Here is a 56,413-nt window from a genome sequence, read left to right as displayed (position 1 = left end):
CCAGATGCATCTGGCAGCCGATGTTCGCCGTCGCGATGACGTCCGGCTGTCCGCTTTCGAGCGCAACCATCTTGTTGTCGCGCAGTTTCCGCGCGAGCTCGGGCTGCGTGATCGAGTACGTGCCCGCCGATCCGCAGCACAGATGCGCGTCCGGCACGGCCGAAAGATCGAAGCCGAGTCGCGTCAGTACGCTTTCCACCGCGCCGCCGAGCTTTTGCGCATGCTGCAGCGTGCAAGGGCAATGAAACGCGATGCGCGCGGCCACGGCATCGTCGGCGGGCTGCAAAGTGTCGAGCGGCTCGGCCGCCAGCACTTCGACGAGATCGCGCGCGAGCGCGCTCACGCGCGAGGCCTTCGCGGCATACGCGGGATCGTTGCGCAACAGGTGTCCGTATTCCTTCACGAACGCGCCGCAGCCGCTCGCCGTCTGCACGATCGCTTCGGCGCCGGCTTCGATTGCGGGCCACCAGGCGTCGATGTTGCGGCGCGCGCGATCGAGGCCCGCGTCCTGCGCATTCAGGTGATAGTCGGTCGCGCCGCAGCAGCCCGCTTCGTTCACGGGCGTCACGCTGATGCCGAGCCGGTCGAGCACGCGCGCCGCCGCCGCATTCGTATTCGGCGACAGCGACGGCTGCACGCAGCCCTCGAGCATCAGCACGCGCCGCGCGTGACGCGGCGTCGGGCGCGGCTTCGCGGGCACGGCGGCGCGCGTCGGAATCTTCGCCTGCACGGCGGCGGGCAAGAGCGGCCGCACCGCGCGCCCCGTCTTGAGCAGTGCATCGAACACGGCGGGCCGCGGAATCACCGTGCGCAAGCCTTTGCGCGTCAAGCGTTCGCCGACGGGCCGCTCGACGCGGCGCTCCAGCTCCGCGCGCCCGATGTCGAGCAGCCGGTGATAGGTGACGCCCGACGGACACGTCGTTTCGCAATTGCGGCACGTGAGGCAGCGATCGAGATGCAGTTGCGTCTTGTCGCTGACAGGCTCGCCTTCGAGCAGTTGCTTGATCAGATAGATGCGCCCGCGCGGCCCGTCGAGTTCGTTGCCGAGCAGTTGATACGTCGGACACGTCGCATTGCAGAAGCCGCAATGCACGCACGAGCGCAAGATGCTTTCCGCTTCGGCGGCGTCGGGCAGCGCTTTCGCGTGAGAGTCGAGATTCGTTTGCATGATTGCGCTCGCTTCAGAGGTCGGCGTACAGGCGGCCGGGGTTCAGCACGCCGCTCGGATCGAGGCGGCGTTTCAGTTGCTGCTGATAGCGCAGCAGCGGCGCGGCCAACGGCTGAAACGGCTCGCGCTCCAGTGACGGCGTGAAGCACGTCGCGTGTCCGCCTGCCGCGTGCGCGAGCTGGCGAATGTCGGCGGCTTGAGCGTCGCTTCTGAGCCAGCGTTGCGCGCCCGCCCAGTCGATCAGCACGTCGCCGGGCAACGGCATCAGCGGCGTCGCATTCGGCAGCGACAGACGCCACAACGGCCGCGTGTCGGTATGGTTGTCGAAAAACGGCAGACGATGATCGCGCAGTGCATCCCAGAACGCGCAGTCGATCTCTTCGCCGCCAATACGATCCACCGCCGACTTCACCGATCCGCTTCCGCCTTCGAGCCGCACGTGCAGTCTGCCGTCGAAATAGCACGCGCCCGTCACGGGCAGCGCGGCCTTGCGCCATGCCGACAGCTCCTGCATCGCTTCGTCGGCGCCGAGCGTGAGCGCGAACGTGCGGCGCTCGCGCGGCTTCGGCAGCACCTTCAGCGATATTTCCGTCAGCACGCCGAGCGAACCGAAACTGCCCGCGAGCAGACGCGACATGTCGTAGCCCGCGACGTTCTTCATCACCTGGCCCCCGAAGCGCAGATGGTCTCCATCGCCGGTGATCACGCGGCAGCCGAGCACGAAGTCGCGCATCGAGCCGGCCCACGGGCGGCGCGGTCCCGACAGGCCGCTCGCAACTGCGCCGCCTATCGTGCCTGTGCCATTGAAGAGCGGCGGCTCGCACGGCAGCATCTGATTCGCGTCGTCGAGCACGGTGTTCAGTTCGCTGAGCGGCGTGCCCGCGCGCGCGGTGATCACAAGTTCCGTCGGGTCATACGCGACGATGCCGCGATGCGTGCGCGTGTCGAGTTCCTCGCCTTGCATGTCGCGCCCGAGAAAACGCTTGCTGTCGCTGCCGCGAATGCGCAACGGCGCGTGCTCCGCGATTGCGCGCTGGACCTGTGCGATGAGGCGCGCGCTGTCGTCGGTTGAATCGAATTCGCGTCGCATCAGAAGCGCTCCAGCGCGGGAAACGGCAGTTTGCCGTGATGAATGTGCATCGCGCCGAATTCGGCGCAGCGGTGCAGCGTCGGAATGTTCTTGCCGGGATTCAGCAGGCCGTCGGGATCGAACGCGGCCTTCAGCGAATGGAACAGCGTCAGTTCTTCGTTGCTGAACTGCACGCACATCTGATTGATCTTTTCGCGTCCGACGCCGTGTTCGCCCGTGATGCTGCCGCCCACTTCGACGCACAGTTCGAGAATCTTCGCGCCGAGCGTTTCGGCGCGCTCCATTTCGCCGGGTGCGTTCGCATCGAACAGGATCAGCGGATGCATGTTGCCGTCGCCCGCATGAAAGACGTTCGCGACGCGCAGGCCGTATTCGTTCGACAGTTCCGCGGTGCCGCGCAACACGCGCGCGAGTTCGCGGCGCGGGATCGTGCCGTCCATGCAGTAGTAGTCGGGCGAGATGCGGCCCACGGCGGGGAACGCGTTCTTGCGGCCCGCCCAGAAGCGTTGACGCTCGGCTTCGTCCTTCGCGATGCGGATGTCGGTGGCGCCCGCTTCGCGCAGCAGCGCGCCGACGCGATGGCAGTCTTCCTGCACGTCCGATTCCGCGCCATCCAGTTCGCACAGCAGGATCGCTTCGGCGTCGACGGGATAGTCCGCGTGGATGAAGTCTTCGGCGGCGCGAATCGCGAGGTTGTCCATCATTTCCAGGCCGCCCGGAATCACGCCCGCGCCGATGATCTGCGCGACGGCATTGCCCGCTTTCTCGACGTCGTCGAAGCTCGCGAGCAATACTTTCGCGCTCTGCGGCCTGGTCAGCAGCTTCACCGTGACTTCCGTGACGATGCCGAGCATGCCTTCGGAGCCCGTCAACAGCGCGAGCAGATCGAAGCCGGGCGAATCGAGCGCTTCGGAGCCGATCGTCAGACGCTCGCCGTCGATGGTCAGCACTTCGAGCTTCAGGATGTTGTGCACCGTCAGCCCGTATTTCAGGCAATGCACGCCGCCCGCGTTCTCGGCGACATTGCCGCCGATCGAGCAGGCGATCTGCGACGACGGATCGGGCGCGTAGTAAAGGCCATGAATCGCGGCCGCCTGCGAGATCGCGAGATTGCGCACGCCGGGCTGCACGCGCGCGATCGATGCTTCGGGGTCAATGTGCAGAATGCGGTTGAAGCGCGCCATCACGAGCAGGATGCCTTTTTCGAGCGGCAGCGCGCCGCCCGACAGACCCGTGCCCGCGCCGCGCGCGACGACGGGCACCTTGCGCGCGGCGGCGAATTTCAACAGCGCTTGCACCTGCTCGATCGAGTCGGGCAGCGCGACCATCATCGGCGTGGTGCGATAGGCGGCGAGGCCATCGCATTCGAACGGGCGCAGGTCTTCCTTGTCGTGCAGCAATTGCATGCCGGGCACGAGGCGTTGAAGCTCGGCGACCAGCGTGGCCTTGTCGTGCGAGGCAAGCGTGCCGTCGATCCGTTCGTCGTAGGCATAGCTCATCGGGTGTCTCCATGAGCGCGGGGACTGGCTTCCACGCGCCGCTTATCCGTATTGCCGCCGATTGTTCCCGTTTCGCCTTCCGCTGTCGATGGATGCCGCAGGTGGTCGTACCAGTTTTTAAGGCGCGACAAGGCCGTGCCGAAGCCATGCAATACGGCGTAACGACGGAATCGGCGGTATCATGGCGGACACGCGCAACTCGCTTATCAAGTGGTCATACCAGTGATTTCAAGCACGGAAAACGACGTTAACGAGCCCGATCGGAAGATTGCCGATGTGGTCGCGGAGCGCATTGAACGCCTGATCGTGGATGGCGTGCTGAGGTCCGGGCAGGCACTGCCATCGGAGCGGCGGCTCACGGACAAGCTCGGCGTATCGAGAACCGCACTGCGCGAAGGGCTCAAGCTGCTGCGCGCGCGCGGCATCATCGAGACGGCGCACGGCAAGGGCTCGTTCGTCGCGAATCTGACTGCGCAGCCGCCGCAATCGCCGCTGATGCATTTGCTCGCGTCGCAACCGCGCACGCTGTTCGACCTGTTCGAAGTGCGCGGCATGCTGGAGGCGGAGTCGGCGCGGCTCGCCGCATTGCGCGGCACGCCCGCCGACTACATGATGATCACGCGGCGCTATGAAGAAATGCTCGCCGCGCACAACGTCGAAACCGATCCGGCGACACATGCGCGCCTCGACCACGCGTTTCATCTCGCGATCTGCGAGGCTTCGCACAACCCTGTGCTCGTGCACACGTTGCGGTCGTTGACGGAGCTGCTGCTGAGTTCGGTGTTCGCATCGGTGAACAATCTCTATCACCGGCAACCGCATCGCAAGCGCATCGACCGGCAGCATGCGCGTCTCTACAACGCGGTGACGGGCAAGCTGCCCGAGCAGGCATATCGGGCCGCCGCGGATCACATCAACGGCGTGCGCGAAAGCCTTCAGGAAATCGAACAGGAAGAACAGCGGCTGATACGGGCGACGCTCAGGCTGGAAGGGTGGAAGTGAGCCGGGCATGTCGATCAACATGCATGCGCTGTCCGCGCCCTGAACTTCGCGTGACGCGTGAGGCGAGCGAGCCCGGCGGAGACAGGCTGGACGAGACCTGGCTAGCCCGCCTCGAGCCGGTTGTCCTGATTGGCCGATGCATTGTGCTTGCACATCGGCGTCGCGTATCCCGACGGTTCAACCAGCTGGCAGAGACGCTCCAATATGTGTTTCGCCGACGCCGGGCTGTCGATGATGGCATCCACGCCGGGCCAGCCTTTAAAAGGCGAGGGCACCGTCGACAGGATCGCGGTGACGCACTCAGGGCTGTGCTGTTTGACTCGCTCAATTGCCCTTAACTTGGCCGCGATATGACGGTTCCCATCAAGGAACGCCAGCTGAGGGCAGCTCGCGTCTGCGGCTTGTGCGGCGTTGCTGCACGCTTCGCAAGTCGATGCAAATCCTCGGACCCGGGAGAGAACGAAAATGGACTCCGCAATCGGTTCGGGCGGGTCGCGAAGCACGAGCAGGCGCCGTCCATCGCCGATGTTCTGTAGTCGGGCCCGCGCTCCATCCGCAACGAGCGAGATGTGGTCGGCTCGCAACGTGAGCAGCGCGATGCGATAGCGGTCGCGTGCTTGCGCAAACTCGACTGAGTTCTCGCCGAATGTATTGCATGCGACGTTCATTGCGTCAAAAGCGAAATTGACCAGTCGCAGCGATGCATCGAATGCCTCGCGTGTACCCATGGCGACTATCCGTGTTCCATTCGTCCGTTTGAAGCATAGGGCCCCGATGAAGACCCAAAAACAGGTGCCGAGCGAAAAGCAGATCGCTATTTGCCCCGACAATGTTGCGCGTGAAGTTTCCCAATGAAACAGCTAAATTCGGGAACTCCTTTCGATCTGGACAGTGGCGTTCCGATGGTTTTGGGGCGGTCGCGCACTTCCGTCGGCACCGTGATCGAGTCTTCTGTTCTTGAGAATAGCAAACGAAAGGCCCCATGAGCGCGGCCTATCTTTCTGTCGCTCTCACAGGACAGGGCCACCATCGACATCCGTGCGTAAAAGTCACTGCGTCAAATGTCACTGTTCAAGTGTCACTGCCTCAAGTCTCAGACGCCTCGCGTTCGAGTTCACCCAGCGGGACGTGACGCACATCGCGGCCCCGAACGGCATAGACGATGAATTCAGCGATATTTTTCGCATGGTCGCCTATGCGTTCGAACGCCTTGGCGATGAACAGATAATCCAGCGCGACTGAAATCGTTCCGGGCGCCTCTTGCATCCGCGTAACGAGCGTGCGGACAAGATCGCGGAATGTTTCGTCAACGGCCCTGTCGTCGCGAACGACCTGCGCAGCAGCGGCGGCATCCATTCGCGCGAAGGCATCGAGTGCCTGATGCAGGATGGACGCGGCCATTGCGCCGCATTTTTCGAGTCCGATGACGCGAGCCGCAGGCGCGGCGCCCGTCTCGTCGATGCGGCGCGTGCGCTTCGCGATCTTGCGCGCCTCATCGCCGATGCGTTCGAGGTTCGTCACGCATTTCGACGTCGCCATCAGCAGGCGCAGGTCGCGCGCGGCGGGTTGTCGACGCGCAATGACGCGATGAATTTCTTCGTCAATGTCGAGTTCGAGGGCATTCACCTGCCGCTCGCTCTCACGAACCTCCATCACCAGCGCAGGATCGTATGTGTTGAGCAGTTCGAGGCAGCGAGCAATCTGTCGTTCGACAAGGCCGCCCATCTTCAGAAGGTCAGTCGAGAGCATGTCGAGCGCAGCGTCGAACTGACTGGAAAGATGCTTGTCGGACATGGCGAACTCCTTTGCTTGAAAGCTCGATAACGAACGCGGATACGTCGAAACCGACGTCGAGCCGCCAGTCTGCCGGCAGCGGATAAAAACTATATATACCGTTTTCTATTCGTGATGCAAGCGGTCAGAGACTGCTGATCAATAACGGCAACACACCCTCTGCAAAAGCGAAACCCGCAAAAAGTACACCGTCATCCGAAGCAGAGGAAATAATTGCGCTGAAGCCTCCGGTGACTAGCGCACAAATGGATCGCGGCCGTGCATCGCCCGCCGCCCTTGAGAGGCCATGTGTCCACAAGGTACGACATACGGACAGCGACAGGCACTAACATTTACATCCGGGGCCACATAAAATCAGATGTCCCCGATGACAGCGCGCCGAGGAAAAAATGTCGAATGGCACTATGAGCAAGCGGCTGCCTTATAGCCAGTGCGAAATCGATTTTCAGCTGGAGCTGTCACGAGGCGCGTCGTGCATCGCAAGCTGCGAGACCGAGGCGAGCTTGCGCGATCAGGTGGAAGAGACGGTGCAATGTTTTCTGCAGATTCACGGCCCCGGCCGCTTTGCGGAATTCCGCGGCAGTCTGGCCAACAAGCTGGTTGCGCGGGGCCGGCGTGACGCGGCACTGTTCGTCGCGTCTTACCCATTGCCTCCGCAGGCGATGAGCTAGTTGTCTCTATAGCGGCAAAAAAACTAACCGATATAACGGAGACAGGACATGCTGAGTCCTCATGAGTTCGCTACCCTGATGCTGGTGAAGTCCGCGCCCGACCAGATCGACCTTGACCGTGCGGAACTGGATCAACTGCTCGAACAACAGCTTGTCGCACTCGAAGAAATTGCGGGTGGCGTTCTGCGGCCGCGCCTGACCGTCCACGGCGATTCGCTGTTGCAGGCCATCTCACGAAAGGGGTGACGGTTACTGGCTGCATTCATTCGTCGATCATCGCCGGAATGTCATCGACGAGCGCATCGATCGCACAACGCGTTTTGGAAGGCATATAGCGGGTTCGCGGCCAAACGACGTTTATCTCTTGCGGCGGCAGGCTGCAACGTCCCTTGACCAGTACCAGCTCGCCTGTCTTCACATATCGCGCGAGCAGCCAGGATGGAATGCGCGCAAGCCCGAATCCCGCAACGGCCGCGGATGCTATCGCCTGTACGTCGTCCATGCTCAGCTGCGGGCGAATCTTCACGCGTTTCACCTGACCTGAGTCGTCGCGCAGATCCCACGGGACCAGCGCGCCGGCGCGCGCATAGACGACGCCGTCGCGTCCCTCCATGTCGTCGAGCGAAACGGGCATGCCGTGCTGCGCGAGATACGATGGCGCGGCGCCGATGCTCGTGTATTGCACGCCGAGCCGCCGTGCCGCGAGACTCGCACTGTCGCGCAGTTCGCCGATTCGCACGGCGAGATCGAAGCCTTCTTCGACGAGATCGACCATGCGATCGCTGAACGACATGTCGATTTGCAGCTTCGGATGCCGGCGCGCGAGATTCATCAAAACGGGTGCGACGCATAGCTGCCCGAACGCGAGCGGCAGGCTCACGCGCAGCCGTCCACGCGGCGCGCGACGGCCGCCTTCGAGTTCGGCTTCGGCAGCTTCGAGTTCCGCGAGCGCGCGCACGCAGCGCTCGTAGTACGCCTGGCCGTCTTCAGTGAGGCTCTGGCTGCGCGTCGTGCGATGAATCAGTCGCGCGCCGAGCCGCATTTCCAGCCGCGCAATCACCTTGCCGACGGCCGAGCGCGTCAGGTTCAGCCGTTCGGCCGCCAGCGCGAAACTGCCTGCCTCGACGACCTGCACGAAGGTCGCCACGCCATCGAGACGGTCAGTCATCACGCCACCTCATTGATTCCTTGATGGACGCATTCATCGGAAATTGGCTCGCCAATAGGGACTGAAATTCCCGATATATTAACCCTTCATTAACAGCATCGGGTTCACGTCATGCCGCCACTCCGCTTTCGCAAGAACACGCTTGCGCTGCTTGCTGCGTGCCTCTCGTCATTGATGTTCGGTCTGGAGATTTCCAGCGTCCCCGCGATCCTGCCGACGCTCGAACATCTTCTGCGCGGCGAGTTCAAGGACATCCAATGGGTGATGAACGCCTACACCATTGCCTGCACGACCGTCCTGATGGCGACGGGCACGCTCGCGGATCGCTTCGGACGCAAGCGTGTTTTCGTCGTCAGCATCGCGTTGTTCGGCGTTACGTCGTTGCTGTGCGGGCTCGCGTCCAACATGGCCGTGCTGATCGCGGGGCGCTTTCTGCAAGGCGCAAGCGGCGGCGCAATGCTGATCTGCCAGGTGGCGGTGCTTTCGCATCAGTTCCAGCAGGGGCGCGAGCGCGTCAACGCGTTTGCTGCGTGGGGCATCATCTTCGGCATCGGACTCGGGTTCGGGCCGATCATCGGCAGTGCGACGGCTGCGCTCGTCGGCTGGCAATGGGTCTTTCTCGTCCACGCGCCATTGGCGATCGCGACGATCGCGCTCGCGGCGAGCGGCGTCAGCGAATCGCGCGATCCGCATGCGCAAAAGCTCGATGCGTGGGGCGCTGCGACGTTGTCGCTCGCCGTGTTCGGCCTGGCTTTCTACATCACGCAGGGCGCGGACCTCGGCTTCGCGAGCCTGCCCGCGCTCTGCATCGTCGCGATGAGCGCGGTCTGCCTGAGCGCATTCGTCGTCGCCGAGAACATGAGCGCGCATCCGATGTTCGACTTCTCCGTCTTTCGCATCCGTGCGTTCTCGGGCGCGTTGATCGGCTCGGCCGCGATGAATTTCAGCTTTTGGCCTTTCATGATCTATCTGCCTGTGTACTTCCACAACGCGCTCGGCTACGACGATCTCCGTGCGGGACTCGCGTTGCTCGCGTATACGCTGCCGACGCTGGTCGTGCCGCCCGTCGCGGAACGCCTCGCTTACCGCTATCGCCCGGTCTATGTCATTCCGGGCGGACTGTTCACGATCGGCGTGGGCTTCTTTCTGATGCGCATCGGCAGCGTCGCTGAACACGCTAGCTGGATCACGATGCTGCCCGGTTGCGTCATTGCGGGCGTCGGGCTGGGCCTCACGAACACGACGGTGACGAACACGACGACGGGCGCCGTGCCGAGCGCGCGCGCCGGCATGGCGTCGGGCATCGACATGAGCGCGCGCATGATCGCGCTTGCGATCAACATCGCATTGATGGGGCTGGTGCTGGTGGCGGGCGTCGATGCATCGCTGTCCCGCGCGCTTGCGGGTGCGCACGACGCCGCGCAGATTCATGCGCTAAGCGTTGCAATTGCAGCAGGAAACAGTGTCGCGCTCGATCAGAAGACCGCGCACGATGCGCTCGTGCGCGGCTTCGGCTGGGTGATGCTGTATGGCGGCGCGGGCGTGTGGATACTTGCGGCGGCGAGCTTTCTCACCTTCGGCGCGGCGGCCGCCCATCGTCAACAATGCGAAGCTCACGCGACCACCCGCGCGCAATGCGTGGATTGAACAGACACGTAAGCGCGATGAGGACGCCACGGGCTTTCTGGCGTACAAATCGGCAATGGAACGCGTCCTACCATCGCAACAGCTTCGGCCCGAGCCATGCGCCGATGCCCGCAGGCATCAACATCCCGATTGCGTACCACACGCTCCAGAATGCCGGACTCATCTCCGGGCAATGCAGGCAATAGACGATCGTGGCGGTGGAACTCGCGAGCAGGCCGGCGGCGGCACCCGCGAGCCGCAGATGCGTCGGCGCGAGCGCCTTGACGGCCCAGACCACAGCGGGAAACGTCGGCACGGAAAGCAGCAGGATGTTGAACGGACACGTGCGCCACGTTTGACCGAGCACGAGCGGCCAGCGTCCTGCGGGCGCCGCGCCGTCGAGCACGAGCGCGCCCGCGACCCACACCGCGACGAAGGGCAGCGCGACAAGCGCCCACGTATAGCCCGCGCGTGCGCCCGGACGGCCGAGCCGCATCACGGCGAGCATCGCGCCGACGGCAGTCGCGAGCGGATACGCGAGCTTCGCCCAGAAGATGCTCGTGCGCGCGACACTGCCGAGGTCGTGCCGCACGCCGAATACGATGGTCATCAGGATCAGCGAGCCCAACGCGCCGAGCAGCAACGCCTTGAAGAAACGGCGCGCGACGGCCACCCGATCGACGCGTGTCACCTGGTTCGACAGGAGGCTAATGAGATCGTCGGTCTTCATCGCAGCCCCCGAATGAGTGCAGCCAGTGCCTTCAGACCGCGATGCACGCCCACCTTGACGGCCGATTCGGAAAGGCCGGTGATGCGTGCCGTTTCCGTCACCGACAAGCCTTCGAGTTTCATATGGACAATCGGCAGCCGCTGCTTGTCCGGCAGATGCGCGAGCAGCTTGCCGATGTCGTGACGCGCCTGCGCGGGTTCGTCGTCGGTATCGGCGAGCAGGTCGGCGTGATCGTCGAGCGGATCGTTCAACGATTCGCGGCGCGCGCGCGAGCGGAAAAAGTCCATCAGCTTATAGCGGGCGATCGCATGCAGCCACGCGGTCAAGGGTTCGTCCGCGCGATACGTGTGACGCGCATTGTGCACGGCGAGCAGAATCTCCTGGACGAGGTCTTCGACGTCGTCGCGATGGTTCGGAATGCGTTTGCGCAAGTAGCCGCGCAAATGCCGGGTGAGCGCTTGCAGAAAGCTGCGATAAGCGTCGGCATCGCCGTCGAGACCGCTGACGAATAGCGCTTTCAGGCGGCTTTCCGCGTCTTGCAACATGGTTCCCCTATTGGCGAGACGACGAGTCGACGACCCATGCGAATAGCCCGCGTCCGCTGAAGCGAGCGCGCCGCCCAGTGTCAGATCGATCGTTTCGGAACAGCCGAAGCCGTGATGCGCCACTATAGCGCGGTCGTGGTCCATCGTCGTCACCCGCTTCCTTTATCACGCTAGTTCGCGTTTTCGCGGCTGCCGGTTACGCCGCGCGCAAAATTTCTCATGCGGATCGGAAGCGCTGAACGTATCTGCGCATGATTGGCGCGACGCTGTAACCAATTGCGCGTCGGCAACGAATTGACAGGTATCCGACCGTCATGGTGATCGACATGGAAACGATGAAAGCGCCACTCACGCCGGTGCGCGAGACTTCGCGACGCAATCTGCCGATTCATCCGCTCTGGCTGCGCATCACGCATTGGCTCAATGCATTGGCCGCGCTGATCATGATGTTTTCCGGCTGGCGGATCTACGACGCGTCGCCCGTGTTCCATAACATCGTGATTCCGCCGTCGATCACTCTTGGTGGCTGGCTCGGCGGCGCGCTGCAATGGCACTTTGCGGCGATGTGGCTGCTGGTGTTCAACGGGCTGGTCTATCTCGCGCTCAACATCGCGAGCGGGCGCTTTGTTTCGAAGTTCTTTCCGCTGTCGCCGCGCGAGGTGCTGCGCGATTTCGTTGCCGCATTGAGCGGCAAGCTCTCGCACGCGGACTTGCGCCAGTACAACGCGGTGCAGAGGCTCGCGTATCTCGTCATCGTCATCGATCTTGTCGTGCTCGTGCTGTCGGGGCTCGCGATCTGGAAGTCCGTGCAATTTCCGCTGTTGCGCGAGCTGTTGGGCGGCTACGACAACGCACGCATCGTTCACTTCTGCGCGATGGCGGTGATGGCGGCGTTCGTCGTCGTGCACGTCGCGATGGTCGCGCTCGTGCCGCGCTCGCTGCTGACGATGCTGCGCGGCCGCTGATCTTTGTCGAGGGACACACGCCATGAGCATCGACGACAGAAAAATCATCAAGCTCGACCGCGCCGCGATTCTGGCGGATGCGAGCCGCGAACTGGACATGCCGTCGCGCCGTCTGTTCGGCAAGCGTTTGCTGACGTTGGGCGGGCTGTCGCTGTTGACAGGCTGCTCGATCACCGACGACGAGTCGGTCAACAAGTTTCTGATGGCGGTCTCGCGCCTGAACGATCGCGCGCAGGCGCTCCTGTTCGATCCGAACCGTCTCGCGCCGACTTACGCCGAAGCGCAGATCACGCGGCCCTTTCCGTTCAACGCGTACTACGGCATCGATGAAGTGCCCGAAGTGAACGGCAGCGACTATCGGCTGAAAGTGAGCGGCCTCGTGACCGGGCAACGCGCGTGGACGCTGCCGGAGTTATACGCGCTGCCACACGCGGAGCAGATCACGCGGCATATCTGCGTGGAGGGCTGGAGCGCGATCGGGCGCTGGGGCGGCACGCCGTTCCGTGAATTCCTGCGCCGCGTGGGCGCGGATACGACGGCGAAATACGTCGGCTTTCGATGCGCGGACGACTACTACGAAAGCATCGACATGCCGACGGCGCTGCATCCGCAGACGCTGCTCACGTTCGACTACGACGGCGAGCGTCTGCCCGCGAAATACGGCTATCCGATGAAGCTGCGCATGCCGACGAAACTGGGCTACAAGAACCCGAAGCATATCGTCGAGATCTTCGTCACCAACACGTATCCCGGCGGCTATTGGGTCGATCAGGGCTACAACTGGTTCGGCGGTTCGTGAGCGCCGCCGCGTTTTCCGGTTCCGGTGTTTCCGGATGCCACTTTCAACCCCAAGGAGATGAGCAATGAAACGACTGATGACGGCAGTAGTCGCGGCAACGCTGGCGATGGGTACATCCGCTGCATTCGCGCAGGCGAGCGGCGCGATGTCGAACGATCAGATGTCACACGATACGATGAGCAAGGGCGGCATGTCGCATGACAAGATGAGCAAGGGCGACATGTCGCACGACAAGATGAGCAAGAGCCACAAGATGAAGAAGAACGATTCGATGAAAATGGATCATCCCGCGTCAGGCGCGATGTCCGAGTAGGCCTGGGCCGGCGAGCGAGACCGGGCGTGCATGCGCGCCCGGCCTGCTTTCATAGCCGTTTCATGTGTCGGCGTATCCGTTCACGCCTGCGCCTGAAAGACGAGATTGAATGGCGTCTGCGTTGCACGTCGGAAGCGGGTGAAGCCGCCCGCCGTCACGACTTCCTTGAGGCGTGCTTCGCCTGCTTGCGCGCCTAACGCCTTTCTGCCTTCCTGCGATAACGACGCGGCCGTGCAGATCATCGTCGACGCGGAGTAGAACACGCGTCCGACCGGGTTCAGATTGTCTTCCAGCCGATCGTTTGCGAAGGGCTCGACGATCATCCACGAGCCTTCGGGCTTCAACGACTGCAGCACGTGGGTCGCGGCACCCGTCGGGTCGCCCATGTCGTGAAGACAGTCGAAGAATGCGACGAGGTCGTAGCCGCTTCCTGGGTATTGCTGCGCGCTGGCCACTTCGAACGTGACGCGATCGGCGACGTCCGCTTCATCGGCCAGTTCGCGCGCTCTTTCGATGGATGGCTCGTGATAATCGAAGCCGACGAACGTGGCGTTCGGATAAGCCTGCGCCATCAGGATCGTCGACGTGCCGTGTCCGCAGCCGACATCGGCGACTTTCGCGCCGTGCCCTTTGAGAACCGCTTCGACGCCGTCGAGCGCGGGAATCCATTCGTCGACGAGATGCACCGCGTAGCCAGGCCGGAAGAAGCGTTCGGTGCCCTTGAACAGCGACGGATGATGCTGGTGCCATCCGACGCCCAAGCCCGTGCGAAACGCTGCTTCCAGTTTCGGTATTGCACGGAACATGGCTTCGGCGCAGTCGCAGAAGCCCGGAACGAAGGTCGGGCTGGTCTCTTCCGCGAAGCACATCGCCATTTCGTTTTCGAGCCGGTAGCGGGCGCTCGCCGCGTCGTAATCGATGAAGCCCGATGCGGCCTGCGCTGCGAGCCATTCGCGCACGTATCGCTCGGCAAGGCCCGTGCGCTCTGCAAGTTGCAAGGAGGTCATCCAGCCCTGTTCGGTCATCGCCTTGTAAAGGCCGAGCCTGTCACCCAGCGCAATGAGCGGCGCCGACGCTACTGCGCCGAACTCTTCGACCATGCGCGCCATGAAGTCCTGCACCTTCTGTTCGTCGTATTGCATGTGCCACCTCCTTGACGAAGGCAGAATTGATCGGACGAAACAGGCGTCGCTCATTGCCGACAATGGGCGGGCCTCGCTCATGCAAAGTATAGGAAGAAGAAAAATGGGCGAACGACAAAGTGCGGATAGTCGTGGCCGTTTCCATCGTGTGTATGATCCGCGAACATCGCCGGCGATTTGGATGAAGCACTGTGTGGCAATTCGGCCCATCAACTTGCGAGGACCTCGAATGAGTTCAGGCAGGCAACCCGGAAACGCGCTTCCGGGCAAACAGGAACTGGAAGCCATGTCGGCATTCCGATATGAACTGCGCAAGTTTCTGCGCATGTCCGAAGAAATCTCCAGCGCGGCAGGCGTCACGACGCTTCAGTATCAACTGTTGCTGCACGTGCGTGGGTTCGAGGGACGGCAATGGGCAACGGTCGGCGAACTCGCGGAACGCCTGCAGGCCGCGCCGAACGGCACGGCCGCGCTCGTCTCGCGCTGCGAATCGGCGGGGCTCGTGACGCGCAAGCCCGACGCGAGTGATCGACGTCAGGTGCAGGTGCATCTGACGCGAAGGGGCGAACGTTGCCTGCTCAAACTCGCCGCCGAGCACAAGGCGCATTACGGATCGTTCGGCTGGGTATTCGGCGATAGCGGCGCATAGCCCTGCGCGAGTGGTGATGCGAGTCGGCGCGGCGGGTCGCGAATTTATGTCACAATCTGCCTTACTTTGCTTCGACCCGACGATCTCTTCAATGCGCATTCCCGGATTTATCGACCGACGCACGATCATGCGCGGCAGGCGGCTTTGGCTGCACTACGGCGTGTTCTGGCTCGGCGCGATTACTACCGGGCTCGTCGCCGTGATGTACGCGCGGCTGATCGATTTCGGCTACGCCACGTTTCTGCGCTATGCGACTTCTTTCTGGTGGCTGCCGTTGCTGCTCACGCCGGCGGTTGCCGCGTTCGGCGTCTGGATCACGCGGCGCTGCTTTCCAGGCGCCGAAGGCAGCGGCATTCCGCAAGTCATCGCGACGCTGCACGAAGGCGGTGAACTCGGACCGCGTCTGTTGAACATGCGCATTCTCGTCGGCAAGATCGCGGTGTCGTTTCTGTCGATCCTCGGCGGCTTCACCATCGGCCGCGAAGGGCCGACGATACACGTCGGCGCCGCGCTCATGTTCAGCTTGCGGCGCTTCTATCCGGTGCGCTTCCGCAATATTCGCGGCGCGGGACTCGATCGCAAGCTCGCGCTTGCGGGCGCTGCCGCCGGTCTGTCGGCTGCGTTCAATGCGCCGCTCGCCGGCGTCGTCTTCGCAATCGAAGAACTGACGCGCAGCTTCGAGCAGAGAACGAGCGGCGTCCTGATCACGGCGATTATTTTTGCGGGCATCGTCTCGCTCGGTTTGCAGGGCAACTATACGTATTTCGGCACGATCGAAATCGACGGACACTTTCCCGATCTGCTTGCCGTCGCTGTCGTCATGCTGGGCGCCGTGACAGGCGTTGCGGGCGGTGCGTTCTGCTGGCTGTTGCTGAACACCGATCGCTGGATGCCCGCGCGATTCGGAGCCTGGCGCAAAGGGCATCCGGTGGCATTCGGCGCTGCGTGCGGTCTGTTCATTGCTGTGCTCGGCGTGGCCGCCGGCGGTCATACGTTCGGCAGCGGCTATGCAGAAGCGCGCGGGATGCTGGAAGGCAATACCCGACTCGGCGCGAGCTATCCGCTGCTGAAAATGGCGTCGATGATCGGTTCGTATCTGCCTGGCGCGCCGGGCGGACTTTTTGCGCCTTCGCTTGCAATCGGTGCGGGCATCGGCAATGCGCTGCATCTGGTGTTCGGGCAAATGCAACTGCCGATGCTGATCGCGCTCGGCATGGTCGGCTATCTCGCGGCCGTTACGCAGAGTCCGATCACGGCATTCGTGATCGTGATCGAGATGATCAACGGACACGCGCTGGTGCTCTCGTTGATGGCGACGGCGCTGATTTCCAGCCAGGTGTCAAAGCTGTTCGCGCCACCGCTTTATGAAGCGCTGGCGCACAAGTACGTGGCTACGCAGAGATGAACATGTTGCCTTCGGCCACGATCGTTCGGCTCGAAGAAGGCGCTCGGTTTCGCGGACATGGAATGGGCTGGCGTGCGTTCCCGATCGAGCATGAGGCGACTATCTCGGGGTAATACTTCGACCCTTGTGCCCCGGGTTAGAGGCAGAGGTATCGGCTGTGCAAAGTTCCAATGCCGTTATGGCCTTCCTTGCAACCGCCAACGTTTCGTCGCACGCAGCAGGCTTCTCCGATCTCGGGCATCCGCTCTCCGAAGCTCTAGCGAACATCTGGCGCACTTTTTGGAGCGCCGCATCGGGAGAACCGCTGTCGTATATCAGACGCGCGACGTTGAAACTGCTTCCCGATGGCAATTCGACAAAATCAGGGCATTCCGTCCGAGCGGCGGCATCCGCCTCGATAAGCGCAAACGTCGCGGCCAGAGCGGCTGTACAAACGAAGCGCGAGCCCGCAGTGCTCATTTCCATGGATGACTCCCTCATAGATATTCATCGACGGATGACGTCCGCCAAACAGGCGAACCCATGTGCTCGTGGGTTTTCGCAAAGGTGGATGAGCAAGCGATAAACCATACGCCATTTACGGGCGGTTCGCTGCGGAGGGAGAGGGGGAAATCGTAGATGCCAAAGGTACTCAACGCGCTTGCGCGGCGGGGCGGCGGCGCAAGAACGGCGAAACAGCGTGCGTCAGCAAAAGCGGGACCAACGTTGCGGCGAGTTTTATTTTCAAACCGTGGCGACTTTTTCTTCGTCGAATGACCGCTCACGTGACGACAGCCTTCTACGCATTGCCATACAGATACGACACTTTGCCATTCGCAATCTGCTGCGCCATCCTCTGCAGATCGACGGGCGTGTTCTTCGCAAGCAACACGTAAGCAAGTTTGTTCGAACGCCACGTGACCGTTTTCATTTGACCAACCTGCTGAGCGCGCACGGCTTCATCCGCGTGCGAATCCTCCAGTACGCACAGCGCGACAGGGTCGCCCCGTTCCGGCAGATACACGATCTGAATCAACGGGCGGTTGTCGTAATTCAGGCGCTGCACGCGCTTGAACTTCAGCCCCGCCTGCTGCAGATCCGGCACACGCACGGGCATGCCGTCGCGCTGACGGATATCAGCGAGGATCTGCTCGGTATTCGCTGGATCGTCACGAATGCTCGCGACCGTTTCGCGCCCGTACAGCACCTGATAGTCGGCGACGCTGCGCACCCACGGCGACACCGCCTCATGGTGGAACGGCGTGAGCGGTCCCATGTAGCCCGTCAGCACGCCGGAGATGACGGCGCCCGCAACGAAGGCGGCGGCAAGCCAACGCATGGCGGGCACCTTGCGGCGCGCATTGCCCCGCACATCGCCGCGCTGCCGCGATGCGCTGACGGCGACGAGTTCGTCGACACGCCCCGCGAGGCTTTCCGGCACGGGTGGCAATATCTGCCGCTCGAATGCCGCGCGATATGGCAGGCACGACGCGCGCAACGCATCGACGCGCGCGCCGAGATCGTGCGAGTGCGCGATGGCGGCTTCGACTTCGGTCCGCTGTTCGGGCGGCAGTTCGCCGTCAACGTACATCATCAACATCGAGTCGTCGATATTCTTCATATTGATTCTCCCTTGTGCGCAGCCGCGGACGATTGCGCGCCGAACCGCTGCCCGATCGTCAGACGGGCGCGCGAGAGCCGGCTCATAATCGTGCCGATCGGTATGTCCAGCACGTCCGCGGCCTCGCGATAGCTGAGCCCCTCGATGGCGACCAGTATCATTACGGCGCGCTGCGCATCCGGCAATACCTCGACGGCATCGATGACCTGCCGATGCATGAGGTCGATCTCGGGCGTGTGACCGGACGGATCAGCGAGGCTTTCGATCTCATCGTCCTGCCAGTTGATGTTGCCTCTGCTGCGAATGGTGCGGGCGCGCAACTCGTTGATCCACGTGGTATGGACGATCGCAAACAGCCAGCTGAGCGCCGACGTGCCGTTCTGCAACTGGCGGCGCCGCTCGAGTGCGCGCACGCATGCGCGCTGGACGAGATCCTCTGCGTCGTGCTGGTTCTGTGTCAGGCGCAGCGCGAAGCGCCATAGACGTGGCAGCAGCGCCGGCAGAATGGTCGGCAAATCTTCTTCGTTCATCGACGCCACTCCTTCCAGGGCCGCGCATATATCGACATAACACGCGAGGCGCCAATTTATTCGGGCGCATTTCAAAAATTTTTCGCCGGCCTTTGGGGGAATAAGCGTATGAGAGCCACTGTTCTCAGATCAGCAGACAAGGATTTGCGCAGGAGGCCATCATGCAAGACGTTCTCGATAAGGCCCGCGAGGCGGGCATGGCTGTGCTGCTCGATGCGTGCATAGGCAGCCAGCGGTTTCATAGCGTGGTCGGCTCGGAGGCGGCGCTTGCGCGCTTTGCAGCGCTTTGCGAAAGCGGATGCGCCGATCTCGAAACATTGAGCCGATGGGCGGAGCTCTGCGAACGGGGCGCGGGCGCTTCCGTGGGGGAATCGATCCGCAGCGTACTCGACGCGTGCAAGCACAGGGCTTCCCGATAGCGCGAGCGGCGACACCTGGCCTGCGCGTTCTATTCCCTCGAATATTTTGCGGCCTTGAAGGAACAAGCCAACGGTCCTGGCTGTTTTGGGAGGGACGGCATAGCGCTAACCGCATCAGCCGAAAGGCGGCCGTTCATCTCATCCATTCGAGGACCTCAGCATGCGTACATCTATTCTGATCGCGGCCGCGATCGCAGGCACAACCTTCATCGCGGCGACGCCCGCCAGTGCCGCATGGCACGTCGACAATGCGCAGTCGACATTCACGTTCGTTACCGCCAAAGCGGGCATGCCGGGCTCGTCGGAGATCGAGGAGGTTCAGGCATTCCGGCAGATCGGCGGCACCGTCAGCGACGATGGAAGACTGCAATTCAACGTGGATCTTGCGAGTGTCGAGACCAACGTCGGGCTGCGCAACGAGCGCCTCAAGGACTTGCTGTTCAAGGTTGCACAGCATCCGCAGGCCGTGTTCGGCGCTTCCGTCGATGCTCGGCGTTTCGATGCGTTGCCCGTCGGCGGCACGGCCGATATTCAACTCAACGGCACGTTGACGATCGCAGGGCAAACGAATCCGCTTGTCGCCGATCTGCGCGTCGTCAAGCTTTCGCGCAATGCGTTGCTGGTCGGAACCCGTGTGCCGATTATCGTGAGCCTGAAAGAGTATGGCTTGCAGGATGGCGTCGACGCGCTGCGCAACGTGATGAACCTGAATGTGCTGTCGGGTTCGGCACCGGTGACGTTTTCGGTGGTCTTGCGCGCGGGTCGTTGAGCGGTGGGTCGGTACGAAACGCAACTACCGGTCTGCCGCAACCGCACACTTCGCACGCCTTCGGCGGCAACCTCGGCCTTGCACGAAAAGGCGCGATCGTAGGTCAATCGCGCGACGCCTACTTTGTCTTTTTCGCCGACGAGGCCTTCATTTCAATCACGTCGGGCGAACGCTTGCGTTTGCCCGGCACGACACCCATGCGCGGATCGCGCTCGCTCGCCAGCGCGACCACGTCGTGCACGGCGGCTTCGAACTCGGGATGGCTTTGCGACACATAGAGCCACTTGCCGAGCACGGGATGCGGGACGAGCGCGGGGTACTCGTTCAGCAATCCGGCTTGCCGGTCATGTGACGTGCACACGAGGAGCCCGTTCCACGGCTCTTCACCGCTTGCGACTGCGAGATAGAGCAGGCCGTCGAGCCAGGCGGCCTGCATGTTGAAGAATCGTTCGCGCGAATAGCCGGGGTCCTGTTCGAGAGGCTCGAAAATCCACAGCAGCGGATTCTCGCGTTTTCGCTTCGGGTTCAGATCGACGGACAACATGGTGAGACCTTCGATGAATCGATTTCCCCCGATGATATAGCCGCTCGCTTCAATAGTTCTTTTTGACGCCAATCGCGCATTGCACGGTTTCACGCGAACGCCCACGAGAAACAGGTATCGTATCGCCGATGACGCGCCGCAACGCATCGACGGCGATCCCGGTTATCCGCACAAGTCAGCAAACAGAGGAGCAGCAATGGCAACGAAGATCGAAACGATAGGCATCGTCGGCGCAGGCACGATGGGCAACGGAATCGCGCAGGTGTCGGCGGTGGCGGGTCTCAAGGTGGTGCTCATCGACGTCACGGATGCAGCGCTCGAAAAGGGCGTCGCGACGCTCACCGCGAGTCTCGCGAAGCTTGTCGAGAAGGGCAAGATCGACGCATCGGCGCGCGATGCGGCGCTCACGCGCATCGAAACGTCGACCGACTATCAGCGCCTCTCCGGCGCGGATATCGTCGTCGAAGCAGCGACGGAGAACGTCGAGCTCAAAATCCGCATCCTGCGGCAGATCGAATCCATTGTGAGCGGCGAGACGATCATCGCGTCGAATACGTCGTCGATCTCGATCACGGCTCTCGCCGCGACGCTCGCGAAGCCCGAGCGTTTTGTCGGAATGCACTTCTTCAATCCCGTGCCGCTGCTGCCGCTCGTCGAAGTAATTCGCGGCGTGCAGACGGGCGACGATACGGCCGCCGCCGTGCGCCAACTGACGCAGCGACTCGGCAAGACGCCCGTCAACGTGAAGAACGCACCAGGTTTCGTGGTCAACCGGATTCTCGTGCCGATGATCAACGAAGCGTTCTTTGCGCTGGCGGATGGCATCGCGACGGCGGAGGAAATCGACGAAGGCATGCGGCTCGGCGCGAATCATCCGATCGGGCCGCTCGCGCTCGCGGATCTCATCGGGCTCGACGTGTGCCTGTCGGTGATGGATGTGTTCCTGAAGGACTTCGGCGATTCGAAGTATCGCGCGTGCCCGCTGCTGCGCGAACTCGTCGCGGCCGGGCGACTGGGCCGCAAGACGGGACACGGAGTCTATCGCTACGATCAGAAGCGCTAAAGCCGTTAGCCCAATTCGAACGAAGTGACGCCGAACACCTGCGCGAGCGGAATGTCCGGCGCCTCTTTCGTGTACATGCGTGCCGTTTCGAACACACTCGTCATGCCGTGGCGCACGGCGAGCGCCACGGCTGCCGGATTCGACTCGGGCACGTCGAGCGTCACGGCTTCGCCGGGACAATGCGCGACGAGCGCGGTGAACAGCGTTTCGGCGATCTGCGCGTCGTCCGCGAACAGCGGCCCGATCTTGCTGCCTTCGCGACAACGTCGCAGCACGCCATATCCGCGCATCTGTCCATCGACGACGTCTGCCAGCGCGACGGCGTCGGGCTGATCGATCCACGCGCGCAGAAAGCTGTTGCGCGGCGCGGGGAAGAATCGCCGATCGTAGGCACTCAACTGATCAAATGGCGATTTGCGCGCATCGGATAACGCAGCGCTGCTCGCGATGCGGGCGTCGGCAATGCCCTGAAAGCGTATGTTCCTATACGCAAGCGCGAAGCCCGACTTTCGATAGTTCGGCTGTTGCGCGACGACGCCATCGAGTCCGATGTTGCGCTCGCCGAGATACGCGATGCCATGCTGCCAGATGCGCAGGCCGAGCCCTTTGCCGCGAAACGCCGGCTTGACGATATACAGTCCGATAAATCCGAAATGCGCGTCGTATGCAACGGCAGAAATCGAGCCGACCGGTTCGCCGCGCCAGACGCCGACGAAGAACCCGTCGGGATCGACCGCGCGAAAGCAGCGCGCGTCGTGCATGCCGGGATTCCAGCCTTCGATCGCGGCCCATTCGATCGCGCGATCCACTTCGCCGGCTGTCATCGTGCGCACGATGAAGTCGCGCGCCGTGTTCGTCGATTCGTCCATGATGTGCCTCTTGATGCGGTTCAGGTCCATGTTCATCGGCACCTATCATGCAGCGAAAATTGCTTCGATGATACGTGCCGCGTGCGACGTGCAACGCGCAATGCTCGCGCAATGTCAAGCTTTTGCGATTAAATCGCATACGATATATAATGCGTCTGTGACGAAACATCCGTCTCACGCAGACGAGGACGCATATGAAGACCACCGCCAAGGCAGACGCCGCGAATCCGAAGCTCGCCGATTTCCTGTGCTTCGCCGTCTATTCGGCGAATCTCGCGTTCGGCAAGGCGTACAAGCCGATTCTCGAAGAACTTGGGCTCACCTACACGCAATACATCACGGTGATTGCGTTGTGGGAAGAGGACGATCAGACCGTCAGCAGCCTCGGCGAAAAACTGTTCCTCGAATCCAACACGCTGACGCCGATCCTGAAGAAGCTCGAAGGCATGGGTTATCTGGAGCGACAACGCGATCCCGAAGACGAACGCCAGGTGCGCGTCAGTCTGACGAAGAGCGGTCGGCGCCTGCGCGAGAAGGCGCTCAACATGGATCTCGTCGAGGCGACGGGCCTCACGCCCGATGAATTCTCAAAGGTGCAGAAGGCAATCGTCACGCTGCGCAACAACCTGGTCAAAGCGGTGAACGAGCAGCAATAGTCGTATTTCGCCTGATGCAGCGCGGGCCCGGCATCTCTGCCTCGCCCGCGCTGCGCGTTTACGCGCGTCCGCCCTGGTGTGCGATCTACCCGCACGCTTTTCGCACAAGTCTTTTCCAAAAATTCATCGTACGCGATTGAATCGCGTGCTTGACATGCATCTGGCTTTGTTTAGAATGCATCGCATGCGATCGAATCGGGTGCGATGTTAAGCGGAGCAATGAGTAGTCGAAAGCGCCAGTCCGCATCGATCAGCGATTTGTAGACAGACCAGAGTGCCCTCAACCGAGGGTCTTCAACTACCGGAGAGAAATGATGAACAAGTTCTTCAAAGCCGCAGTTTTCGTTGCAGCGAGCGTTGCAGCTTCTGCTTCCGCATTCGCGAGCGGATACGGTCCCGCGCCGCACTACAACCCGGTTCAAGGCGCGCCGGCTTCACAGCAAGGCGCCGCCGCGATCGTTGCAGACGCTGGTCGCGAAGCGACGGGCAACGAGAACATCGCCGCAGTGGGCGGCGTGGCGGATTCGGCCGTTCAGTCGGGTCATCGCGTGATCGCCAGCGACTTCGCATCGACCTTCAAGCATCACTAATCACACGCAACGCGCAAAGGAAACAATCATGGCACGCATCGAAAACGTACTCTATACAGGCAAGACCCACACGTCGGGTGGGCGGGAAGGCGCGTCGCGCAGTTCGGATGGCCGGCTGGATATCCGGCTGTCGACGCCCGGCACGAACGGCAACGGCACCAACCCCGAGCAGCTTTTTGCGGCGGGCTGGTCGGCCTGCTTCATCGGCGCGATGGGCCTCGCGGCGCGCGAGCTGAAAGTGACGTTGCCCGCCGACACGAGCGTCGACGCCGAAGTGGATCTCGGCACGGGCGAGGGCGGTTACTTCCTGCAGGCGCGTCTGAACGTCAGCCTGCCGGGCGTGGCGCGCGATGTCGCGCAAGCGCTCGTCGATGCGGCGCATCGGACTTGCCCGTACTCGAAGGCGACGCGCGGCAATATCGATGTTGAAATCGCACTTGTTTGATGTGGTCGAGCCGGTCCGCGAAGTCCTTCTCATGAGACGGACGAGCGGACCAATTCAACCGCGATCCGCTTGCGGCGGTTGCGGGTTATTCGCCGGATCGGTGTCGTATTTGAAAACGCGCTCGATGCCCGCATTGACGGGCAGCGCCGACAATGCCGATTCGACCGAATCGGCGATGTCCTTGTCGTACACCTCTTCGCCTTCGACATACACGGTAAAGGACCGCAAGTACTTCGCTTTCTTCTCGGGGTTCTCGACCGTTTGCCGGGTCCATTCGTATAGCCGGTACGCCGAAGTGCCCAGCGCTTCCGCTTCCTTGACGTAATCGGCGAATGCATCGAACTGACATTTAAGCGAGGCTTTGTGCCGGCGCAGGATGTCGCCCAACGGCGGATAGCTGTCCGACGCGGGGTCGACGCGCAACGCGCTGGCCCGTTCGTCGGTCACGGTGATCCTGATCTGGAATTGCCACGTGCTGTCCATCGTCCCTCCACGTTGAGCCCATCGCGGAGATTCTAGCGAATGGCTGAAATCTCGGCCTCCCCATCAGTCCGATTCTGAACTCTCAGAACGACGCGCCAGACCGCGCTTTCGGCTCGAGAAAAAAATCAATCAAATCAATGAGGTTCCGATGATATGCGCCCAGTCACATTCTGGCATGGCCCTTGCGCTATAGCCGCACACTGGCCATGCCACGCGGCCATGACGACGATGCGCGACGCCGCGACGCAGTCCGCGCACTCAAATCAAGGAGACATGCTTTGCAAACGAGTTCCCACGTCCCGAGCCACTCGCAGCCGATCCCTGCGCAGCCATCCGACACCAAGACCCGCTTCTGGCCCGAAGGCTGGTGGAAGCTGATGGAATACCGGATCGGCATCATTCCGCTGCCCGTCTATTTCATCCTGCTCGCGCTGATCGCGGGCTTCGCGGTCACGGGCAAGGTGCCGGGCGAGATATCGATGGCGATCGCCGTGCTCGCGTTTTTCGGCTTCACGTGCGCCGAACTGGGCAAACGTCTGCCGATTCTTCGCAACATCGGCGCCGCCGCAATCTGCGCGACGTTCGTGCCTTCCGCGCTGACCTTCTATCACCTGCTGCCGAAGCCCATCCTTCACCTCACCACCGAGTTCACCAAGCAGACAAACTTCCTCTACCTGTTCATCGCGTCGATCATCGTCGGCAGCATTCTGAGCATGGACCGGCGCGTGCTGATTCAGGGCTTCGTGAAGATCTTCGTGCCGCTCGCGGCCGGATCGCTCGCGGCTGCGCTCGTCGGCACGGCAGTCGGCGCGGCGTTCGGGCTCGGCGTGCGGCACACGCTGCTGTATATCGTCGTGCCCATCATGGCGGGCGGCGTGGGCGAGGGCGCGATTCCGCTGTCGGTCGGCTACGCGGAGATCATGCATCTGCCGCAAGGCGAGCTCTTCGCGCAGGTATTGCCTCCCGTGATGCTCGGCAGCCTGACGGCCATCGTGCTCTCCGGCGCGCTCGACATGCTCGGTAAGCGCTTCCCGCATCTGACGGGCCAAGGGCGCTTGCAGGTCGGCGAGACGGATGAAATGGACCCCGTGAAAGAAGAAATCACCGGCCATATCGACGTGACGCATATCGCCGCAGCCGGTATCACGGCGATCACGCTCTATCTGCTCGGCCTGGCGTGCCGCGATCTGTTCGGCTTGCCAGCACCCGTCGCGATGCTTTTCCTCGCCGTGCTCGTGAAGCTCGCGCGCGCCGTGTCGCCGCAGTTGCAGGAAGGCGCGTTCGTCGTCTACAAGTTCTTCTCGACGGCCGTCACGTATCCGCTGCTGTTCGCGATCGGCGTCGCGATGACGCCGTGGGACAAGCTGATCGTGGCGTTCACGTTCGCCAACATCGTGACGATCGTCGCGACCGTGGCGACGTTGATGGGCACGGGCTTTGTGGTTGCGCGTCTGTTGAAGATGTACCCTATCGACACGGCGATCGTGAACGCCTGCCACAGCGGCCAGGGCGGCACGGGCGACGTCGCGATCCTGACGGCCGCGAACCGCATGACGCTGATGCCGTTCGCGCAGATCGCCACGCGTATTGGCGGCGCGATCGTGGTCACGTTGACGCTGATCCTGCTTGCGCATTTCGGTTGATGCGCCGTTGCCCGACGCGGCCTGACCTTGCGGCAACGCGCGGCGCGGGCGTCGCCGGGCGTCGAGCGCGGCTCACGCGCCTTTCGCCAACAGGCATTGCGTACCGATGAGGCTGAACGTGCGCGTGAGAATAAGAGGGATACCGTTGTGGGGATGGGCCGCCGCGGCCGCGCTGTATTTCGGCGTGACTGCGGCGGCCGTCGAGTTTGCGTGGGACCGCGCGATCGATGCGCTCGCTGAAGTCGGCGCGCACCGGCTGGACCTGTACACGGCAAGCCTGAAGAGCGAGCTGGGCCGCTTCGAGATGATGCCCGCCATCGTCGCGCGGCAGGACAGCGTGCGCGCGCTGCTGGGCGCGGGCTCAGCCGCTTCACCCGAACTGCTGCGCGAAGTCGACACGTACCTCGAAGCAGTGAACAACGATGCAGGCAGCCTCGCCGTCGACGTGATCGACCTGCAAGGCTCCGTGATCGCCGCGAGCAACTGGAACCAGTCGCTCAGCTTCGTCGGCACCAACGTTTCGTATCGGCCGTACTTCAAGGACGCGCTGGCACACGGCTCGGGGCGCTTCTTCGGCATCGGCACGAACACGGGCATGCCCGGGCTGTACTTCGCGAGCGCGGTGCGCGACGCGGGCAAGGCGATCGGCGCGGCGGCCGTGAAGGTGAGCGTCGATGCGCTCGAATCCGCATGGCGCACGCCCGGCGAAGCGGCGATGGTCATCGACGGCAACGGTGTGGTCGTCATCTCGACGGTGCCCGCGTGGAAGTTCACCGCGCTGCGGCCCATCACCGCGCAACAGCAGCGCGAGATTCAGTCTTCGCGTCAATACGCGGGCCGCAACGTCGAGGCGCTGCCGTACCAGCGCGTCGGCGACTGGAACGGCAACGCGTGGCTCGGACGCTTTCCCGACTGGCGGCGTCCGGGCAAGACGACGCGCTTTCTCGCGATGTCGCGGTCCGAGCCGCAAGCGGGCGATTCGGTGATGGTGCTGCTCGACGTCGCGGGCGCGCGCGACCAGCAGCAGCTTGCGCTCGCGTTCGTGACGGGCGCTTTCCTGATCGCCGGCCTCTATGCGCTGTACGCGATCCAGCGCCGCCGGACGATCGCCGAAAAGCTCAACGCGCAAGATGCGCTGCGTCGCGCGAACGATCAGCTAGAGATCACGGTCGCGCAGCGCACGGCGGCATTGACGGCGACGAACGAACGCATGCAGCAGGAAATCGTCGAGCGCAAGCGGACCGAGCAGCGTCTGCGCGATACGCAGCAGGAAGTCGTACATGCGGGCAAGCTGGCCGTGCTCGGGCAGATGGCTGCGGGCCTCACGCACGAACTGAATCAGCCGCTCGTCGCCATCCGGACGCTGTGCGACAACGCCCGCACGTTCTTCGAGCGCAACCAGCGGGCGCAGGCCGTCGCGAATCTCGAACGCGTGGCGAAACTCGTCGACAGCATGGCCGTGTTAACGGCCGAGCTGAAGACGTTCGCGCGCAAGCCGGACGTCGAGCGCGTCGCGGTGTCGCTCAACGAAGCGGTTGCGCATGCGCGGCTCATCTACGATGCGCGCATTCGCGACGAAGACGTGCGACTCGACGTGAAGATTGCATCGGGGACGATGGTGTGGGCCGAGTCGAGCCAGTTGCAGCAGGTCATCGTGAATCTGCTCGGCAATGCGCTCGATGCCGTGCGCAACCAGGAGAAGCGCGTCATCACCATCGCCGCTGGCGAGCCTGACGAACGCGAGCGCGTGCTCTTCACGATCGCCGATAGCGGCGCGGGCATCGCGCCCGAAGTGCTCGCGCATCTGTTCGAGCCGTTCGTCACGACCAAGCCGCGCGGACATGGACTCGGGCTGGGGCTCGCGATCACGTCGCGCATCGTCGAAGGCTTCGGCGCGAAGATCACCGCTGCGAATCTGGCACACGGCGGCGTAGACAGCGGCGCACAATTCACTATCGAATTCGCGGCGGCGACGTCGCAAAGGATGGCTCATGGGAGATGAGATTCGAGTGCTCGTCGTCGAGGATGACGAGAACGTTCGCTTCGGCGTCGAGCAGGCGGTTGCGCTGGCGGGCTTTCCCGTCAGCGCGTATGCGTCGGCGAAAGAGGCGCTCGCTGAGGTCGCGCCGGGCGCGCCGCTCGTGATCGTATCGGATGTGCGGATGCCGGGCATCGACGGCTTGCAACTGCTCGACAAGGTGATCGCGATCGATTCGCAGATTCCCGTCGTGCTGATCAGCGGGCACGCCGACATATCGACAGCCGTTGGCGCGATGCAGGTCGGCGCGTACGACTTCATCGAGAAGCCGTTCTCTTCCGACCATATCGCGGGCCGCGTGGCGCGCGCCGTCGAGAAGCGGCGGCTCACACTGGAAGTGCAAGGCCTGCGGGCCGCGCTGCACAACTGGCAGGGCATCGAGGCGATGGTGCTCGGCAAGTCGCCCGCGATGGCCGACGTGCGCAAGAAGATATTGCGTCTCGCCGATACATCGGTGTCGGTGCTGATCACGGGCGAAACGGGCACTGGCAAGGAACTGATCGCGCGCAGCCTGCACGATTTCGGCGGGCGGCGCGACCACCATTTCGTCGCGCTCAATTGCGGCGGCTTGCCGGAGCAGATTTTCGAAAGCGAGCTGTTCGGTCACGAAGCGGGTGCGTTCACGGGCGCGATCAAGAAGCGCGTCGGCAAGATCGAATGGGCGAACGGCGGCACGCTCTTTCTCGACGAGATCGAAACGATGCCCGTCGCGCTTCAGATCAAGATGCTGCGCGTGTTGCAGGAGCGCACGCTGGAGCGGCTGGGCGCGAACGAATCGATATCCGTCGATTGCAGGGTGATCGCGGCATCGAAGGCCGATCTCGCGGCGCTATCCGCCGATGGACGCTTTCGCGCGGACCTGCTGTATCGATTGAACGTCGCGCAGATCGAACTGCCGCCTTTGCGCGAGCGCCGCGAAGACGTGCCGCTGCTGTTCGAGCATTTCGTGCTCGCGGCCGCGCGCCGGTTCGGACAGCCTGCGCCTATCGTGTCGGCGGCGCAGGTGTCGGAGTTGATGACGCATCAGTGGCCGGGCAATGTGCGCGAATTGCAGAACGTCGCGGACCGCTTCGTGCTCGGGCTGACGGGCGACAGCCTGCTGACGGAAGGCAGCGAACCGAACAAAGGCACGGCGAAAGGCGGCACGCTCGCGGAACAGATGGCTTACTTCGAGCGTATGTTGATCGAGGACATGCTGCGCCGTCATCACGGCAACGTGGCCGATGCAAGCGACGCGCTCGGCATGCCGAAGAAGACGCTTTATCACAAGCTGCGTCAGCTCAAGATTGCGGCGCGCGATGCGCAAGGCGAAGAGATCGACACGTGACGCGAGCAGGCAGCACGACGCGGCGGCGATGCCGTTCTACGGAACAACGGTAGCGCCTTGCGACGCCGTGTCGACATCGACGAAAAGCGCGGAGACGGGCACCGGGCGCTGATAAAAATAGCCTTGACCGAACGGAATGCCGAGACTGCGCAGCGCTTCATGCTGGGCCGCTGTTTCGACGCCTTCGGCAATCACTTCCATGCCGTAGTGTTTGGCCACGCCAGCGATCGCGCGGATCAGTTCGTATCCTTTCTTGTCGATTTGCCGCACGAACTGCCCGTCGATCTTCACATAATCGAACGGGAAACGGCCGAGCAGATCGAGATTGCTGTGCTGCGTGCCGAAATCGTCGATGGCGAACTTCACGCCGTGCGCCTTGAGGCGCTGGAAGATCGCTTCCGTTTGCGGATGTTTCTGTAGCAGCAGCCGCTCGGTCAGTTCGAGCACGAGCGTGATGTCGTCGGGGAGTTTCTGGTTCACGGCCAGCACTTCCGCGACGAAGCCGTCGCGCTCCAGGTCCATCGGCGCGATGTTCACTGCGAGGCGTAGCGGACGGACCTTCGTCATCTGCGCGATTTCATCCGACGCGCGCTCGAGCGCGAAGCGCGTGATGCGCCGCAGCAGGCTGCTGCGCTCCACTTCCACCATGAATACGCCGGGATTGACGGGGCCCCATTTCGGATGCGTCCAGCGAATCAGCGCTTCAACGCCCGCGACGCGGCGCGTGGCGATTTCGACGATGGGCTGATACGCGAGGTGAAGTTGTCCGTGCTTCAGGCCGCGTCGCACGGCGGCAAGCATCAGGCGGCGCGGGGCGAACGCGATCAGCCAGGCGGCGGCGATCAGCAGATTCACGAGCAGGGCCGCTGCGGCGGCCAGCAAACCGTACTTCCAGTGCGCGTGCGAAACGAACTCCGGCGCGGCGACGACTGCGACCGAGAAGGCCCAGCGCGTCGACGATGCGCGCGTGCCTTGTCGCGCGGCCGGGCTGTCGGCGGGCATCATGTTGCCGTTGTTGTTCAGCGCGCCCGCATTGGCAACGACGAGGACGACGTGATCCGCTTCGTAGCGCACGCCGTGCGCGAGCGTATCGGAGAGATAGGCTGCCTCGACGACGTAGAGCAAACCCGTGTCCGGTCCCGTCGAAACATACAACGGCAACACGGGCGTATCAGGCTGATTGAACGTGCCGGCGGCCAGCCCGATTGAGATACCCGACGGTGCCTGATTCAGATAGTCCGACAGCGGCACGTCGATCGGCCCGAGTGCCGAAGAGCAATATAGACGCTGATGTCCGACGAGATCGATCGCGCGAACATAGTGAACGTAGGTCCTCAGTTCGGCGAGACGATGCGCGACGAGCGCACACGATTGCCCGGGGAGACTGCGCAGTTCCACGCGCCGCCGCGTGACGACGTTGTCGAGTATGCGATCGATCGACACGACCATGTCGCGCGCGATCAGACTCTCGCGCTCCCGCACGGACTCGTCGCCGGCGTGCTCTCCCCAGATAACGGCCGTTGCTATGACGCATATCCCACACGCCACCGCGACAATGAGCGCAAGCGTCGGGGTGACGCTACGTCTCGCAAAAGCGGGTTTGCGAAAAGCGAGAAGCTTTCTCACATCGGGGTCCGGCGGTGATACGAAATTGCAGACATGCGTGGTTCGCCTCACCCGCATTATGTGTGCGGTTGTGATAGTCGGGCCAATATAGCACGCGAACCATCCGCATGTTTTGTACCAGCACACCGATAAACCGGGCAATAGGTCGGTATGCCTGGTCAACGCGGATTGCCTCGTCACTTTAAAAGGCCGCAATGAGGCATTTATTGTCGATTTAAAGCGCGTTTTTTTTCTTTATGCATAAGCGGATGAAAGCGGTGCGAGCTTGATTTTTGCGGAATTTTATTTAGTCGATTGGCATAGTCGAAATGAGCCGGGAATTACTTTTGATGGATGCCTGTTTTCGCCGGCTTATTGCATATCTTCTCATTCAGATTCAGCACGTATCGCGCACTTTATTCGCTTTTATTCGCGCGCAATCTGGACGCAATCAGGCGCGCAGTTCAGACGGCTCGAGAAAGAAGTCCCTGTTGTTCGCGAGCCGTTCGATCATGAAGTCGATGAACGTTCTCACGCGCAACGGCTGCTCCGTGCGATGCCGATAGTAGATGTAGACGGACTCGCGCTGCGTCACCTGTTGCGTGAGCAATGGCACGAGCCGTCCGCCGCGAATGTGCGACGCAGCCGAGAAGCTGCCTAGCTGGCCTATCGCCAGGCCTGCGAGCACGGCTTCCGTTTCCGCGTCGATATCGTTCGCGCACAGAGCCGCCGCAATGTCGCGATAGACGATCTCGTTGCCTATCAGGAATTCCCACGGCGCCTGCTTGCCCGTGTTCGCGCGGCGATAACCCGTGCAGCGATGCGCGTGGAGATCGTCGACGGTCTTCGGCGTGCCGTGCCGTTCGAGATAGGCGGGCGACGCGCAGACGATCAACTGAATGGGAAGCAGACGCCGTGCGATCGCGCCGCCCGAAGGCGGCGATCCGCCGCGAAAGCCGACGTCCGCGCGATCGGCGACGAGATCGGTGAATTGATCGTCGAAACGGACGTCCAGTTGCACATCCGGATAACGCGCTGCGAATTCGAGGATCGAAGGCCACAGCACCGCGCGGCCCAGCGCCTTCGGCGCGCTCACGCGCAACGGTCCCGCGACTTCCTCTTTCGAGCGGCGCGCGTCGTCGATGGCCGACGACAGTATCGCGAGAGCGGGCTCCACGTTTTGCAGCAGCCGTTGTCCCTCTTCAGTCAAGCTCAGCTTGCGCGTCGTCCGATGAAACAGCCGCACGCCCAGCGCCTTTTCCAGTTGCATTACCGCGTGACTGGCCGCTTGCGGCGAGATGCCCTGATCGACGGCCGCCTTGCGCAAATTTCCCAGCGTCGCGGCGCGGACGAAAATCGAAATCGCGCGGACCTCGTTCATCGGCAACTCCGATTCGCAAATAAAAGTTGATTATCAGTCTAGCAATACATAGCTAGTGTATGCGAATCGGACGTCCTATCCTTCGTTTCACTTTCACCACGAACGTAGGAGCAGATCATGAACAACGTCACGAAACAGCAGTTCAAGCGCGTCTGGTTCATTACGGGCGCATCGCGCGGCCTTGGCGCGCTGATCGCGCAGGCTGCGCTGGCCGATGGCAATGCCGTCGTCGCAGCGGGGCGCAAGGTCGACGCGATCGTCGAGCGTCTTGGGGAATCGCCCGCGCTGTTGCCCGTCGCGCTGGACGTGACCGACGAGGCGCAAGCGAAAGCGGCCGTCGCGGCGGCCATCGAGAAGTTCGGCCGCATCGATGTGCTCGTCAACAATGCCGGCTTCGGCCTGCTCGCCGCGGTCGAGGAATCGAGCGACGCCGACGTGCGCCGCATGTACGACACCAACGTCTTTGGTCTGCTGAATGTGACGCGCGCCGTGCTGCCCGTGATGCGCAAGCAGCGCTCGGGGCACGTGATCAACATGTCGTCGATTGGCGGCTATCGCGCGGGAGCGGGATTCGGCGTGTACAGCTCGACGAAGTTCGCCGTCGAAGGCATCACCGAATCGCTGCACGCCGAGCTGGAGCCGCTGGGCATTCACGCGACCGTCGTCGAGCCGGGCTACTTCCGCACGGATTTCCTCGATGCGTCGTCGCTTGTGGTCGGCAAGGACATCATCGACGACTATGACGAGACGTCGGGCAAAGTGCGTCGCTTTGCTGTCGGGATGAACCACAACCAGCCCGGCGATCCGCAGAAGCTGGCCACCGCGCTCGTCACGCTCGCGGACGCGCAAACGCCGCCGCTGCGCCTGCCGCTCGGCACGGATACGCTGAAGGCCATCGCGGACAAGAACGCGTATGTGACCACGGAAACGCAGACGTGGAAGGCGTTGTCGCAATCGACCGATTTCGCGGTCTGAATCGCGGCCGGTCGTGAATGGATCGGCGATCGATCGGTTTGCGACGGCGAAAATGGATCGGCGCCCGCTGCGAAAGCAGGGGCGCCGTTGCGTTGCTGTTGCGTTCGCGTTGCGCCGATCGCGCAACGACGCTGGCCGGCTTACTTAGGCGGAGGCAGCGACGGATCGAGCATGGCCGAACCCTTGACCAGTTGGTCCGTCATGGCAGCGGCGACCGGGTTCGAATGCGTGCCCGACCGCGAACTGACCGGCTGGTCCGTCGTCGCGGCGCGGCTCATTGCGGCGCGAGTGGCCGTCGTGTCCGGCGGCGGCAACGCGGGATCGGCCTTCGACTCACGCACCGGCTGACCTGTGGTACCGATGGTAGGCGGATTCGATTGATAGGGCGCGCGCACTTCCGGGGTCGAACGAAGCGCGGACATGTCCGGCGCGGGCAGCGAAGGATCGAGCTTGGCCGATTCCCGGACCAGCTGCTCCGTTTCCGGCGTCGCGCCCTGCTGGAGCATCATCACGCGTCGCTCGAGATCTTCGCGTTCACGCTGCGCGCGCGGGGCGGGTGACACCTTCACGCGCGACGAATCGCGCGCGTTGACCGACGCGACAGCCGTAGACGGAGCCTGCTTCGGTTGCGCAGCGGGTCGGGGTGCGGGCGCGGCTTGCGCGGCAGGCGCAGCGGCTTGCGGCGCTTGCGGAGCCGGTGCAGCAGGTTGCGGCTGAGTCAACGCTTGCACGGTAGGCTCGGCAGGCTGCTGCGGAGCGGTCATTTGCGGGGCAGGCGCGGCAGGCTGCGGCTGGGTCATCGCTTGCGCGGCAGGCGGAGCCGATTCGGGCGCGGCCTTCTTGGGCGTGGGCGCCGGAGCGGGCGCAGCCGGCTGCTGTACAACCGAAGGCGGGATAGAAGCCCCCTTCGTGATCGCACCGGACGTTTGTGACGAATCGATACTGCCTTGCGTCACCTGATTCGCGCCGACGCGGGAATTGGTGCTCGGAACCTGCAACGAGGAGTCATCCATGCCGGCTCGCGCTTCATCCGCTGCGCGGTGATCTGCCTGGAGAAGCATCATGTACGACGTGCCTGCCGCGCCGACGAGAAGCCCTCCGAGGATCATCAAAACTTTACTGGTATTCATCATCATACGTGCGAGTCGTTCAGCGACGAGAGCAGCCATCATAGACGACTGCTCGCGCCTATCATCAGACGAAAGCCAGCCATGGGCGGACCTGATGAGGTTGGAACGGACGAGCGATATCGGAAGAACGAAACCTTCTCAAAAGGGCGTTGACGGCCACGCACGCAATACCGCGAGCCAGTCGAAGCCTCCCGATTATCGAACGCTTCGGTTTAGTTTACATGTCGACGACGCGCCCCGCTCGGCGCGCATTTGTCCGATCAATCCCACGCGGTGGGGTCGGACAGTCCCGGCCGACGCATACCGTGACGCATGAACCAGTGCCGGACGGCGCTTAGCTTGCGCGGCAATCCCGGCATCCGGTTTCCTTCGATGCGCGCTTTCGCGCATGACGTCGCGTACTCGATCGCCTCTTCCTCGGATGAAAAGTAGCCGAGGATTCCAAAGGCTTTGCGCCGTCCGCTTGGACCCGTGACGAATACGCTGGCCGCGTAGCCGCGGACGCCGACGGACGCTAGTGGAATGATGAGATGGCGACGGTAATGTACGGCGTGCCTGTCCATGATCATGCTCCACTGGGTTTTGCCCTGGTCACATGGTACACGTTGCGAAACTGTGACGGCAATTCGATTGCGGCTACGCAATGAACGGTTGGCGGAGATTGCCTGCTTTTCAACGGACTTCGACGGGGCGCGCGGCACTTGCCGCACGTCCCTTTTTGCGCTCTATGGCTTGGTGTACTGCGATACGCGCAGCCGTTCAGCGCGGTTCAGCAGCCGTTTCGTGATCGTTCAGCGATCGCGCGCGAGCGGCTCGCCGAGCACGAATGCGCCGCCCTGGAAGCGCTGCGCCGGGTCGTCATGTCCGGACGTCGGCGCGCTTGCGGGGAAACGTTCCGCGAATTGCTCCGAGCTGTCGCGCGGGCGGAAGCCGAGGAAGCCCGCCTTCGTGTTGTCCCACCACTTGACGGGATTGTCGGATGCGCCGTAGACGACCACATGGCCGACGCGATTCGCGAACAGCGAGCAGCGCACCAGTTCGATGAAGTCGCGATAGCTCAGATACGTGACCAGCATGCGCGGATTCTTCGGCTCTTCGAACGACGAGCCGATGCGCAAGCACACCGTCTCGATGCCGAAGCGGTCGTAGTAGTAGCGCGACAGCGATTCGCCGAAGCACTTGGACACGCCGTACAGGCTGTCCGGACGATGCGGTGAATCCGCGTCGAGCACCTCAGTGACGGGATGAAACCCGATCGCGTGATTCGAGCTGGCGAACACAACGCGCTTCACGCCATGCTTGCGCGCCGCTTCGTACAGGTTGTACGTGCCGCGGAAATTGGCTTCGAGCAGATCGTCGAAGGGCGCGTCGATCGAAATGCCGCCGAGATGCACGATCGCGTCGACACCTTCGACCATATGCATCACCGCCTCGCGATCCGCGAGATCGACGACGCTCGTTTCTTCGTGCGCGGCCGCGTCGCCGGGCGGGACGATGTCGGTCACGTGCACGATGTCGGCCCAATCGGCCAGCGCGCCGCGCAACTGGCGGCCCAGATTGCCCGCCGCGCCCGTCAGTAGCAGACGACGGAACGGCTTGCGCCGCACAGCAGATGATTCGTTCATGGTGTTCCTTCGAGTTAAATGAGGAAAACGTTTTCTGATCATAAAGGCGGCATCGATGGTGCCTCAGTCGCCCGACATGCACGCGGGAGAGGGAACCGCGACACGTCCCGCATAGGCGTTTTCTGCGACAATCGCCTCACCAGAAAAGAAAATGTTACCCTCCGCATGAAAAAAGTTTCCCCGACGATTCGCGATGTCGCGGTCGAGGCCGGCGTATCCGTCGCCACGGTGTCGAAATACATGAACGGCACGCAGCGATTTTCTCCTGCCGTCGAAGCGAGGCTCAAGGAAGCGATCGAGCGGCTCGGCTATCGCTCGAATCCGCTTGCGCGCTCGATGATCACGGGGCGCACGCGCACCATCGGCCTTGCGATCCTCGACATCAGCAATCCGCACTTCACGAACGTCGTGAAGGGCGCGAACCGCATCGCGCTTCAGCACGACTACACGCTGCTGCTCGTCGATACCGAAGAAAACCAGGCGCGCGAGCGTTCGCTGATCGAAGCGCTTGCGCAGCGCGTCGACGGACTCATCGTCAGTTCGCGCATGCCCGACGAAGAGTCGCAATGGATGCTCGATCTCAACAAGCCACTCGTGCTCCTGCGGCGCAGCCCAGGCCTGCCGATCCCGAGCGTCGGCATCGACAACCGGCTCTCGACATACATGCTCGCGCGGCATCTGCTGAATCTCGGGCACCGGCGCATCGCCTATCTCGGCTTTGGCCAGGCCCGGATCAACGACGAGCGCATACGCGGCGCGCGCGAATGTCTCGATGAAGCGGGGCTCACGCTCGACGTCCACGACGCGCATGCGCCCACCGCGAAGGCGGGCGAGCAGGCGTGCTCGCGCGTGATGCTCGGGCCGCAGCGGCCGCAGGCGGTGATCTGCTACAACGACCTGATCGCGCTCGGCTTCATGAAAGAGGCGGCGTCGCTGGGTTTCAAGCTGCCGCGCGACGTATCGGTGACGGGTATCGACAACGTGCCTTACGGCGAATACGCGGCGCCCGCGCTGACCACCATCGACATTCAAAGCGAAAAGATGGGCGAACTGGCGATGCAGAAACTGATCGACGGACTCGCTGGCCGATCCGATGCGGAGCATTCGATGTTCGAGCCTCGCCTCATCGTGCGCGAGTCGACGGCCGCTTGCGGCTGACGTCCCACTCGCGCGCTTCGCTCCGGCATGCATGAAGCGCGATGTGGCGCGCGATGCACGCAATGTGCGCCATGCACGCTCATGCATCGAGCTTCGCGGGCGCCATGCGCGGCGTCAGCGCGTGCATGATTGCGAGCGCAAGCAGATAGGCCAGCGCGCCGATCGCGAACAGCACCCAGTAGTGGCCCGTGCGTTGCAGCACCTGGCCGATCACTTCCGAGAACAGCACGCCGCCGACCGATCCCGCCATTCCGCCGATGCCGACCACGGCGCCGAGCGCGCGGCGCGGAAAGAGATCGGATGCCGTCGTGAACAGATTCGCCGACCAGCCCTGATGCGCTGCCGCGGCGAGGCCGACGATGCCGACGGCGACCCACAGGTTGTCCGCTTGCGACACGAACGCGATGGGCAGCACGCAGCATGCGCAGATCAGCATGGCCGTCTTGCGCGCGGCGTTCACGCTCCAGCCCTTGCGGAGCAGCGTAGACGAGATCCAGCCGCCGCCGATGCTGCCTACCGTCGTGATCGCGTAGATAACGACGAGGGGCGGGCCGATGTGCTGCATGTCCATCCCGCGCGACTCGTTGAGCCACTTCGGCAGCCAGAACAGATAGAACCACCAGACGGGATCGGTCAGAAACTTGCCGATCAGGAACGCCCACGTCTCGCGCTTTTTGATCAGCTCGCCCCAGCCGGGCGCGCGGGCGTTGGCGTTGCGGGCGTCGAGCGCTTCGACTTCGTCGCGCGGTTCGTCGAATTCTTCCTGCGCGCTGCGGTCGGCGGGGCGATAGATCGCGAGCCACACGGCCAGCCACACGATGCCGATCGCGCCGATGATGATGAACGCTGCGCGCCAGCCGTAGATCACCGCGACGGGCGGAATGATCGCGGGCGCGAACACCGCGCCGATGTTTGCGCCCGAGTTGAAGATGCCCGTCGCGAGCGCGCGCTCGCGGCGCGGAAACCATTCGGCCGTGGTCTTGATCGCAGCCGGAAAATTGCCGCCTTCGCCGATGCCGAGCAGCGCGCGCACGGCCGCGAAGCCCATCACCGAGCCGACGGCCGCATGCAGCATCGCGGCCAGGCTCCACACGAGCATTGCGCCCGCATACGACAGGCGCGTGCCGAGCCAGTCGACGATGCGTCCGAAGCACAGCAGGCCGATCGCATAGAACGCGGAAAACGCGATCACGATGCGGCCGTACTGCACCTGCGTCCAGCCGATTTCGTGCTGGAGCAGGGGCGCGAGCAGACCGAGGATCTGCCGGTCCATGTAGTTGATGACAGTCGCGAAGAAGAGGAGCGCGCAGACGGTCCAGCGGAAGCGGCTGGCGACGCGCACGACGCCGACGACGGCAGATTGCATGGTTGTCTCCGTTCGCGGCGCCGCTCGTCGCGCCGCGTCTTTTTCATGGCCGGCGACGAGCACCGGGACGGAACGCATCGCGCGGCGGGGGCGTGCCGCAGCGTGTTTCCGTCTAGTTTGGAAAACGTTTTTCTAAGAATAGAGGGTTTAGTGGCGCTTGGCTAGCACGTGTTTTCAGCTATGCCGCGCGCATTGGGGCACGATGGGGTGTTTGATTCAAGGTATCGAAGTTAATCGTTTTCTTCAACGGGCGAGACGAATCGCCTGCTGTGGACGCGCGCGGCGGCGCGCGCTTCAATCGCGAGCGTGCGTCACGGCCATCTGCAACACGTTTTCGAGTTCGGGCAAGCCGACGGGTTTGGTCAGATGCAGATCGAAGCCAGCGGCCTCGGTCTTCGCGCGGTCTTCGCTCGTGCCGAGGCCCGTCATCGCGGCGATGATCGTGCCCGGCGCCACAAGCGCCTTGCGGATATGCGGCAGCGCTTCGAAGCCCGTCATCTTCGGCATCGACAGATCGAGCAGCACGAGATTGGGTTGGAGCGTCTGCGCGCATTCGATCGCGGCCTCGCCGTCGTAGACGGCATGCGCTTCGTGACCGAGCACCTCGACGAGCGTCGCCATGCTGTCGGCGGAATCGATGTTGTCGTCGACCACCATCACCTTCAGATCGGCGGGCAGCGCGGGCGCTGGCTTGTCATCGTGAGTGCGATCGTCGGAGACGGTCTGCGTGTATTCGGGCAGCCATACGGTGAACTCGCTGCCCTTGCCGCGACCTTCACTGCGCGCTTCGATATGTCCGCCATGCAGATCGACGATTGCGCGCGCAAGCGTCAGGCCGATGCCGAGCCCGCTCTTGTTCGCCTGTTCTTCCGTCGGCGTTTCCTGCACGAAGAGATTGAAGATCGCATCGATGGCGGCGGGATCGATGCCGCGCCCCGAGTCGGCGACACGGATCGCGACGAGGCGGCCCGAGCGGAACACCTGCATGCCGATCGACGCGCCCTCCGGACTGAACTTCGACGCGTTGTTCAACAGGTTCTGCACCACCTGGACCATGCGCGTGAGATCGCCTTCGATGTACATCGGCGCGTCGGGCAGCGATACGTTCAGTGTCTGTCCGCGCGCGGCGAGAAGCGGCGCGCTGCCTTCGATGCTCAACTGCGCGATGGCCTGCATCGATACCGGCTTCGGCTCAATTTGCACGCGTCCCAGCGTGACGCGGCCCGCGTCGAGCAGATCGTCGACGAGCCGCGTGAGATGCGATAGTTGGCGGTCGATCAGTTCGTGCTCGGGCACGAGCGCGCGATGATCCGCCGACTTTAGTTGCAGCATGCTGACCGCGTTGCGCAGCGGCGCGAGCGGATTGCGCAACTCGTGGCCGAGCAGCGCGAGGAACTGGCTCATCCGCTGACTCGATGCTTCGAGTTCTTCGAGCCGGCGGCGGCGCGACATGTCGCGCGTGATCTTCGCGAACCCTTGCAGCGTGCCGTTCGGATCGCGCAGCGCCGTCGTAATGATGTTCGCCCAGAAGATCGTCCCGTTCTTGCGCATGCGCCACTCTTCCACTTCGATGCGGCCTTCGCGCGCGGCAAGCTCCAGGTCGCGCTGCGGCCTGCCTGCGGCGACGTCTTCGGGCGTATAGAGCAAGGCTGCGGGTTCGCCCACCACTTCATGCGACTGATAGCCCATCACCTGCGTCGAGCCCGCGCTCCACGTCGTGATAAGACCTTGCGCGTCGAGCATCGTGATCGCATAGTCCTTGATCGCGTCGACGAGCACGCGAAAGCGTTTGTCGAGTTCGCGCGCGTTGAAGCGCTCGGTGACGTCGCGCACGAAATACGCAAGCTCGGCGCGGCCGTCGAACTGCACGGGACACATCGACACTTCGGCGGGAAACTCGCTGCCGTCGATGCGGCGCGCGACAAGCTCCGTGCGGCTGCGGCTCGCGTGGCCGCTCGAGTCGTTGTGCGCGTTCTTGTCTGTACCGCTTCCTGAGCCGCTTATTATGCTGCCTGTTGTGCCGCTCTCCGCGTCGTGCTCCGGTGCGAGCTTGAACACGTCGAGCGCGGCGTAATACGATTTGCAGCGCGCAGGAAACAGCGTATCGAGTATCGTGCGCCCCATCACCGCATCGCGCGCATAGCCGAACGTGCGCGTCGCCGCGTCGTTCCAGTCGATGATGATGCCGTCCGCGTCCGTGCACACGAATGCGTCGTGCGTCGTATCGAGCACGAGCCGGCGACGCAGCAGCGATGCTTCGAGCTTGCTGTCCGCGGCTTCGCGCAGACTGATTTCGGTGCGCAGGCGCGCGATCGTGATCGTGTTCTGTTCGATGAGCGCGCGGTTCTCCGCGAATACGCGCTGATGCGCCATGCCCGATGCGACCAGCGACGCGATGCGTTCGAGCGTTTCGACGTCGTCTGCGCAAAACCCGTCGCGCCGGTCCGACATCAGTTTGACGACGCCTGCCACTTCGGCTTGATAGAGCAGCGGCACGACCACCATCGACTTCGCACCGACACGCTCGCACGCCTGCGCATCGACGCGCGGATCATTCGACGTATCGGCGCTGTACAAAAGATGCTTTTCGCGCGAACACAATCCCGACAGGCTGCCGTCGCGTTTCAGGCGCAGCCCGACATGATGCGCAATCGTGCCGCTGCACGCGCGATACACCATCTCGTCGCCCTCTACCCATTCGACCACCGATGCATGTGCGGCGGGCACGAGTTCTAGCAGCGCATCGGTGACGAGGGACAGGAAGCGGTCGAGATCGAGCTTCGCGGCGGCGATACGCGAGTGCGCGTCGATCAGCTTGCGCAGCCGCGCATTGGTCGAGCGCTCGCGGTTGAGTTGCGCGGCGATATCGGTGATGTCGATCTGTCGATCCTGACTGCCATTCATCGTGGGCGGCTCCGTTCGACGCCAGCGGGCGGGCGCTTTAGAAAGCGTCGCAGACGCCGTTCCTGAATCGTCCGGCTTTCGCGATGCACCTGACGGCGCCGCGTGCATGCAGTTCGGCTATGCACCGTGCATGGACAAGCGAGGCGCTCTCTCGACGGTTATACACGCTGGCGCTTTCCTGCGTCTAACACTTCCGTCCGACAGTTCCGTTCAACACTTCGAATGGTTGTACGCGCCTGCGTTCGAATCAGGTCGATTATAAAAAGCGGATGCCGTTAGCGCCGCGAGCCGCGCAACGAAAAAACGGGTAAGGCATGAGGCGGGAGAGGTTGGTTTAGCAGTAGCGCTCAGGTCGACGTAGCGCTCGCGGTCATGGCCGATAACGCAACTAGACGGGAAACCCGTCTGCGAAACGTTCGCGCAGATAACCCACAAAGAGACCGACCGCGCGCGGAACATGCGATGCATACGGCCGCAAGATATAGAGGTGTTCCGCGAACGCGCCCGTCACGCGCCAGTCGGGAAGCACCACGACGAGCTTGCCCGCCTGCACGGCCGCCTGAGCCGTGAAGTCGGGCACCAGCGCTATACCGAGGCCTTCGATTGCGGCGTCCCGCAACGTTTCGCTGTTGTTGGCCGAAAACTGTCCGTTGACGGGCAGCGTGACAGGCTGCGCGACCTTTTTCCGCGCGGTCTTGCGCTCGAAGGACCACGTCGGCTCTCCCGCCGAACGCGGATAGAACAGGCAATCGTGAGCAGCCAGGTCTTCGGGCGTTTTCGGCGTGCCGCGTTTGCGCAGATAGGCACGCGTCGCGACGATCACCGAGTGCGTGTCGCAGAGCTTCCAGGCCACGTGCGTATCGGGCGGTTCTGCACTGTGGCGTATCGCGAGATCGAAGCCCTCCGTCGCGAGCGAAACGAGCCTGTCGGACACTTCGAGCTGAACGCGCACTTCAGGGTTGGCCAGCAGGAACGCCTGGAGTTTTGGCACGAGTTGCTGCCGCGCGAATGCAACGGGCGCCGTGACGCGCACCAGTCCACGCGGCACGCCCGACAATTCGCGAACCTGCGCGAAGCTGGTGGCGATCTGCGCGTACTGGCTGCGCGTGCTGTCGACAAGTTGCTGGCCCGCTTCCGTCAGGCGGACGCTGCGCGTCGTGCGCTGCACGAGCGAGATGCCTGCTGCGCGCTCCAGCTCGGCGATGCGCTGGCTCATCGCCGCCTTGCTGACGCCCAGACGCGCGGCCGCCGCCGTGTAGGTGCCCTGCTCGGCGAGCATCGTGAGCCAATGCAGATGCGTCCACAGTTCCTCGATATTTTGCGTATCCATACAGCAATTGTTCACGGTAGAAAACATTGATTTCAATGGTAGCGTCTTTCCAGCGTGCGCGCTGCTTCATACACTGCTTCTGACGCCAATCACGAAGGAGCCGACATGCAAGCCTATATGGACAGCGCAGACGTGGGACATTTCATCCACGGCGAACGAGTCAACGGAACGGGAACGCGCAGCCAGCCCGTTTTCAACCCGGCGACGGGCGCGCGGGCCCGCAAGCTGCTGCTGGGCGAGGCAGCCGATGTCGAAGCGGCCGTCGCCAGCGCGAAGGCTGCGTTTCCGAAGTGGCGCGACACGCCGCCCATCCGCCGCGCGCGCGTCATGCTGCGCTTCCTCGAATTGATGAACCGGCACCGCGACGAACTGGCGGCCATCATCACGGCCGAGCACGGCAAGGTGTTCTCCGATGCGCAAGGCGAAGTGTCGCGCGGCATCGACGTGATCGAGTTTGCATGCGGCATTCCGCAACTGCTCAAAGGCGACTACACGGAGCAGGTCTCGACGGGCATCGACAACTGGACGACGCGTCAGCCGCTCGGCGTCGTCGCGGGGATCACGCCGTTCAACTTTCCGTGCATGGTGCCGTGCTGGATGTTCCCCGTTGCGATCGCGACGGGCAACTCGTTCGTTCTGAAGCCGAGCGAGCGCGATCCGTCAGCAGCGCTTTTCATGGCCGATCTGCTGAAGCAGGCGGGCTTGCCCGACGGCGTATTCAACGTCGTTCAGGGCGACAAGGTTGTCGTCGATGCATTGCTGACGCATCCGGACGTGAGGGCCGTGAGCTTCGTCGGCTCGACGCCCATCGCGAACTACATCTACGAGACGGGTGCGAAGCACGGCAAGCGCGTGCAGGCGCTCGGCGGCGCGAAGAATCACATGGTCGTGATGCCGGACGCCGATCTCGACAAGACCATCGACGCGCTCGTCGGCGCCGCGTACGGTTCCGCTGGCGAGCGCTGCATGGCGATTTCGGTGGCGCTGCTCGTCGGCGATGTGGCCGGCAAGATCGTCCCGAAGCTCGCGGAACGTGCGCGCAGCCTGATCGTCAAGAACGGCATGGAAGCGGACGCGGAAATGGGCCCGATTGTCACGCGGCAGGCATTGGAGCGAATCGAAGGCTATATCGCCGAGGGCGTGAAGGAAGGCGCGACGCTCGTCGTCGATGGGCGTGGCCTGAAGGTGCCCGGCCATGAAGACGGCTTCTTCACGGGCGGCACGCTCTTCGACAACGTTACGCCCGAGATGCGCATCTACAAGGAAGAAATCTTCGGGCCGGTGCTCGCTTGCGTGCGCGTGCAGGACTTCACAGAAGCCGTCGATCTGATCAACGCGCACGAATTCGGCAACGGCGTTGCGTGCTTCACGCGCGATGGCCACATTGCCCGCGAATTCGGCCGCCGGATCGAGGTAGGCATGGTCGGCATCAACGTGCCGATTCCCGTACCGATGGCATGGCACGGCTTCGGCGGCTGGAAGCGCAGCCTGTTCGGCGACACGCACGCGTATGGCGAAGAAGGCGTGCGCTTCTATACGAAGCAGAAGTCGATCATGCAGCGTTGGCCCGAGAGCATCGAGAAGGGCGCAGAGTTCGCAATACCGACCGCGAAGTAACGCGTGATTCGATCGCGTTACGCGTGGTGCGGCCCTCGACAGGGGCCGCCAAACCTGTAGTTTCATCTGACATTAGATGAGACGCTCTGCCCGTATCCCGATTTCGAAAAGGTGAATTCTGCAAAGCCCTGTTTGATGAACGCATCGGGATTACGACGCTTGCTGGCCGCCTGCTGAAACGGCGGCCAGCATCGCGCGTGTTAGAGCGGAGCGATTGCGCATCAAACGAGCGTCAGCGTCACGTCGATATTGTTGCGCGTTGCGTTCGAGTAGGGGCACACGATGTGCGCCTTGTCGACGAGATCCTGGGCGGCGTCGCGCGGCATGCCCGGCAGTGATATCTTCAGTTCGACTTCGATGCCGAAGCCATTGGGAATGGGGCCAATGCCGACACTGCCGTCGATCGATGCATCGGCGGGCATCGCGATCTTGTCGCGCGCGGCGACGAATTTCATTGCGCCGATAAAGCATGCGCTATAACCGGCAGCGAAAAGCTGTTCCGGATTGGAGCCTTCTCCTCCCTGGCCGCCCAGTTCTTTTGGCGTGGTCAGCTTGAAATCCAGTTTGCCTTCCGGTACGACTGCGCGGCCATCGCGGCCTCCCGTTGCTTTTGCATGTGCGGTGTAGAGAACCTTTTCGAGCGACATTGCGAACTCCTTCGTGGAGGGTTACGAGTTGAACGACTGACTGATCGACCATGTGGTGCGAAACGGCGCGACACCCGCAAGCGGCGCGCCCACTTTCGCGACATCGCGCTCGTCGCTGGACTCTCGACGGGCACGGCCTATAGTGTTGCAAAGCGCGTGCATTCGTGCAGAAGAAGAACGCTTTTGTGCTGCGATCCCATCGGTGACTTTTGCGCTGCTGCCGCCCGGAATGGCGTTGCAGGCACGAAGCGTCATCGTCGAGGACGGGCAGCGCGGCGAAGACTATGGCATGCGCACGGATACGATGCGCGAAGCCGTGCGCCTGTTGGCCAGTGTCGAAGGTCTAGTGCTGGATTCTGTGTACAGCGGCAAGGCGCTCGCCACGGATAACGCCCAGTTTACGTCAGTCCGCTTTAGCCAGTTGTTCCCGGATGGCGGCTTCCGTTTTCTCGTAGTCACCCTCGCCAAAGTGGCTATAGACCACGCGTCCCTTCTTGTCGATCAGATAGAACGCCGGCCAATACTGATTGCCGTACGCGTTCCAGGTTGCGTACCTGTTGTCCTGCGCGACAGGGTAGTGCAAGCCATATTGAGCTATAGCCGCGCTGACCTTCTTCGTGTCGCGCTCGAACGGGTACTCGGGCGTATGGACACCGACTACCACCAGACCCTGGCTTTTGTACTTCTGATGCCAGCTCTCAACTTGAGGCAGCGTGTGAATGCAGTTGATGCACGTATAAGTCCAGAAGTCGACCAGCACGACTTTGCCGCGCAACTGCTGCATCGTGAGCGGCTCGCTGTTGAGCCATTTGTCGATGCCCGTGAATTCCGGTGCGGACTTGTTCTGTTCGACGGGCATGGTCGTCGCGGCGCCGCTGTTGGCGACCATCGCGCCCAACGCAGCGATAGCAGCCAATGCGGCAATGGTAGTTACAGTCTTGAATCGGGTGAACATGTCGGCTCCTTTAGTGAATGACAAGCGGGAAGGAATGATCGTATTGAAGCGTCTGCGCGTATCGGAGCTGTGTCGGACTGTCGGGTATTTGAATCGTCATGTATCGGAGATGGCGCGCGATACATTGGGACACAAATGACCGTGCCGATTGAGCTATAAAACAGGCGTTGACAAAGATGGAGCAAAAAATGAAACGTCTGTTGGCTGTCTTCTTCCTGCTTGCTGGTGGACTCGCCGTCGAAATCGCGCACCCTCTTCAGTGCTCGCTGATCTGCGCAAGCCGGCCTTTTGAAAAGCGCAGGAAATCCCGGACGTAGCGCGATAGAAAGCGAGGTATCTGGCTCGCAGATAGCCGCATTCAAACCCTTCGCTTGATCTTCTGCATGACGGGTGCGACATTGAGCCATCAGTTCTTCATGAGACTTCCGGCCAATGAGCACGCTCACCGCTGTGCAACGCATAGGCAGATTTGCCGACGAAGCGCGGTTCTCTGATCTCACGCCGCAGGCTCGGCAGGTGTTCAGGCGCAACATCCTCGACAGCCTCGGCTGTGCAATCGCCGCATTGCCGGGCCCACCGTTCAGGGTGCTCATAGAACAGTTCGACGAATACTTCCCGCGCATGTCGAAGGCGCGGCGAACGACGAAGATCTGGTTAGCCGCCTCAAATAGCCGTTGCAGGAGACAGGAGAACCATCGTGCCTTTTATCGAATGTCATATCACGCAGGGCTTGACGCTCGCGCGTCGGAGCAGAGGATTTCAGGAAAGTGAATACCGGCTGACCGCATGCGCGACTTACGCGGCAGCACGTTCATTCCGTCAGTGCGCATGCAGGCTTTGGTGTACGATGAGATCCACCTTGCAATGCCGTTCGCTGCGAGCGGCCCTGTCGATCTCATAGAGGTGCACAGCATGGATGTCGCCGACCTCAAGGTGTTCGAGGCCGTTGCCCGTCACGGCAGCATGAACCGGGCGGCCGTTGAGCTTCATACGGTCCAGTCCAATGTAACGGCGCGAATCCGCTCTCTCGAACGGGAAATCGGTATCGCGCTGTTTCATCGTCATGTGCGCGGCGTCAGCCTCACGCCTGCGGGGCAACGGATGCTGCCGTACGCCGCGCGCATGACGAAGCTGCTCGCAGACGCAAAGCTCGCCGCGCTCGACGACGGACCGCCTTCGGGCACGCTTGCATTGGGCACGCTGGAAACCACGGCGGCGCTCAGGCTGTCACCCATATTGAGCAACTTCGCGCGCGTTTATCCGCAAGTGCGCTTGTCGCTGATGACGGGCACGAGTTGCAGTCTCACGGAAGATGTCGCGGAATGCAGGCTCGACGGCGCGTTCGTTGCAGGGCCTGTCGATCATCCAGACCTGCATGCCGAGACGATCTTCGAAGAAGAACTCGTGCTGGTGACGCCACGCACAGTGCGTTCAGTCGATGCATTACCCGCTGTCACGGATCTCAAGACGATCGTGTTTCGGCTGGGTTGCTCGTATCGTCAGCGGCTCGAAGCGCTACTCGCGGAAATGGGGATCGTCACCGCAACACCGCTCGAATTCGGTTCGCTGGATGCGATCATTGCATGTGTCGCGGCCGGCATCGGCGTTACGCTGCTGCCTCGAGGTGTCGTCACGCGCGCAGCCGAGCAGGACATCATCGCGGTCCATTCCGTCGCCGCGAGCACTGCACGCGTCTCGACGCTTTTCATCCGCCGACACGACGCCTATGTATCGAGCGCCATGCAGGCATTCGTCGAAGTGGCGCGTTCGGGGCTCGGCCCGGTTGTAATGGCTGCAGCTTAGGCCGCTTGTGCGTGCGTATCGACGAGCCCGGTGCGCCGGCTGATGCTATTGCTATTGCGGCGGAAGAACTCGGTGCAATAGTCGATGAACGTTCTGAATCGCGCGGGAAGCAGTTCCCGATGCGAATAGAACAGGCAGATTTCAACTTCGCTGTCCGACAGCGAACAGCCCGGCAGAATGGGAATGAGCTTGCCCCTCGCAAGATCGTCACGCGCCATCGCTTCGGGTAGCTCTGCAATGCCGGCGCCCGCGAGTGCTGCAGCGCGCAGAAGCACATCATTGCCATCCATCGACGACGACGGAATCACCTGCACCGGCTCGCCGTCTTCGATCGCCTGTACGTAGTTTGAATTTTGCTGCCGCGCCTGCGAAGGCAATAGCAGCAAGTGCGAAGCGAGATCGGCTGCGCAACGAGGCGTGCCGTATCGGGCAAAGTAATCGGGCGATGCCGCGAGCATTCGCGGCGACCTTAACAATGTCCGCCGGATCACGGCGGATTGGTCGACCTGATTCGGCGGAAGCATCGCCATGTCGAATTGTCCGTCATAGAGATTGACGGCACCTTCGTGTATGGACGCGACGAGATTGACGTTGGGCGCAACCGCACGATAGCCGGCCACAAACTGCGAGAACGTTTCGCCGATCAATGTCGGATGAATGGCAAGACGCAACTTGCCACTGTCGACTTCACGCTCGCGAGTAATACGGCGATTCGCTTCGTCGAGTTCTTCGAGCAGGCGGCAGCAGCTCACGTAATACGATTGCGCTTCTTCCGTCAGCGCGACGGATCGTGTCGTGCGATGAAGCACGCGGGTCTGGATCGACGCTTCAAGCTTTGCAATGGCCTTTGAAATCGACCCTGTCGTGACGCCAAGCGACGCGGCCGCCTTGCTGAAGCTCTGATGCTGCGCCGCCGCGACGAATGCTCTCAACATATAAAGCTGGTCCACGTCCAACTCCCGTTCCATTGCTGCTTCATAGCGCTGCGATTACTTTAGCAACGGATTCCGGTGACAACGCGCGGTTTGTTTTGATAGGGGTATCACCGCGAGAGATAGCTCATGGACCGAGCGGTCTCGCTGAAGAATGGAACGCGAATGCGACTGCCATTTCTGTTCAGGCATTTATCTGAATGCGCGGATCGAAATCGAATTCGAGCCGGATGCCGCCGGGTTCGTAGAGCATCGTGTGCCGCTTGGGGCCCGCGCCGAGGTTCTCCGGCGCAAAGTCGACCTTGACGCCAGGCCATCGGGACACTCGCTCGAACATTGCGCCGAGTTCTTCTTCACTGCGAACACGAAACGCCAGATGATGCAGTCCGACGTTCGTCTTGCGGTCGAATTCGATGCGGTTGGCGGATTCGGCGACTTGCCACAGCGTCACCATGATCTTGCCATCCGATACGAAAGCCGCAGGGTAGTCCGGTTTTTCGCCGACCTGTGTCCAGTCGAGGCAATTGATAAAGAAGTCACGCGTCACGTTCAGATCGCGAACGGTCAGTCCCACGTGATCGATACCGGCGGTGAGCGGTTGAGTCGTCATTTTGGGGTTTCCTGTGCAGTCGAGGTGATCGCGGCTTTCGGCGCGATCGTGCAATTATAGGAACGCGAACTCGTGAAGATTCTTGAGCGGCAAGAAACGGAGATTTGCCATCGGGGCGTCATGCAGGGATATGGCATCGCGATTACCGCGTCACGGCTCATGATGCAGACGCTTCGCGGCCATACCGGAATACGCTTCTATTGCAGCCGCGCGCCCGTCATCTACACTTGATGATACTCAGGCGCTCGCGGATACGCGACAGAAGGAGCCGGGAATGACGGACAACACGACGGCGGCAAGCGAGCCGATTACGATCGGCGGACTGACGATCCGGTATCTGATCGACGGAACCGCGACGGGCGGAATGGGCGTGTTCGAATTGACGGTGCCGCCCGGTTCGCGCGTGCCGCCGCCGCATAGTCACACGAACAATGAAGAGTGCGTCTATGTGCTGGAGGGGACGCTGCGCTACGCCGTCGATGGCGCCATGCGCGATCTCGCGCCAGGCGACTGGATGCACACGCCGCGCGGATCGGTGCATGCGTTCAGCAATCCCCACGACGCGACAGCGCGCGCGCTTATCGTTCTTACGCCTGACATCGGGGCGCAGTACTTCCGCGATGTCGGCGCGGTGATCGATGCAGGCGGTTCGCCTGACCGCGCGAAGCTCTTCGCCGTCATGTCCGCCTACGGGCTGATGCCCGCTGCGCCGCAATGAGCGCGATAGCACGCGTGAGGACGCGATAGCGGACCCGGCCATTCGAGGCAAGCGCTTGCGTCTGCAAAAACTTGCTCGATACAAACGTTTGCCCTGTTGGTGTGAACTTCGACGTCGTGCATACTTGCAAACTGCACGCATTGGAGAATGGGCATCTCCGTGCAGTGCGATGCAATTCGAACAACACCACGAGAGGAGAAGACCAGCCATGCCGTTGGTGCCGCTGTCGCAACGGGAAGTGACGATCGGAGTTCCGCTGCCGTTCTCTGTCTACACGGCGGACGGCAAGCTTCTGATAGGCCGGGGGCATGTCGTTCACAGCGAAGCGCAGTGTCAGAAGCTGTTTGCTTTGGGTGCGTACCGGCATACTTTTCCCGGCGAGCACCGCGACGATGCGAAGCCGCCACACGACGACGCGCCCACACCCGCCGCGCGCGTGCACCGCAATCACGACGAACAGGACTTTATCGGAAGCTTTCCGACGACGGGATGTGTGCCGGAAGATTTCGTCGTCACGCTCGCAGACGAAAGCGGAGTTTCGGCGCGCACGCAGTTCGTTGGCCTGCTGGAAAAGGTCAGTGTTCTTCTCACCGGCGATGACATCGATCCCGCGTTCACGCCGGGCGCGCCTGTCGACGGTCAGTTCATCGCGGGTCGCTACCGCTATTCGTTTCGGTCGGAAGTTATCGGCCGACACGCGATGCCGTTCGAAGTACTCTATTTGCGCTATCCCGCAGAGGTCCGCTCGCGCACGCTGCGGCGGAATGTTCGGGTGGGCATCGACGTCGCTGCGCGTCTGTCGAGAAACGACCGGCCGATGGCGGGCACGGAAGTGCGCGCGGTCGATCTCAGCTCGACAGGCGTCGGCCTGCTCGTGAACGCGAATTCGCCCGCGCCCGGCGAGCACTTCAAGCTCTCGCTGCCGCTTTCGCGCGCGGGCCGCGTGCGCACGGCGCCGTTGAACTGCATTGCGCGCAACCGGCGCACGAAGGGCGGCGAAACTCTGATCGGCGCGGAGTTCGGCAATACGTCGGGAGACGTGCGCGCGCTCGTGAGCGACTTCGTGCTGGATGTACTAACGGGAGCCATTGCGCGCGAACATCCCGCAGCGGGAGAAGGGCGGTTCGCGTAACCGCCGGCAGTACGGAAAAGGTCGACGTTGCCGTCGCCGGCGGACAGAGAATTCTATTCACCGCGCTTCTGTTTATGTATGGGCGACGTGACGAATAGCGAATGCACAGTGCGCTTAAGTCCAGTACTTATAGTCGATCGAACTGTGCCCATAGCCGTGAATTCATGAGGTTCACGACGCTTGTGTGCAGCAGTCCGGCCGTATCTGTCGGGGTTTCTGCGTCTTTGCGCGCTCGCGTTCCGGAACGACTGTCGCCGAAACGGGCGCAGGCGATGCCGCTTCAGCGGCAAGACGTTCGAGCGGCAATTGTGCATTCTCTCCGACGACGAGAAGCGCCTGCATCAGACCCGGTGCCTGATACGCGCACGTCGCGGCAAGCGCGACACTGCAAAGCGCAATGGCATAACGTACCCGAAAATGAGGGAAGCTGATCGTGTGCATCATACGTTCTCCACTGCGCGCGTAAGACGGCCAGGCGTCTCATCCTTGTGATCGCCCAGAAGAATGCTGTCGAGCATTTGTCTGAAGTGCGACGTCAAAAAATCGATAAAGGTTTTGATCTTCGCGTCGATGCGATGTCTAGATGAATAGACGGCAAATACGCGGGTGTTTTGAAGGTGGGAATCAGCGGGTTGCTTATGGGTGTCGTGCGGCGCTGACAGTCGCCACATTCCATCAGCGTAGATAGTGGCGGAGTATTCCGCCGTTCGCGATGGGTCATCGCGTGCGAGCGCGATGGCGTGCGCATGATGGCGCGTTCGATGTTAGCAATATCCGTCACTCCGGCAGACGTTCGATCTGCCTTCATCCGCCGCGCCAATTGCGAACAGGGACAAGCAGGGCAAATAACTGAATCAACCCTGAAATAGCCCCTTTTCTACCGTTTTGGAAATAGCGTAGGCCTGGGCATAATGCTAGTTGTACACAGTCGTTGAAAAAGGGACGTTTCTTTTTTACCGACTGCATTGCACTTAAAGAGCTGGTGCCTTCCTCGCGCGCGGCTCTGCAGTAGCCCGGCCAATTCCATCCAGCCTCGTTGCGCGCCACGCGCGTAGTGCACTCCCTATTATTTTTCACGCTCATCCGTGAAGGCCATGATTTGGCCCGTTTTAGGAATCAACTGATGAAACCGGCAAAGAATACGTTCTGGTCCCGTAATGGCCGCTATGTGATGCTCTGCGTGATGGCGACGGCCTTCGCGGCGCTTGTCACGTTCTTGCATCTACGCCATGAACAGCGCAACGCGATGGCGTCGCCAGTACTCGGCGGCGTCGCGAGCGAAATGCGCAAAGACGCGTCGCCGTGGACCCGTCAGGAAAAGGACGCATCGGAAATGCTGCGCGACATTCGCGATCACAACGTGACGGCCATCGGCGTGAGCCCGAATGCGATCCTCGTGTCGACTGGCGACGGAGCGAAGTACTACGTCACCGATCACAACGCGGCCTTTTCGAATGCACTGCTGCTGGGCGAGATGAAGGCGGACGCGCGTTCTCCGTATCAACTCGTATGGCTGCCCGATGCGAATGTCCGCACGGGATCGGCGCGCTGGGTGGATGCATTCGACAAGACGCGCGACGTGATCAGCCTGCTGTTGCCGCTGTTGCTGATCGGCGGACTCGCGTGGTTCATGCGCCGTGAAATGACGGGCAGCGCTCGGCTGCTCGAAAAGACACCTGCACTGTCTTTCGACGACGTCATCGGCGCGGGCGAAGCAAAGGCGGCACTGGCCGACATTCAAGCCTATCTGACGAACCCGAAGCAGTTCACGGGCATGGGCGTGCGCGCGCCGTGCGGCATTCTGATGACGGGTGGCCCCGGCGTCGGCAAGACGCGACTCGCGCAGGCGCTCGCGGGCGAGTGCGGCGCAAATTTCATTTCGATCACGGGCAGCTATTTCAGCGCGAAGTACTACGGTGTCGGCATTCAGAAGGTCAAGCACCTGTTCGAGCTCGCGCGCAAGAATACGCCCACCGTCATCTTCATCGACGAAGCGGACGGCCTCGCCAAACGCACGGACACGGGCGGCGGTCCTGTCGAAGCGGAGAGCAATCGAATCATCAACCAGTTGCTCGCGGAGATGGACGGCTTCGAGTCGAATGAAGGCGTGATCATCGTGGCGGCGACGAATCACCCGGACAATCTCGACGAAGCGTTGCGCCGTCCCGGCCGTTTCGATCGCACGGTGCAGGTGCGTTTGCCCGATCTCGAAGATCGCGCGGACATCATCCGTTTCTATGCCCAGAAGCTGAAATCGAAAGCCGACGACATCGACTTCAATCAGCTCGCGCGATTGACTACGGGACTTTCGCCGGCGACGCTCGCGATGGTCGTCAATCAGGCGGGACTCGTCGCGCGCAAGGCGGGCGATGACGTGATCGCATCGAAGCATTTCGTCGAGGCGATCAAGATTGCGCGCATCGGCGATGTGAATGGCGCGGAGCGCGCGCTCACGGAAGACGAGCGTACCCGTATCGCCGTTCACGAGGCCGGCCATGGGCTCGTTGCCGCGCTGCTCGGCACGGGCGTACTCGAAGAGGTCACGATTTTGCCGCGAGGCGGCGCGCTGGGCGTCGCGCTGATCACGAAGACGCAGGACAAGCATCTGTATCGCGAGACCGAAATGCGCAATGAAATTCAGGTGTTGTTGGGCGGCCGCAATGCCGAATTGCTGGCGTTCTCGGAAGCATCGAGCGGCGCGGCGCAGGACTTGCAGGAAGCGTCGCGCATCAGTCTGGACATGGTGTCGAAATTCGGTTTCAACGCAGACGGAAATCTGTTCAGTCTTGCCGCGCTGCCTTCGCAATACGCTGGATTGCAGATGAAGAACGCGATCGAACACGCGAACATTTTGCTCAAGGAACTGAACGACGCCTGCTATGCGCTATTGCGCGATAACGAGCCGGTATTGCGCGCGATAGCGGACCAATTGCTCGAATCGGAGACAGTGCCGGGTGAAACGGTTTATCGGCTGATCGACGAACACAAGGCGAGCCAGGACGCGCTGCATCTCGCGGAGCAGCCGGCAGCGGCTTGATCATTTCGCACGCGGCTGTGGGTGCACCGGCTGCTAGCGAAAAGAAGCGAACTGGATAAACAGCGAAACAAAAAAACAGGAACTTCCGCCGAACATATTTTGTCGACGAACCTCGCGGCCCATTATTGGGCGAATTCACAGTCAAAGCGCGAGGAGGCTTGCAGATGGACAAAAGCCGCGTTGCTGCGCTCGACGCTGGTCGGGCGCTCGCGATCGTCGGGGTTGTCGCCGTACACCTGTCGTTTCAGTTTCCCAATCTGCCGCATGCCGTGACGTTGCTGGCCCGCATGGGCCAATACGGCGTGCAGCTCTTCTTCGTGATCAGCGCGATCACGATCTTCATGACGCTCGAAACCGATCACGCACGTTGCGTGGATGCGCGTCACGTCACATTGCGTTTCTATATCAAGCGCTTCTTTCGCATCGCTCCGCTGTATTACGTCGCGATTGCCGTCTACGGACTGATCAGCTATGGCGCAATGCAGTCAGGGTACGAACGTGCATGGGTGCTCGGCTCGCACGGTCCCATTGATGTTCTGCTAAACATACTGTTTCTTCACGCGCTGTCGCCGACGGCAATCAACAACGTCGTGCCTGGCGGATGGTCTATCGGCGTCGAGATGCTGTTCTATCTGATCGCGCCGCTTCTGTTCTTCGCGGCGATGAATCGCTTGCGGCTCGTGCTGGCGACGTTTTTGTTGCTGGCGCTTTCCATCGCGTCGATGTTGATCGGCGATTGCCACGGCACACTCGACTGTCACGTCAGAAACAACTCGTTCGGTTATTTCTGGCCACCCGTGCAAGGGCCGTGTTTTATCGTCGGGATGTGGGCGTGGTATGCCTTTCGTTCGCACTTGATGGGCACGTCGAACGTCACCGCGCGCGCGGCGTGGCTCTATTTCGGGCTTGCTCTGGGCTTTGCGCTCGCGACAGCGGCGCTCGGTGTATGGCTCGCAAAAGGACATCAATTCGCGCCCGTATTCGCCGCATGCAGCGCGGTCGCCTTTCTGTTGTTCGTGGGCTCGCAGTGCGATGCGGTACGCGACCTGATGAGATCGCGCGGTGCGTTCGTCTTCCGTCGATGTGCAGCGGCGCTAGGACGTGAAAGCTATGGCATCTATCTGTGGCACTTCATCTGCGTGTACGCGACATTTCATTTCTTCGCGGACATATTCAGGCAAAGCGATCAGGATATGTCGATTGCACTATTCGTCGGGACCGTATTGATCGCGCTTGCTGCATCGTATGGTTTTTCGCGCCTCTCGGACCGGCTGATACAAGGCCGCGCGACGCAACTGTCGCGCAAGCTGCTCTCGCACGTCGACGGGCGCTTTTATCCGGCGCGGCGAACCTGATGAGAAATGGGTCCGGCTAGTGGTCCGATGCCTCATTCGTTGAAAGCTCGCTGATAGTGGGCGAATGCACATCGTCAGCGAAAGCGCGAGTACCCACTAATCATTGGGCAATTGCAACGCGACCCAGCACGCATGCAATCGCATGTAGATGCCGTGCCTGTTTTCCTGTCGCGGCAACTGGACGCTGACCGCTGCGCCCCGTCATGTCGGCGTTTGCGCGGCATTATGTTTATTCGACATGACCCTCATGCTCAATTTGCATTGGACGGGGCAGTGTCATTCCGGGGACTATCCGGCACTCGCTCGATGGCATGCGCTCTATCGACAACACGTCTCGCAGCGCACATTGCGACAGCTGTCGCGCTTCGCTATCGAATTACAAGGAAAGCCGGAATATTCAGCGTCAGGATGAAGCGACCTGGCGGTTCCGTGCATCTGAGATATGAGGAAGACAATTGAATAGCTCTATTCAACGGCACATCGGCCCATTCGCGCTGATGCTGACGGGGCTTGGCTCGATCATCGGATCGGGCTGGCTGTTCGGCGCCTGGAAGGCGGCCAAGATCGCAGGTCCTGCCGCGATCTGCGCGT

The 56,413-nt window shown here is 62.2% G+C and carries 54 protein-coding genes (1 of these 54 cut by a window edge); 28 read left to right on the top strand and 26 right to left on the bottom strand.

The genetic code is table 11. The features are described 5' to 3' along the window. The 3 genes in view from glcF to glcD are tightly spaced (at most 13 nt apart) and all read right to left on the bottom strand, a layout consistent with a single transcriptional unit that may run on beyond the window. On the bottom strand, positions 1 to 1,168 hold the 5' portion of the coding sequence (glcF, locus tag AABE10_RS25410) for a glycolate oxidase subunit GlcF (protein WP_342935984.1). Its footprint begins 116 nt before the window's first position; 1,168 of the gene's 1,284 nt are visible here — the first part of the coding sequence; it begins with the start codon at positions 1,166 to 1,168; its stop codon lies off the left edge, out of view. A gap of 13 nt (positions 1,169 to 1,181) precedes the next feature. Beyond that, the gene (glcE, locus tag AABE10_RS25405; protein WP_342935983.1) at positions 1,182 to 2,258 is read right to left on the bottom strand and encodes a glycolate oxidase subunit GlcE; all 1,077 of its coding nucleotides are present in this window, start codon (positions 2,256 to 2,258) and stop codon (positions 1,182 to 1,184) included. Next, positions 2,258 to 3,757 carry a glycolate oxidase subunit GlcD gene (gene glcD, locus AABE10_RS25400; protein WP_342935982.1) on the bottom strand — a complete coding sequence of 500 codons (1,500 nt, stop codon included), beginning with the start codon at positions 3,755 to 3,757 and terminating at the stop codon, positions 2,258 to 2,260. The genes glcE and glcD overlap by 1 nt, the downstream gene beginning before the upstream one ends. Positions 3,758 to 3,982: 225 nt before the next feature. Here glcD and glcC point away from each other — a divergent pair, with 225 nt between their 5' ends. After that, positions 3,983 to 4,759: a transcriptional regulator GlcC gene (gene glcC, locus AABE10_RS25395; protein WP_342936261.1), complete on the top strand. Its 777-nt coding sequence runs from the start codon at positions 3,983 to 3,985 to the stop codon at positions 4,757 to 4,759. A 101-nt stretch (positions 4,760 to 4,860) separates the two neighbouring features. Here glcC and AABE10_RS25390 read toward each other — a convergent pair whose 3' ends face one another. Both AABE10_RS25390 and phoU read right to left on the bottom strand, forming a co-directional pair. Then, the gene (locus AABE10_RS25390; protein ID WP_342935981.1) at positions 4,861 to 5,589 is read right to left on the bottom strand and encodes a hypothetical protein; all 729 of its coding nucleotides are present in this window, start codon (positions 5,587 to 5,589) and stop codon (positions 4,861 to 4,863) included. Positions 5,590 to 5,845: 256 nt separating this feature from the next. Next, entirely contained in the window at positions 5,846 to 6,553 is a 708-nt protein-coding gene (gene phoU, locus AABE10_RS25385; protein ID WP_342935980.1) for a phosphate signaling complex protein PhoU, read from the bottom strand. A 404-nt stretch (positions 6,554 to 6,957) separates the two neighbouring features. Here phoU and AABE10_RS25380 point away from each other — a divergent pair, with 404 nt between their 5' ends. Beyond that, positions 6,958 to 7,224 carry a hypothetical protein gene (locus AABE10_RS25380; RefSeq protein WP_342935979.1) on the top strand — a complete coding sequence of 89 codons (267 nt, stop codon included), beginning with the start codon at positions 6,958 to 6,960 and terminating at the stop codon, positions 7,222 to 7,224. 48 nt (positions 7,225 to 7,272) lie between these two features. Beyond that, a complete protein-coding gene (locus tag AABE10_RS25375) occupies positions 7,273 to 7,470 on the top strand; it encodes a hypothetical protein (protein ID WP_342935978.1) in 198 nt (65 codons plus the stop codon). A 16-nt stretch (positions 7,471 to 7,486) separates the two neighbouring features. Here AABE10_RS25375 and AABE10_RS25370 read toward each other — a convergent pair whose 3' ends face one another. Continuing rightward, complete coding sequence (locus AABE10_RS25370) at positions 7,487 to 8,392, bottom strand: LysR family transcriptional regulator (RefSeq protein ID WP_342935977.1); 906 nt, start codon at positions 8,390 to 8,392, stop codon at positions 7,487 to 7,489. A gap of 111 nt (positions 8,393 to 8,503) precedes the next feature. Here AABE10_RS25370 and AABE10_RS25365 point away from each other — a divergent pair, with 111 nt between their 5' ends. Further along, the gene (locus AABE10_RS25365) at positions 8,504 to 10,039 is read left to right on the top strand and encodes an MFS transporter (RefSeq protein ID WP_342935976.1); all 1,536 of its coding nucleotides are present in this window, start codon (positions 8,504 to 8,506) and stop codon (positions 10,037 to 10,039) included. A gap of 67 nt (positions 10,040 to 10,106) precedes the next feature. Here AABE10_RS25365 and AABE10_RS25360 read toward each other — a convergent pair whose 3' ends face one another. Continuing rightward, on the bottom strand, positions 10,107 to 10,748 hold the full coding sequence (locus AABE10_RS25360; RefSeq protein WP_342935975.1) for a DUF1109 domain-containing protein: 642 nt from the start codon (positions 10,746 to 10,748) through the stop codon (positions 10,107 to 10,109). Beyond that, on the bottom strand, positions 10,745 to 11,290 hold the full coding sequence (locus AABE10_RS25355; RefSeq protein WP_087732558.1) for a sigma-70 family RNA polymerase sigma factor: 546 nt from the start codon (positions 11,288 to 11,290) through the stop codon (positions 10,745 to 10,747). The genes AABE10_RS25360 and AABE10_RS25355 overlap by 4 nt, the downstream gene beginning before the upstream one ends. Before the next feature lie 329 nt (positions 11,291 to 11,619). Here AABE10_RS25355 and AABE10_RS25350 point away from each other — a divergent pair, with 329 nt between their 5' ends. The 3 genes from AABE10_RS25350 (at position 11,620) to AABE10_RS25340 (ending at position 13,370) form a co-directional block, all read left to right on the top strand. Further along, positions 11,620 to 12,258 (top strand): cytochrome b/b6 domain-containing protein, encoded by a 639-nt coding sequence (locus AABE10_RS25350; RefSeq protein WP_342935974.1) that lies wholly within the window; start codon positions 11,620 to 11,622, stop codon positions 12,256 to 12,258. A gap of 22 nt (positions 12,259 to 12,280) precedes the next feature. After that, the gene (locus AABE10_RS25345; RefSeq protein ID WP_342935973.1) at positions 12,281 to 13,057 is read left to right on the top strand and encodes a molybdopterin-dependent oxidoreductase; all 777 of its coding nucleotides are present in this window, start codon (positions 12,281 to 12,283) and stop codon (positions 13,055 to 13,057) included. Positions 13,058 to 13,121: 64 nt separating this feature from the next. Then, positions 13,122 to 13,370: a pentapeptide MXKDX repeat protein gene (locus tag AABE10_RS25340; protein WP_342935972.1), complete on the top strand. Its 249-nt coding sequence runs from the start codon at positions 13,122 to 13,124 to the stop codon at positions 13,368 to 13,370. 80 nt (positions 13,371 to 13,450) lie between these two features. Here AABE10_RS25340 and AABE10_RS25335 read toward each other — a convergent pair whose 3' ends face one another. Further along, a complete protein-coding gene (locus tag AABE10_RS25335) occupies positions 13,451 to 14,512 on the bottom strand; it encodes a class I SAM-dependent methyltransferase (RefSeq protein ID WP_342935971.1) in 1,062 nt (353 codons plus the stop codon). 229 nt (positions 14,513 to 14,741) lie between these two features. Between AABE10_RS25335 and AABE10_RS25330 the strand changes: the two genes are divergently transcribed. After that, positions 14,742 to 15,161 carry a MarR family winged helix-turn-helix transcriptional regulator gene (locus AABE10_RS25330; protein ID WP_342935970.1) on the top strand — a complete coding sequence of 140 codons (420 nt, stop codon included), beginning with the start codon at positions 14,742 to 14,744 and terminating at the stop codon, positions 15,159 to 15,161. A 91-nt stretch (positions 15,162 to 15,252) separates the two neighbouring features. Continuing rightward, positions 15,253 to 16,566, top strand: a complete 1,314-nt coding sequence (locus AABE10_RS25325) for a chloride channel protein (RefSeq protein ID WP_342935969.1) — start codon at positions 15,253 to 15,255, stop codon at positions 16,564 to 16,566. A gap of 778 nt (positions 16,567 to 17,344) precedes the next feature. Here the strand turns inward: AABE10_RS25325 and AABE10_RS25320 are convergent. After that, entirely contained in the window at positions 17,345 to 18,166 is an 822-nt protein-coding gene (locus tag AABE10_RS25320; RefSeq protein ID WP_342935968.1) for an anti-sigma factor, read from the bottom strand. Next, positions 18,163 to 18,705, bottom strand: a complete 543-nt coding sequence (locus AABE10_RS25315; RefSeq protein ID WP_342935967.1) for an RNA polymerase sigma factor — start codon at positions 18,703 to 18,705, stop codon at positions 18,163 to 18,165. Before AABE10_RS25315 ends, AABE10_RS25320 begins: the two co-directional genes overlap by 4 nt. A 152-nt stretch (positions 18,706 to 18,857) precedes the next feature. Here AABE10_RS25315 and AABE10_RS25310 point away from each other — a divergent pair, with 152 nt between their 5' ends. Both AABE10_RS25310 and AABE10_RS25305 read left to right on the top strand, forming a co-directional pair. Continuing rightward, entirely contained in the window at positions 18,858 to 19,115 is a 258-nt protein-coding gene (locus AABE10_RS25310; protein WP_342935966.1) for a hypothetical protein, read from the top strand. A 160-nt stretch (positions 19,116 to 19,275) separates the two neighbouring features. Next, positions 19,276 to 19,884: a YceI family protein gene (locus AABE10_RS25305; RefSeq protein ID WP_342935965.1), complete on the top strand. Its 609-nt coding sequence runs from the start codon at positions 19,276 to 19,278 to the stop codon at positions 19,882 to 19,884. A gap of 118 nt (positions 19,885 to 20,002) precedes the next feature. On the opposite strand, the gene AABE10_RS25300 is transcribed toward AABE10_RS25305, so the two are convergent. Further along, on the bottom strand, positions 20,003 to 20,428 hold the full coding sequence (locus AABE10_RS25300) for a hypothetical protein (protein WP_342935964.1): 426 nt from the start codon (positions 20,426 to 20,428) through the stop codon (positions 20,003 to 20,005). Positions 20,429 to 20,624: 196 nt separating this feature from the next. Between AABE10_RS25300 and AABE10_RS25295 the strand changes: the two genes are divergently transcribed. Then, on the top strand, positions 20,625 to 21,491 hold the full coding sequence (locus tag AABE10_RS25295; RefSeq protein ID WP_342935963.1) for a 3-hydroxybutyryl-CoA dehydrogenase: 867 nt from the start codon (positions 20,625 to 20,627) through the stop codon (positions 21,489 to 21,491). Between the two features lie 5 nt (positions 21,492 to 21,496). On the opposite strand, the gene AABE10_RS25290 is transcribed toward AABE10_RS25295, so the two are convergent. Continuing rightward, positions 21,497 to 22,390 carry a GNAT family N-acetyltransferase gene (locus AABE10_RS25290; RefSeq protein WP_428983387.1) on the bottom strand — a complete coding sequence of 298 codons (894 nt, stop codon included), beginning with the start codon at positions 22,388 to 22,390 and terminating at the stop codon, positions 21,497 to 21,499. Positions 22,391 to 22,554: 164 nt separating this feature from the next. On the opposite strand from AABE10_RS25290, the gene AABE10_RS25285 reads away from it, so the two are divergent. The 3 genes from AABE10_RS25285 (at position 22,555) to AABE10_RS25275 (ending at position 24,051) form a co-directional block, all read left to right on the top strand. Beyond that, a complete protein-coding gene (locus AABE10_RS25285) occupies positions 22,555 to 23,016 on the top strand; it encodes a MarR family winged helix-turn-helix transcriptional regulator (RefSeq protein WP_090873728.1) in 462 nt (153 codons plus the stop codon). 314 nt (positions 23,017 to 23,330) lie between these two features. After that, positions 23,331 to 23,606, top strand: a complete 276-nt coding sequence (locus AABE10_RS25280; protein ID WP_342935962.1) for a hypothetical protein — start codon at positions 23,331 to 23,333, stop codon at positions 23,604 to 23,606. Positions 23,607 to 23,634: 28 nt separating this feature from the next. Beyond that, positions 23,635 to 24,051: an organic hydroperoxide resistance protein gene (locus AABE10_RS25275; protein ID WP_342935961.1), complete on the top strand. Its 417-nt coding sequence runs from the start codon at positions 23,635 to 23,637 to the stop codon at positions 24,049 to 24,051. Between the two features lie 54 nt (positions 24,052 to 24,105). On the opposite strand, the gene AABE10_RS25270 is transcribed toward AABE10_RS25275, so the two are convergent. Beyond that, positions 24,106 to 24,534, bottom strand: coding sequence for a hypothetical protein (locus AABE10_RS25270; RefSeq protein ID WP_342935960.1), 429 nt, complete (start codon positions 24,532 to 24,534; stop codon positions 24,106 to 24,108). A 278-nt stretch (positions 24,535 to 24,812) separates the two neighbouring features. Between AABE10_RS25270 and AABE10_RS25265 the strand changes: the two genes are divergently transcribed. From AABE10_RS25265 to AABE10_RS25255, 3 genes are all read left to right on the top strand, one after another. Next, entirely contained in the window at positions 24,813 to 26,177 is a 1,365-nt protein-coding gene (locus tag AABE10_RS25265; protein ID WP_342935959.1) for a 2-hydroxycarboxylate transporter family protein, read from the top strand. Between the two features lie 106 nt (positions 26,178 to 26,283). Then, entirely contained in the window at positions 26,284 to 28,179 is a 1,896-nt protein-coding gene (locus AABE10_RS25260; protein WP_342935958.1) for a sensor histidine kinase, read from the top strand. Then, positions 28,169 to 29,542, top strand: a complete 1,374-nt coding sequence (locus AABE10_RS25255) for a sigma-54 dependent transcriptional regulator (RefSeq protein WP_342935957.1) — start codon at positions 28,169 to 28,171, stop codon at positions 29,540 to 29,542. The genes AABE10_RS25260 and AABE10_RS25255 overlap by 11 nt, the downstream gene beginning before the upstream one ends. Before the next feature lie 36 nt (positions 29,543 to 29,578). Here the strand turns inward: AABE10_RS25255 and AABE10_RS25250 are convergent, their stop codons facing one another. After that, positions 29,579 to 31,024, bottom strand: a complete 1,446-nt coding sequence (locus AABE10_RS25250) for an EAL domain-containing protein (protein ID WP_342935956.1) — start codon at positions 31,022 to 31,024, stop codon at positions 29,579 to 29,581. A 574-nt stretch (positions 31,025 to 31,598) separates the two neighbouring features. After that, positions 31,599 to 32,528 (bottom strand): LysR family transcriptional regulator, encoded by a 930-nt coding sequence (locus AABE10_RS25245; RefSeq protein WP_342935955.1) that lies wholly within the window; start codon positions 32,526 to 32,528, stop codon positions 31,599 to 31,601. Positions 32,529 to 32,645: 117 nt separating this feature from the next. Between AABE10_RS25245 and AABE10_RS25240 the strand changes: the two genes are divergently transcribed. Then, positions 32,646 to 33,503, top strand: a complete 858-nt coding sequence (locus tag AABE10_RS25240) for an oxidoreductase (RefSeq protein WP_342935954.1) — start codon at positions 32,646 to 32,648, stop codon at positions 33,501 to 33,503. A 140-nt stretch (positions 33,504 to 33,643) separates the two neighbouring features. On the opposite strand, the gene AABE10_RS25235 is transcribed toward AABE10_RS25240, so the two are convergent. The 3 genes from AABE10_RS25235 to AABE10_RS25225 form a co-directional block, all read right to left on the bottom strand. Continuing rightward, positions 33,644 to 34,516 carry a hypothetical protein gene (locus AABE10_RS25235; protein ID WP_342935953.1) on the bottom strand — a complete coding sequence of 291 codons (873 nt, stop codon included), beginning with the start codon at positions 34,514 to 34,516 and terminating at the stop codon, positions 33,644 to 33,646. Positions 34,517 to 34,893: 377 nt separating this feature from the next. Beyond that, on the bottom strand, positions 34,894 to 35,196 hold the full coding sequence (locus tag AABE10_RS25230) for a hypothetical protein (RefSeq protein WP_090873718.1): 303 nt from the start codon (positions 35,194 to 35,196) through the stop codon (positions 34,894 to 34,896). A 228-nt stretch (positions 35,197 to 35,424) separates the two neighbouring features. Then, complete coding sequence (locus AABE10_RS25225) at positions 35,425 to 36,258, bottom strand: NAD(P)-dependent oxidoreductase (protein ID WP_342935952.1); 834 nt, start codon at positions 36,256 to 36,258, stop codon at positions 35,425 to 35,427. Positions 36,259 to 36,369: 111 nt separating this feature from the next. Here AABE10_RS25225 and AABE10_RS25220 point away from each other — a divergent pair, with 111 nt between their 5' ends. After that, complete coding sequence (locus tag AABE10_RS25220; protein ID WP_342936259.1) at positions 36,370 to 37,416, top strand: LacI family DNA-binding transcriptional regulator; 1,047 nt, start codon at positions 36,370 to 36,372, stop codon at positions 37,414 to 37,416. A gap of 79 nt (positions 37,417 to 37,495) precedes the next feature. Here AABE10_RS25220 and AABE10_RS25215 read toward each other — a convergent pair whose 3' ends face one another. The 3 genes from AABE10_RS25215 to AABE10_RS25205 form a co-directional block, all read right to left on the bottom strand. Then, on the bottom strand, positions 37,496 to 38,782 hold the full coding sequence (locus tag AABE10_RS25215; RefSeq protein WP_342935951.1) for an MFS transporter: 1,287 nt from the start codon (positions 38,780 to 38,782) through the stop codon (positions 37,496 to 37,498). A 294-nt stretch (positions 38,783 to 39,076) separates the two neighbouring features. Beyond that, positions 39,077 to 41,686 (bottom strand): PAS domain S-box protein, encoded by a 2,610-nt coding sequence (locus AABE10_RS25210; protein ID WP_342935950.1) that lies wholly within the window; start codon positions 41,684 to 41,686, stop codon positions 39,077 to 39,079. Positions 41,687 to 42,074: 388 nt separating this feature from the next. Then, positions 42,075 to 43,016 (bottom strand): LysR family transcriptional regulator, encoded by a 942-nt coding sequence (locus tag AABE10_RS25205; RefSeq protein ID WP_342935949.1) that lies wholly within the window; start codon positions 43,014 to 43,016, stop codon positions 42,075 to 42,077. A 105-nt stretch (positions 43,017 to 43,121) separates the two neighbouring features. Between AABE10_RS25205 and AABE10_RS25200 the strand changes: the two genes are divergently transcribed. Beyond that, positions 43,122 to 44,633, top strand: a complete 1,512-nt coding sequence (locus AABE10_RS25200; protein WP_342935948.1) for a CoA-acylating methylmalonate-semialdehyde dehydrogenase — start codon at positions 43,122 to 43,124, stop codon at positions 44,631 to 44,633. Positions 44,634 to 44,854: 221 nt separating this feature from the next. Here the strand turns inward: AABE10_RS25200 and AABE10_RS25195 are convergent, their stop codons facing one another. Then, positions 44,855 to 45,280: an organic hydroperoxide resistance protein gene (locus AABE10_RS25195; protein ID WP_342935947.1), complete on the bottom strand. Its 426-nt coding sequence runs from the start codon at positions 45,278 to 45,280 to the stop codon at positions 44,855 to 44,857. A 403-nt stretch (positions 45,281 to 45,683) separates the two neighbouring features. Then, positions 45,684 to 46,235, bottom strand: coding sequence for a thioredoxin family protein (locus AABE10_RS25190; RefSeq protein WP_342935946.1), 552 nt, complete (start codon positions 46,233 to 46,235; stop codon positions 45,684 to 45,686). A 432-nt stretch (positions 46,236 to 46,667) separates the two neighbouring features. Here AABE10_RS25190 and AABE10_RS25185 point away from each other — a divergent pair, with 432 nt between their 5' ends. Together AABE10_RS25185 and AABE10_RS25180 are read left to right on the top strand one after the other, a co-directional pair. Continuing rightward, complete coding sequence (locus AABE10_RS25185) at positions 46,668 to 47,006, top strand: MmgE/PrpD family protein (RefSeq protein ID WP_342935945.1); 339 nt, start codon at positions 46,668 to 46,670, stop codon at positions 47,004 to 47,006. Positions 47,007 to 47,147: 141 nt separating this feature from the next. Then, positions 47,148 to 48,038, top strand: coding sequence for a LysR family transcriptional regulator (locus tag AABE10_RS25180; protein ID WP_342936258.1), 891 nt, complete (start codon positions 47,148 to 47,150; stop codon positions 48,036 to 48,038). On the opposite strand, the gene AABE10_RS25175 is transcribed toward AABE10_RS25180, so the two are convergent. Together AABE10_RS25175 and AABE10_RS25170 are read right to left on the bottom strand one after the other, a co-directional pair. Continuing rightward, entirely contained in the window at positions 48,035 to 48,988 is a 954-nt protein-coding gene (locus tag AABE10_RS25175) for a LysR family transcriptional regulator (RefSeq protein WP_342935944.1), read from the bottom strand. The genes AABE10_RS25180 and AABE10_RS25175 overlap by 4 nt on opposite strands. 166 nt (positions 48,989 to 49,154) lie before the next feature. Then, on the bottom strand, positions 49,155 to 49,580 hold the full coding sequence (locus tag AABE10_RS25170; RefSeq protein ID WP_342935943.1) for a VOC family protein: 426 nt from the start codon (positions 49,578 to 49,580) through the stop codon (positions 49,155 to 49,157). 72 nt (positions 49,581 to 49,652) lie between these two features. Between AABE10_RS25170 and AABE10_RS25165 the strand changes: the two genes are divergently transcribed. The 5 genes from AABE10_RS25165 to AABE10_RS25145 all read left to right on the top strand — a co-directional run bounded on the left by AABE10_RS25165 (position 49,653) and on the right by AABE10_RS25145 (position 55,822). Further along, a complete protein-coding gene (locus AABE10_RS25165; protein ID WP_342935942.1) occupies positions 49,653 to 49,811 on the top strand; it encodes a hypothetical protein in 159 nt (52 codons plus the stop codon). Between the two features lie 43 nt (positions 49,812 to 49,854). Further along, a complete protein-coding gene (locus tag AABE10_RS25160) occupies positions 49,855 to 50,298 on the top strand; it encodes a cupin domain-containing protein (RefSeq protein WP_342935941.1) in 444 nt (147 codons plus the stop codon). 208 nt (positions 50,299 to 50,506) lie between these two features. Beyond that, positions 50,507 to 51,430 carry a PilZ domain-containing protein gene (locus tag AABE10_RS25155; protein WP_342935940.1) on the top strand — a complete coding sequence of 308 codons (924 nt, stop codon included), beginning with the start codon at positions 50,507 to 50,509 and terminating at the stop codon, positions 51,428 to 51,430. A 1,123-nt stretch (positions 51,431 to 52,553) separates the two neighbouring features. Continuing rightward, positions 52,554 to 54,467 carry an AAA family ATPase gene (locus AABE10_RS25150; protein ID WP_428983383.1) on the top strand — a complete coding sequence of 638 codons (1,914 nt, stop codon included), beginning with the start codon at positions 52,554 to 52,556 and terminating at the stop codon, positions 54,465 to 54,467. A gap of 164 nt (positions 54,468 to 54,631) precedes the next feature. After that, positions 54,632 to 55,822, top strand: a complete 1,191-nt coding sequence (locus AABE10_RS25145; RefSeq protein WP_342935939.1) for an acyltransferase — start codon at positions 54,632 to 54,634, stop codon at positions 55,820 to 55,822. Positions 55,823 to 56,413 lie beyond the last annotated feature (591 nt).

This window comes from Paraburkholderia diazotrophica, from assembly GCF_038900755.1.
Lineage (GTDB): Bacteria > Pseudomonadota > Gammaproteobacteria > Burkholderiales > Burkholderiaceae > Paraburkholderia > Paraburkholderia diazotrophica_A.
Note: the sequence above shows the minus strand (reverse complement) of the source record. Positions and strands in the feature narration are given on the sequence as shown.

Coding starts and splice junctions, on each gene's coding strand:
- glcE (WP_342935983.1), bottom strand. CDS start 2,258: ATGCGACGCGAATTCGATTCAACCGACGACAGCGCGCGCCTCATCGCA.
- AABE10_RS25210 (WP_342935950.1), bottom strand. CDS start 41,686: ATGAATGGCAGTCAGGATCGACAGATCGACATCACCGATATCGCCGCG.
- AABE10_RS25150 (WP_428983383.1), top strand. CDS start 52,554: ATGAAACCGGCAAAGAATACGTTCTGGTCCCGTAATGGCCGCTATGTG.
- AABE10_RS25330 (WP_342935970.1), top strand. CDS start 14,742: ATGAGTTCAGGCAGGCAACCCGGAAACGCGCTTCCGGGCAAACAGGAA.
- AABE10_RS25375 (WP_342935978.1), top strand. CDS start 7,273: ATGCTGAGTCCTCATGAGTTCGCTACCCTGATGCTGGTGAAGTCCGCG.
- AABE10_RS25380 (WP_342935979.1), top strand. CDS start 6,958: ATGAGCAAGCGGCTGCCTTATAGCCAGTGCGAAATCGATTTTCAGCTG.
- AABE10_RS25310 (WP_342935966.1), top strand. CDS start 18,858: ATGCAAGACGTTCTCGATAAGGCCCGCGAGGCGGGCATGGCTGTGCTG.
- AABE10_RS25350 (WP_342935974.1), top strand. CDS start 11,620: ATGGAAACGATGAAAGCGCCACTCACGCCGGTGCGCGAGACTTCGCGA.
- AABE10_RS25245 (WP_342935955.1), bottom strand. CDS start 32,528: ATGAACGAGGTCCGCGCGATTTCGATTTTCGTCCGCGCCGCGACGCTG.
- AABE10_RS25345 (WP_342935973.1), top strand. CDS start 12,281: ATGAGCATCGACGACAGAAAAATCATCAAGCTCGACCGCGCCGCGATT.
- AABE10_RS25225 (WP_342935952.1), bottom strand. CDS start 36,258: ATGAACGAATCATCTGCTGTGCGGCGCAAGCCGTTCCGTCGTCTGCTA.
- AABE10_RS25215 (WP_342935951.1), bottom strand. CDS start 38,782: ATGCAATCTGCCGTCGTCGGCGTCGTGCGCGTCGCCAGCCGCTTCCGC.
- AABE10_RS25275 (WP_342935961.1), top strand. CDS start 23,635: ATGGCACGCATCGAAAACGTACTCTATACAGGCAAGACCCACACGTCG.
- AABE10_RS25325 (WP_342935969.1), top strand. CDS start 15,253: ATGCGCATTCCCGGATTTATCGACCGACGCACGATCATGCGCGGCAGG.
- AABE10_RS25180 (WP_342936258.1), top strand. CDS start 47,148: ATGGATGTCGCCGACCTCAAGGTGTTCGAGGCCGTTGCCCGTCACGGC.
- AABE10_RS25160 (WP_342935941.1), top strand. CDS start 49,855: ATGACGGACAACACGACGGCGGCAAGCGAGCCGATTACGATCGGCGGA.
- AABE10_RS25305 (WP_342935965.1), top strand. CDS start 19,276: ATGCGTACATCTATTCTGATCGCGGCCGCGATCGCAGGCACAACCTTC.
- AABE10_RS25360 (WP_342935975.1), bottom strand. CDS start 10,748: ATGAAGACCGACGATCTCATTAGCCTCCTGTCGAACCAGGTGACACGC.
- AABE10_RS25190 (WP_342935946.1), bottom strand. CDS start 46,235: ATGTTCACCCGATTCAAGACTGTAACTACCATTGCCGCATTGGCTGCT.
- AABE10_RS25335 (WP_342935971.1), bottom strand. CDS start 14,512: ATGCAATACGACGAACAGAAGGTGCAGGACTTCATGGCGCGCATGGTC.
- AABE10_RS25240 (WP_342935954.1), top strand. CDS start 32,646: ATGAACAACGTCACGAAACAGCAGTTCAAGCGCGTCTGGTTCATTACG.
- phoU (WP_342935980.1), bottom strand. CDS start 6,553: ATGTCCGACAAGCATCTTTCCAGTCAGTTCGACGCTGCGCTCGACATG.
- glcD (WP_342935982.1), bottom strand. CDS start 3,757: ATGAGCTATGCCTACGACGAACGGATCGACGGCACGCTTGCCTCGCAC.
- AABE10_RS25280 (WP_342935962.1), top strand. CDS start 23,331: ATGAACAAGTTCTTCAAAGCCGCAGTTTTCGTTGCAGCGAGCGTTGCA.
- AABE10_RS25290 (WP_428983387.1), bottom strand. CDS start 22,390: ATGGACCTGAACCGCATCAAGAGGCACATCATGGACGAATCGACGAAC.
- AABE10_RS25185 (WP_342935945.1), top strand. CDS start 46,668: ATGAGCACGCTCACCGCTGTGCAACGCATAGGCAGATTTGCCGACGAA.
- AABE10_RS25235 (WP_342935953.1), bottom strand. CDS start 34,516: ATGGATGACTCCTCGTTGCAGGTTCCGAGCACCAATTCCCGCGTCGGC.
- AABE10_RS25320 (WP_342935968.1), bottom strand. CDS start 18,166: ATGAAGAATATCGACGACTCGATGTTGATGATGTACGTTGACGGCGAA.
- AABE10_RS25285 (WP_090873728.1), top strand. CDS start 22,555: ATGAAGACCACCGCCAAGGCAGACGCCGCGAATCCGAAGCTCGCCGAT.
- AABE10_RS25205 (WP_342935949.1), bottom strand. CDS start 43,016: ATGGATACGCAAAATATCGAGGAACTGTGGACGCATCTGCATTGGCTC.
- AABE10_RS25255 (WP_342935957.1), top strand. CDS start 28,169: ATGGGAGATGAGATTCGAGTGCTCGTCGTCGAGGATGACGAGAACGTT.
- AABE10_RS25145 (WP_342935939.1), top strand. CDS start 54,632: ATGGACAAAAGCCGCGTTGCTGCGCTCGACGCTGGTCGGGCGCTCGCG.
- AABE10_RS25370 (WP_342935977.1), bottom strand. CDS start 8,392: ATGACTGACCGTCTCGATGGCGTGGCGACCTTCGTGCAGGTCGTCGAG.
- AABE10_RS25155 (WP_342935940.1), top strand. CDS start 50,507: ATGCCGTTGGTGCCGCTGTCGCAACGGGAAGTGACGATCGGAGTTCCG.
- AABE10_RS25295 (WP_342935963.1), top strand. CDS start 20,625: ATGGCAACGAAGATCGAAACGATAGGCATCGTCGGCGCAGGCACGATG.
- AABE10_RS25200 (WP_342935948.1), top strand. CDS start 43,122: ATGCAAGCCTATATGGACAGCGCAGACGTGGGACATTTCATCCACGGC.
- AABE10_RS25195 (WP_342935947.1), bottom strand. CDS start 45,280: ATGTCGCTCGAAAAGGTTCTCTACACCGCACATGCAAAAGCAACGGGA.
- AABE10_RS25270 (WP_342935960.1), bottom strand. CDS start 24,534: ATGGACAGCACGTGGCAATTCCAGATCAGGATCACCGTGACCGACGAA.
- AABE10_RS25230 (WP_090873718.1), bottom strand. CDS start 35,196: ATGGACAGGCACGCCGTACATTACCGTCGCCATCTCATCATTCCACTA.
- AABE10_RS25340 (WP_342935972.1), top strand. CDS start 13,122: ATGAAACGACTGATGACGGCAGTAGTCGCGGCAACGCTGGCGATGGGT.
- AABE10_RS25260 (WP_342935958.1), top strand. CDS start 26,284: ATGAGGCTGAACGTGCGCGTGAGAATAAGAGGGATACCGTTGTGGGGA.
- AABE10_RS25300 (WP_342935964.1), bottom strand. CDS start 20,428: ATGTTGTCCGTCGATCTGAACCCGAAGCGAAAACGCGAGAATCCGCTG.
- AABE10_RS25365 (WP_342935976.1), top strand. CDS start 8,504: ATGCCGCCACTCCGCTTTCGCAAGAACACGCTTGCGCTGCTTGCTGCG.
- AABE10_RS25170 (WP_342935943.1), bottom strand. CDS start 49,580: ATGACGACTCAACCGCTCACCGCCGGTATCGATCACGTGGGACTGACC.